The organism is Burkholderia sp. E168m15 (assembly GCF_016586105.1).
Classification (GTDB): domain Bacteria; phylum Pseudomonadota; class Gammaproteobacteria; order Burkholderiales; family Burkholderiaceae; genus Burkholderia; species Burkholderia orbicola.
The window spans coordinates 1-55,364 of the sequence record NZ_BCPO01000117.1; the positions used below are offsets into that span (position 1 = coordinate 1).

Here is a 55,364-nt window from a genome sequence, read left to right on the forward strand (position 1 = left end):
TCTCGTCGATCCGCGAGGCCGCCGTGCAGGCGCTCGACACCGGTCAACCGCGAATTCGGCCGGGTCGACGCGCTGCTGAACATCGCCGGCGCATTCGTGTGGCAGACGATCGCCGACGGCGATGCCGCCACGTGGGACCGCATGTACGAACTGAACGTGAAGACGGCGCTGAACGCGTCGAAGGCCGCGCTGCCGTACCTGGTGGCGAGCCAGGCCGGCCGCATCGTCAACATCGGCGCGGGCGCGGCGTTCAAGGCCGGCGCGGGGATGGGCGCGTATGCGGCCGCGAAGGCGGGCGTCACGCGGCTCACCGAGGCGCTGGCGGCGGAACTGCTCGATCGCGGCGTGACCGTGAACGCGCTGCTGCCGAGCATCATCGACACGCCGCCGAACCGCAAGGACATGCCCGACGCCGACTTCTCGCGCTGGGTCCGCCCCGAACAACTCGCGGCGACGATCGGATTCCTGCTGTCGGCCGACGCGCAGGCGATCACCGGTGCGTCGATTCCGGTGAGCGGCCGCGTCGCGTAGTACGCCGGAGGAAGGCTCGCCGGGTTCGGCCGTGCGTACAATGTCGCACCGGCTTGCACGGCCGGAACCCGAGACCCGAACCTGAGACCATGACTCAGCCCACCATCCTGATCGTCGAAGACGAACAGGCGATCGCGGACACGATCGTCTATGCCCTCGGCACCGACGGCATGCAGACCGTCCACTGCACGCTCGCGCAGGCGGCGCTCGACCGCCTGCGCGACACGCATGTCGATCTCGTGGTGCTCGATGTCGGCCTGCCGGACCTCAGCGGCTTCGAGGTATGCCGGCGGCTGCGCACGTTCACCGATATTCCGGTGATCTTCCTGACCGCGCGGCACGACGAGATCGACCGGATCGTCGGGCTCGAGATCGGCGCCGACGATTACGTCGTCAAGCCGTTTTCGCCGCGCGAACTGGCCGCGCGGGTCCGCGTGATCCTGCGCCGCTTTCACCGGACGGCCGCACCGGAACCGGCGCCCGCACCCGCTTCGGCCGACGCGCCGGCACCGGTCGCCTCCGGCTTCACGCTCGACACCGACGGCGCGCGCGTGTCGTGGCTCGGCCACGCGCTGGACCTCACGCGCTACGAATTCGGGCTGATGGTGCTGCTGGTCCGGCATCCGGGGCGCATCTACTCGCGCGAACAATTGATGGATCTCGTGTGGCACGAGGCGCTCGATTCGGCCGACCGCACGGTCGACACGCACATCAAGACGCTGCGCGCCAAGCTGCGCGCGATCGATCCCGAGCGCGACCCGATCCGCACGCATCGCGGCATGGGTTATTCGCTGCAACCGTAACGAGCGGCACCGCCCATGCATATCGGCCTGCGCATCTTCTTCGGCTTTTTCCTGATCGTCGGCCTGGCCGCGCTGATCACGCTGCGCGTGTTCGTGCAGGAGGTGAAGCCCGGCGTGCGCGAAGCGATGGAGGACACGCTCGTCGATACCGCGCAGGTACTGGCGACGCTGGCGGCCGACGACATGGCGAACGGGCGCATTGCCGACGGCACATTCGCGCGGCAGCTCGGGAAACTGCACGAGCGCCCGGTCAGCGCGAACGTGTGGGGTATCCAGAAGAACGCGATCGGCTACCGCCTCTACATCACCGACGCGCACGGCATCGTGCGCTACGACTCGTCCGGCAGCGCGCTCGGGCAGGACTATTCGCGCTGGAACGACGTGTACCGGACGCTGCGCGGCGAATACGGCGCGCGCAGCACGCGCAGCGATCCGAACGACGACGGCAGCACCGTGATGCACGTGGCGGCGCCGATCCGGCGCGGCAACGAGATCATCGGTGTGCTGACGATCGCGAAACCGAACCAGACGGTCGCGCCGTTCATCGCGCGCAGCCAGCGCAAGATCATGCTGTACGGCGCGTTGCTGATGGGCGGCGCGATCCTGATCGGCGCCGCGTGCACGTGGTGGCTGGTGCTCGGGTTGCGGCGCCTGCAGCGCTATGCGCGCGCGATTGCGGCCGGCGAGCGCGCACCGATGCCGCTGCAGGGCGCGAACGAACTGGCCGAACTGGGGCGCGCGGTGGAAAGCATGCATCAGCGGCTCGAAGACCGCCAGTACGTCGAAACCTACATCCACACGCTCACGCACGAGATGAAAAGCCCGCTGGCCGCGATCAGTGGTGCGGCCGAACTGTTGCAGGAAGACATGCCGGTCGCGAACCGCCGGCGCTTCACCGAGAACATCCGCCGCCAGGCCGGCCGCCTCGAACAGATGATCCGCAAGCTGCTCGCGCTGGCCGAGGTCGAGCAGAAGCAGCGCCTGTCGGTGCACGAGCCGGTCGCGCTGCGGCCGGTGCTCGAACAGCTCGTCGACGATATCGAGCCGCGCGCGCGGCAGCGCGGCGTGAGCCTGCGGATCGATGCGAACGATGCGGCCGATCCGGCGGTCGTCGACGGCGATCCGTTCCTGCTGCGGCAGGCGCTCGGCAACCTGCTCGACAACGCGCTGGATTTCGCGCCGCAAGGCAGCACGATCCGGATCGCGCTCGAGCGGCAGCCGGCGGGGCGGGCGCACGTCGCGGTCGTGCGCGTCGACGACGACGGCCCCGGCGTGCCCGACTATGCGCTGTCGCGCGTGTTCGAACGCTTCTATTCGCTGCCGCGGCCCGACGGACAGGATCGCAGCACGGGCCTCGGGCTGTGTTTCGTCCGCGAAGTCGCGATGCTGCATCGCGGCCAGATCGCGCTCGCGAACCGCGCGGAAGGCGGCGCGTGCGCGACGCTCACGCTGCCGTCGGCCGGCTGACCGCGCTTCACGCTCGCCACACATTCGCTTCACGCCGGCTTCAATCGCCCTTCACCGGGGCCGCTCATGCTGAACGTACCTTCCACTCCGGTACCTGCCAGCAATGAATCGAGTCCTGTTGTTCAAGTCCATGATCACCGCGTTTCTCGCGCTGGCGATCCTGATCCCGCTGCAGATGGTCCAGAGCATCGTGCGGGAACGCGCCGATTACCGGCAGAGTGCGCTGCAGAGCATCTGGGCGAGCTACGCGGGGCCGCAGACGGTGACGGGGCCGGTGCTCGTCGTCCGTTACACGGAAGTCACGCGCGTGAGCGACGACGCGCGGGCCGGCGGCAAGGCGAAAACCAGCCTGAAAAGCGAGACGAAACGGCTGCTCGTGTTCCCGAAGACGCTGAAGGTCGACGGCACGCTGTCGGTCAGCGTGCGCTATCGCGGTATCCATAAAGCGCTCGTGTACGGGCTCGACAGCCGGATCACGGGCACACTGCCGCTGCCGGACCTGAAGAAGCTGCCGGAGGCCGACGGCCACGTGAGCTTCAAGATCGACGGCGCATACGTCGCGCTCGGCATCGGCGACCTGCGGGGGCTGAAGGCGCAGCCCGACCTGCGCATCGGCGGCAAGCGGATCGACGTGGAGCAGGGCACGCGGCTCGACAGCCTGCGCCAGGGCGTGCATGCGAACGTCGATCTCACGGCGCTGGCGGACGCAAACGCCGGCGCGACGGTCGTGCCGTTCAGCATCGGCCTGCCGCTGGCGGGCGCCGAATCGGTCGCGTTCGCGCCGGTGGGCGACCAGAACGACTTCTCGCTGAAATCGACGTGGCCGCACCCGAGCTTCGGCGGCGAGTTCCTGCCGGCGGAGCGCACGATCGATGCGCGCGGCTTCGTCAGTAACTGGCACGTGACGTCATTCAACACGAAGGCGCGCGAGCAAGTGGCGTCCGGCAACGGCGGGGGCGAGATCGAGATGGCGTCGGTATCGGTGATCGAACCCGTGAACGTCTATCTGCAGGCCGAACGCGCGACGAAATACGGTGCGCTGTTCGTGATGCTCACGTTCGCGAGCTTCTTCATGTACGAGCTCGTGAAGCGGCTGCGCATTCACCCGATCCAGTACACGCTGGTCGGCCTGTCGCTCGCGCTGTTCTTCCTGCTGTTGCTGAGCCTGTCCGAGCATATTGCGTTCGGCTATGCGTATCTCGCGGCAAGCGGCGCATGCATCGGGCTGCTCGGCTTCTACCTGTCGTTCGTGCTGCACAGCGTGAAGCGCGGCGCGACGTTCACCGTGCTGCTTGCGATGTTGTACGCGGCGCTCTACGGGCTGCTGCTGTCGGAAGACAATGCGCTGATGCTCGGTTCGCTGCTGCTGTTTGCGATCCTTGCCGGCATCATGACGCTCACGCGCCGCGTCGACTGGTATTCGCTCGGCGCCGCGTGGCAGCCGCTGGCCGACAAGCCGGGAGCGGTGAAGCCGGGCGCGCCGGCGAAGTAAGCGAGCGGGTGCAGGCAAGCGCGCGCGCCGGTCGGGAAAGCCGTGACCGGCGCGCGTTTTTACGCAGGCCCGATGCTTTTCACACGGCCCTCTCGGGCCGACGAAGCCGCGCTAGCGGAATCTCGGCGATGGCTGCGATCTCGAGGCAGCGGCCGGCGTGCGTTTGCACACGGCCGATGCCTCTCACGCGGCGCTCTCGGGCCGACGAAACCGCGCCAGCGGAATCTCGGCGATGGCCGCGATCTCGATCAGCAGGTCGGGATGGTAGAGACGTTCGACCTGGACGGTCGTCGTCACCGGATAGGGTTCGGCGAAGTAGGTCTTGCGGATGTCGCCGGCCTGCATGAACGCATCGATGTCGGTGGCGTAATGGACGAGCGAGATCACGTCGCGCAACTGCCCGCCCAGCGCGGCCAGCACGTCGCGGATGTTGTCGAGCGTTTGCCGGACCTGGGCGCGCATGTCGCCGGCGCCGACTGGCTGCCCGTCTCGGTCGAGCGCGACCTGTCCCTTCAGATGCACGATCCGCCCGTCGCCCTGGATCACGGCCATCGAAAACGCGCCGAACGGCGCCCAGACTTCCGGGGGATTCACGGCTTCGGCCATCGTGCGGCTCCTGTGGGTCGAAATGGGCGAGCGCAGCGGCGTGCCGCATGCGGCGATCGCGCCATGACGGATGCGTTCATCGGCGACCCGCCCGGCCTGCCGAACGCGGCGGCGGCCCGGATCGCCCTATACTGACCACTCCACATTACCGGACCACGCCGTGCCGAACCAAGCTTCCGGAGATCCTTCCGTCGACGATCCCCGCCCGACCCCGCCTGTCCAACCCGAACTGGAAGACTGCTGCAACAGCGGTTGCTCGCCGTGCGTCTTCGATCTTTACGACGAAGCGCTCGCGCGCTATCGCGTCGAACTGGCCGAATGGGAGGCGCGGCATGCACAGCGCGAGCCTCACCGATGAAACGGAGGAGGCCGGCGAGCCGCCACGCCGCGCATGCGCCATGCCCGTTTCCGGGCCTGGACTGACGGTGTCGGCACCGCCGCACGTCAGCCGTCACGCATCCGCATGCAGCCGCCGATGCAGCGGCCCGAGCGCCATCGACAGCGCGACGCAGCCCAGCAGCACGATTGTCAGCGTGAACATCGACGCCCTGAAGCCCTGCACGTAATCGAGCGCGGCCGGATGCACGCCGAGCCGCGCGAAGAACACGCCGCCGATCGTCGCGGCGCCGACCGCCGCGCCGATCTGCAGCATCGCGCTGACCATCCCGGACGCGACTCCCGCGCGGGCCGCATCGACTTCCGCGAGTACGATCCGCACGACCGACGGCAGCACGAGCCCTTGCCCGATGCCGATCGCCGCGATGCCCGCATAGAAGCCGGGCCCCGGCGCGCCGTCGCGGGCGAGCGCGGCGGCGATCGCGACGCCGGCCGCGAGCATCGCGAAGCCGAGCGTGAGCACGCGATACCCGCCGAAGCGGGCGACGAGGCGCGTCGTCAGCAGCGGGCTCGCGAGGAAACCGAGCCCGAGCGGCAGGATCGCGAACCCGGACGCGAGCGGCGACCAGTTCAGGCAGCCCTGCAGATAGATCCCGTAGCTCAGGAAGAACGCACTCAGCGTGTAGAACAGGAACGCGAGCAGGAGCCCGAGCGCGACGACCGGGTTGCGGAGCAGCCGCACGTCGAGCAGCGGATCGTGGCCGCGCGCGAGCCGGCGCGCTTCGACCGCCAGCAGCGCGCCGAGCATCGGCAGCGCGCCGACGCCGCACGCGATCATCCACAGCGGCCAGCCGGCTTCCCGACCATGCGTGAGCGGGTACACGAGCATCAGCAGGAACAGCGACATCAGCACCGTACCCGGCACGTCGATGCGCTGGCCGCGCGGCGCGCGATTTTCCGGGATGAAGCGCCAGCTGCCGATCAGCGCCAGGATGCCGATCGGCAGATTGACGAGGAAGATCGCGCGCCAGCCGAGCCCGAACGGATGCAGGCTGATCAGCGCGCCGCCGCCAAGCTGGCCGATCACGGCCGCGAGGCCGAACGCGAACCCGTAGAAGCCCATCACGCGCACCTGTTCCTGCGGGCTGAACACGCTGCGGATCGTCGCGAGCACCTGCGGCGCGAGGATCGCGGCGAACAGGCCCTGCAGCACGCGGCCGCCGACGAGTACCGTGCCGTTGTCGGCGAGCCCGCACAGCGTCGACGCGAGCACGAAGCCGGCCATGCCGATCATGAACATGCGCTTGCGTCCGTACAGGTCGCCGAGCCGCCCGCCGGTGATCTGGACGACCGCGTTCGCGCATGCATAGGCCGACACGACGAGCTGCAACTCGGCCTGGTGCGCGCCGATGCCGTCGCGAATGGCCGGGAGCGCGAGATTCACGATGAAGTAGTCGAGCGGCGGCAGAATGGCGCCGACCAGCAGGACCACGAGCGCCCAGCTATGATGGCTGCGCGGCGTCGCCGCGGCGGCCGCGCAGGCTGGTGCGCAGGGGGCGAGGGTGTTGTTCGTCATGGTGAAAGCAGATCCAAAGAATGAGGGCCCGATAGGCGATCGACGCAAGCAGGCCGTTGACCCCTTATTCTGGGCATCGTCCATGGTTCGGAAAAGCGGGAAAGAGTGGTAGCATCCATCGGGTTAATCGATGGATGAGGAACGACGATGCGCGGTTTCGACCTGGATCAGTTGCGTACTTTCGCGGCGGTCGCGGATGCCGGCAGCCTGACGGCCGCTGCACCGCGGCTGCACCTGTCGCAATCGACGGTCAGCGAGCAGGTGCGCAAGCTCGAATCGCGCGCCGGCGTGCCGCTGTTTGTGCGCAGCAAGCGCGGCGTCGAGCCGACGCCGGCCGGCGCGCGGCTGCTGCAGCATGCGCGGCGCATCGTCGCGCTGAACGAGGCCGCGTTCGACGAGCTGCGCGGGCAGGCGATCAAGGGCGAACTGCGCGTCGCGATCACCGATTACTACCGCACGAATGAAGTGGCGGGCATGCTGGCGCGGCTGCGGGAGTGCTACCCGCAGTTGAGCCTGCACGTCAGCGCGATGAAGAGCGCGGAGATCGAAGCGGCGCACGCACGCGGGCAGATCGATCTCGGCGTCGTGATGAACATGTCGAGCGGGCCGTTCCGGCCGGTGTCGGCCGACACGCGCTGGGTGCTGCGGCGCGAACCGCTGTCGTGGGTCGCGTCGCCCGCGCTCGCCGAGCAGTTGCCCGAGCCGCTGCCGCTCGTGCTGCTGCCGGACGACTGCATGATGCATCAGGTCGCGGTGCGCTCGCTCGACGAGCAACACACGCCATACGTGCTCGTGCACAGCGCGTCGGGCGTCGCGGGGTTGCAGTCGATGCTCGCGGCGGGGCTCGGCGTCGGCTGCCTGTGCGCGTCGGCGATCGGCGACGGCCTGATGCGGCTCGGCACGAAATACCGGCTGCCGCCGCTGCCGGACGCGGTGTTTTCGCTGACGCCGCCGTTGCCGGGCGAACGCGAGACCGTCACTCAGGCGCGCGAGGTGCTGTCGCGTCAACTGCTGATGTAAAACCATGCCGCGCGACACCGAGCGGCACGTCGGGAGCCATGGGCATGAACGACGAACTGAAGAACCAGATGGCCGCGAAGCTGCAGTATGCGCTGGAGCGCGTGGTCGACGAGCGTTCGCTGATTCATTTTTTGCGCGTGCTCGGCCATGACTGGCACACGGAGCGGCAGCTCGAGGCCGACGTGCCGCTGTCGCCGTATGCGCACGCGGCGCTCGGCTGGGAAAACCGGTCGATCGGCGAATACCTGGAAGCGATGATCGACTGGGCCGAGGCGTCGGAAGAGGGGCTGCGCTTCTACGACGTGCCCGATAACCCTTGGCGGCGCATCGCGGACATCCTGTTCGCCGGAAAAATCTACGAATAGCGCGGCCTGCGCGATTCACGCCCACTGCTTTCTACTCGGCGACCTCACCGTCCGCATACGCCCGCAGCCCGTTGGCCAGCGCATCGAACACGGCCCGGGAGCGCGGGCTGGTCCGCAGATCTTCGTGCATCACGACCCAGGTGTCCAGCCGCATCCCGAGCGCGTCCGGCAGCACGCGTACGAGCCGTGCGTCGCGTTTCGCGAGCGCCGACTGGCAGAAACCGATCCCGTAGCCGGCACGGATCATCGCGAGCTGCGCGAGATTGCTGTCGGTACGCAGCGCGAACGCGTCGCGCTTCCACAGCGGCATGCCGCGCCCCGCCGAACGAATGAACGGCGTGACGGTATCGAAGCCGATCAGCGTGTGATGCGCGAGCGCATCGATCGTCGCGGGCGCGCCGTGGTGCGCCAGGTAATCGTCGCGCGCATACAGCCCGACCTCGATTTCGCCGACGCGCCGCGCGACGAGCGCGTCCTGCGCGGGCGGCGCCATCCGCACCGCGATGTCGGCCTCGCGCTTCAGCACGTCCTGGATGCGGTCGGTCGGCACCAGTTCGATCACGAGCCCCGGATGATCGCGCCGCAACTGCGCGAGCAGCGGCGGCAGTACCTCGACGGCGATCACGTCGCTGGCCGAGATCCGCACGATGCCGCGCACGCCGGCGCCGTGGCTGGCCGCCGCGCGCTCGAACGCGGCCGCCGCGCTGCGCAGCGCCTCCGCGTGGCCGCGCAGCGCGAGCGCGGCCTCGGTCGGCAGCAGGCCCGACGGCGAGCGCGTGAACAGTGTCTGGCCGAACGCGGCTTCGAGCGCCGCGACATGGCGGCCGGCCGTCGGCTGCGTGATGCCGAGCGCGCGCGCCGCGCCGGACAGCGAGCCTTCCGTCAGGACCGCGAGGAAGGTGCGGTAGCGTTCCCAGTTCAGATCGATGGTCATACATAAATGTATAGCCGATCTGCCAGGTTCGGCAATTCCTTGATAGTCACCGGCGCGCCAGAATGCGTGTCGTGATGGTTCCATTCAAGGAGAGCGGCAATGTTGGCAAACGCAGGCGGGACGCAACGGCAGGCCCTCGTGCTGGGCGCGAGCGGCGGGATCGGCGGGGAAGTCGCGCGGCAGTTGCGCGATGCGGGCTGGCAGGTGCGCGCGCTCAAGCGCGGGCTCGATGCCGAAGTCGTGGAGCGCGACGGCATCGCATGGGTGCGCGGCGACGCGCTGGATCGTGATGCGGTGGTGCGCGCCGCCCGCGGCTGCAGCGTGATCGTGCATGCGGTGAACCCGCCCGGATACCGGAACTGGGCCACGCAGGTGCTGCCGATGATCGACAACACGATCGCGGCGGCCCGGGCCGCGCAGGCGACCGTCGTGCTGCCGGGCACGGTCTACAACTTCGGCGCCGATGCGTTTCCGGTGCTGCGGGAAGACGCGCCGCAGCATCCGGCGACCCGCAAGGGCGCGATCCGCGTCGAACTGGAGCGGCGGCTGCAGGACGCCAGCGCGCACGGCGTGCCGGCGATCGTCGTGCGCGCCGGCGATTTCTTCGGGCCGCAACTCGGCAACAGCTGGTTCTCGCAGGGGCTGGTCAAGGCGGGGCGGCCGGTCGCCGCCATCAGCGTGCCGAGCCGCGGCGTCGGCCATCAATGGTCGTATGTGCCGGACGTGGCCCGCGTGATGGTCGAGCTGATCGAGCGGCGCGAGACGCTGGAGCCGTTCGCGCGTTTTCATCTGGGCGGGCATTGGGATGAAGACGGCATGCAGATGGCGCTGGCCGTGCAACGCGTCGCGCAGCGGCACGGCATGCGACCGGCGCTGCGCGATTTCCCGTGGTGGCTCGTGTACGTGGCTGCGCCGTTCGTCACGACGCTGCGCGAATTGCTCGAGATGCGTTACCTGTGGCGCGAACCGATCCGGATGGACAACGCGCGCGTGACCGCGGTGCTCGGCCGCGAGCCGGTCACGCCGCTCGATACGGCGGTGGAGGCGACGCTGGCGGGGCTCGGGTGTCTCGGGTGAGCAACGGCGGGTAGCACGGGTTTCGTCCGGGCACGGAAACACGTCACGGCGAACCGAAGAAGCCCGGGGTCACAATTCTCCACATACCCGCGTGCGTCCGATGCGCATCATGTCAGTCGACACCGACAAGGTGAAAACGGGGGCGAGATGTTGCATTTCGGCTGGAAAGCGTCGGTTGCGGGGGCAATCATGTTCACATTGAGCGGGTGTACCAACCTCGCAGGTGTGCTGTACTGCGGCAACTCGCAGTTCAACTTCCCGGACTACCACTGCTTTGAGTCGTACAGGTAGGAACAGGCGCGACGACTGACGGCCGTCGTGCCCGCGTCCCGTGCGGTTTTCCGTTCGCGGTCAAGCCACGACCGGCAATACCTCGACCGCATAGCGATGCGTGAGGCTGCGTCCGAGCACCGGATCGTGCAGTTCCATCTCGAACGCATCGCCGTCGCCCATCGCGGCAATCGCGCCATGCACGGCGACGGTCCCGCCATACATCGCGCAGCGCGCGGGCATCGTGCGGCGATCGTCGAACCGGCGCCACAGCGCGTCGGGCGCGAGCAGGCCGCTGACCGCGCCGTGCTGGTATGCGCGCCGCTCGCCGTTGTGCGCGATCAGCCACGAACGCAGCTCGAGCGCATCCCAGTGATCGGCGACATCCGCATGACGCCATGCGTCGCGGCCGAGCGGCTTCGCGCACACCTGCTTCGACACGGCGACGCTGTACGCTTCGACTTCGCGATCCGTGTGATCGGAGCCGATCGTGACCAGCGTGCCGGCCGGGCTGTCCACCAGCACGCATTCGATCTCGCCGCCCGAGCGCGCGCCGAGCACGCCGATCGACGGCGCCTGCGTGAGCAGTGCGGACGACACGCGATAGAAGCACGGCGTGGTCGACGGCGGCGCGACGCCGAGCGCCGCGAGTTCGTCGATGTGCGTCTGGATCGCGGCCGGGTCGCGGCCGGCCCAGCCGGCGATCACGACGCGTTCGATGTCGGCGTCGACAGCGGCCGGCGCACCTTGCAGGGAAATCACGTTGAACGACAGGGTTGGCATGCGGTTATCCGTTTGAAGTGCGAAGGAATGACTGGGCTGGCGGCGGCGCTCAATCCTCGAGCGGCCGGTGCGCGGTCTCGCGCGCGGCGACGAGCGCGATCGACGTGACGACGAGCGCGGCGGTGACGTACAACGACACGGCCGTCGTCGTGCCCGTCTGCCGGAACAGCGCGGCGATCACGAGCGGCGCGAAGCCGCCGCCGACGATGCCGGCGAGCGTGTACGCGAGCGACGAGCCCGCATAGCGCACGCGCGTCGGGAATTGTTCGGTCACGAACGCGCCCTGCGGGCCATACATCACCGCATGGATCACGAGGCCGATCGCGACGGCCGCGACGATCGCCACGGGGCGCGCCGAATCGAGCAGCGTGAAGAACACGAACGCCCACACGATGCCGGCGATTGCGCCGGCGAGATACACGGGCCGGCGGCCGAAGCGGTCCGACAGCGCGCCGAAGAACGGCACCGCGAGTGCGTTGCAGGCCGTGCCGATCATCACGGCCGTCAGCGCGACGGGGCGCGACAGGTGCAGCACGGTCGTCACGTAGGTCAGCGTGAACACGACGATCAGCGCATACAGCACGTCCGAGCCGATCCGCGAGCCGCCCGCGATCAGCAGGCGCTTCCAGTGGTACTTCAGCACGTCGGCGACGGGCACTTCGGCGGTTGCGTGCGATTCGGCGAGCTGCTCGAACTGCGGCGTTTCGTCGACGCCGCGCCGCACCCAGAAGCCGAACGCGACGAGCAGCGCGCTGGCCGCGAACGGCACGCGCCAGCCCCACGACAGGAACGTGTCGGACGTGGTCGACAGCGTGACGAGCGCGATGCAGCCAGTGCCGAGCAGCGTGCCGAACGACGGGCCGATCTGCGTCCACGATGCGGACAGCCCGCGCCGTTTCTGGTCGCCGTGCTCGACCGACAGCAGGACCGCGCCGGCCCATTCGCCGCCGAGCGCGACGCCCTGCACGAAGCGCAGCGCGACGAGCAGGATCGGGCTCAGGATGCCGGCCTGCGCATAGGTCGGCAGTGCGCCCATCAGCGCGGTCGTCACGCCCATCAGCACGAGCGTGAGCATCAGCACCGCGCGGCGGCCGATGCGGTCGCCGAGGTTGCCGAACACGAAGCCGCCGAGCGGGCGCGACACGTAGCCGACCGCATAGGTCGAGAACGCGAGGATCGTGCCGGCCAGCGGATCGACCGACGGGAAGAACAGATGGTTGAAAACGAGCGCGGCGAGCGTGTTGTAGATCGTGAAGTCGTACCACTCGAGCGACGTGCCGATCATGCTCGCGGTCGCGAGTCGGCTGTTGCGGACACGGCGGGGCGTGTGGGCGGCGGGCTGGGCGAGAGTGCTCATGGTATCGGGCAGGTCGTGACGGATGACGGGATGAAGCGCGGGGCCGGCGTGGGCGTTCAGCGTTCAGGCAGGCAGGGCGGGGGCGACGACGGCGGCCGGTTCGGCCGCCGCCTGGGCGTCGCGATGCGCAGCCGGCAGCGGTGCGGCGGCGCGCCACAGCAGATCGAAGGTGCGCACGTCGTCGTGCCCGGCGAGCGCAGCGGCTACGCGGCGCGCGGCCGCTGCGTCGCTGCCTTCGATCAGCACGAGCGCATCGGCGGCCGGGCCGGCGGCCGCCGATGCGCCGATCGGCGCGGACAGGTCCGGTGACGTACGGAAGAGCCGCGCGGCGTGGATGCCCGGTTCGTGCAGCGCGGCGGCGAAGCGCGCGCGCAGGTGCGGCACGTCGATGCGGTCCGGCGGCAGCACGAACAGCGCGAGATGGGCGCCTTCGCCGTCGCCGGCCTCGATCGTCAGCTCGCCGACGCGCCGTTGCGTGCCCGTCATGCGCTCGAAGTTCGCGAGCGACCATGCGGTCTGCTGCGTGAACGCACGCCGGTACGCGTCGCCGCGGAATACGTCGAGCGTGTCCGTCACGTACAGCGCGAGATATCGGCGCGGGCCGCCGTCGGTCGCGCGAAAGCGCCGCGCATGCGTGAAGCCGGGAATCGCGACACGTTCCTGCATGTGCTCGCGGTCGTACCACGCGTTGAAATCGGCTTCGTGCGCGGGGTCGATATCCGTCCAGACGCAAAGCTGGCCGTGCGGAAGGGAAAGGCGGGTCATCGCGGGGGGCCTCGAGACGGGTAGGTCAGAAACCCCAGTGTCCCGAAGACGGTCCGCACCCGTCCAACAAGAAAACAAATTCGCGGTGAACAGGTTTTCTTATGAGCGGCGCGGACGGCGTTTCGCGGCAGGCGCGGCGGTTTTCGGCGGGCGCTTCGCCTTTGCCGATGTGCTGTTCTTTGCCTCCGTCGCCTTGCGCGCGGGCGTTGCTTCGACGCGATCGGCGACGGCCGGGTTCGCGAGGTTCGCGGCGGCCGCCATCGTGCGTGCCACTTCGCTCGCGAGTTCCGCGATACGCGCGGCGACCGGCAGCCCCTGGCTGCGGTACGTCGCGACGAGCGGCAGCGCGGGGAATTCAGGCTCGACGTCGAGCAGTTCGAGCGTGCCTTCTTGCAGCTCGCGCCCGATGATCGCGGGCGGCAGCGCGGCTACGCCGAGACCGTCGGCGACGAGGCGGATCATCGCGGCGACCGACGTGATGCAGTTGATGCTGGCCGGCCGTTCGACCGCCGCGAACAGCCGCTCGATCGTCGCGTGCGGCCCCGAGTGGCGCGAGAAACTGATGATCGGAAACCCGGCCAGGCGCGCGACGTCGAGCGGCTGGCCGCCGAGCCCGAGGCGCGGGCTCGCGGCCCAGCGCACCGGGAATTCGCACAGCGGCAGGTTCGTGAAGTCCGGGCCCGGCACCGGGTCGGTCTGCAGGATCAGGTCGACGCCGTCGGTGCTGAGCAGGCGAATCAGATGCAGCGTCGTGTCGCTCGTGATCTCGACGTCGAGGCGCGGATAGCGCTCGCGCAGTTGCGCCATCAGCGCGGGAAACCAGCTGTGCACGATCGATTCGATCACGCCGATCCGGATCAGGCCCGCGTCGCTCGCCGCGTCGATGTCGCGCCGCATTTCGCCGTCGAGCCGCACGATCCGCTCCGCGTAGGCCAGCATGCGCCGGCCCGCGGGCGTGAGCGTGGCCGAGCGCGTGTTGCGGTCGAACAGGCGCACGTCGAACGCTTCCTCTAGCGAGGCGATGCGGCTCGACACGGCGGCCTGCGTCGTGTGCAGTTTCTCGGCCGTGAGCCGGAAGTTTTCCAGCTTCGCGAGCCAGACGAAGGTTTCCAGAAACCGGATGTTCATCGAATTCCGAACGGTGAGACGGTGCCGGCGGAAGCGGCGGGATCGGTCGATGGTAGCGGATTTCCCGGGCAGGAAACGATCGGGCGGCGCCGCGCGTGTCGTGGGCGGGTACCGGTAGTCGCTCACGACACGCTGCCCGCTCGATGTCTCCTACCCGCGGCGCGCCTGCTGGCGTCAAAGCCGGTCGAACGCGAGCGTCGGCACGTCGACGACCATCGCGCCGCCGTCCGCGACGAGCGTCGCGCCGGTCACGAACGATGCGTCCGGCGACGCCAGGAACGCGCAGACGGCCGCGATCTCGTCGGGATCGGCCGCGCGCCGCAGCGGCACGTCGGCGCTCACGCGGGCGTACGCGCCGTCGAGCGAATCGTCGTGCGCGGCCATCAGCGGGGCCATTTCCGCATCGGCCATCGGCGTGCGGACCCAGCCCGGGCAGACGGCGTTCGCCCGTACGCCGTGCGGACCGTAGTCGCGCGCGAGCGATCGCGCCAGCCCGAGCAGTGCGTGCTTGCCGACCGTGTAGCCGCATACGCCGGGGCCGGCCGCGAGCGCCGCGATCGACGCGACCAGCACGATATTGCCGCGCTGCGCGATCAGGTCGGGCAGGCACGCACGCGCGCTGACGAACGCGGTGTCGAGGTTCGCGTGCATCGCGTCGCGCCATTGCGCGTCGTCGGTTTCGTCCGCGCGGCCGATGCCGTGGCCGCCCGCACACGCGACGAGCGCGTCGACGCGGCCGAAGCGTTCGGCGATGCGCTGCACGAAGCCGGCCCAGTCGGCGGGGCTCGCCGCGTCGCCGGCCAGCGCGAGGCCGCCCGTCTCGGCAGCCAGTGCATCGAGCGGCGCCTGGCGGCGCCCGATCAGCACGACGCGGTCGCCGCGACGGGCGAAGCGGCGTGCGCATGCGGCGCCGATGCCGGTGCCTGCGCCGGTGATCGCGATCGTGCGGGGTGGCGGGTGCGTCATGTGGTTCTCCGGAAAGGGGGCGTTCCGGCCACTTTAGGCGGCGCCGGCGCGCGCCGGTATCCGCCGAAAGGATGAACGCGGGTCGGCCGGACGGCCAGGTGCGGCGGCCGTGGCCCATTTTGCAAAGGCTGACGATGTCTGACGCCGAATCGCTCTATCCTCCACATTTTTGCGATAAGCCACGAAAGCCCGGCAAAATAGTGCGAGCGGGCGTTTGCAACGACGCGCCGCGCGTCGGCCAGCCGATTCCGTCGTAAGAATGGCGCGGCCGGCAAAGGCGCGGCCGGCAAAGGTGCGGCCAGCAAAGGCGCGGCAGGCCGGATCGGCGCGAGCGGGCGTCCGACACATAGGTAGCGCATCCGCCGACGGCTCGTGTCGCCACGGCGTATCGCCCGGTTGCGCGCTGGCGCGGCCGGACCATCGACAAAAGAACAGGGAGGGGCCGGCAATGAGGCTGGACGACGAAAGAGAAAGCGCCAACGTCGAGGATCGACGCGGTGGCGGCGGGTTCGGCGGTGGGCGCGCGACGATCGGCATCGGCACGATCGTGGTCGCGCTGGCCGCCTCGTATTTCTTCGGGATCGACCCGCGCGTCGTGCTTGAAGGCGCGTCGGCATTGCAGGGCCGCCAGCAGCAGGCGCAGCCCGCGCCGACCCAGCACCAGGGCGCGCCGGCGAACGATCCCGGCGCGGTGTTCACGCGCAAGGTGCTCGGCAATATCGAACGCACGTGGACGGGCGTGTTCAACACGCAGCTGCACGCGCAGTACGAACCGCCGAAGCTCGTGATGTTCACGAACTCGACGCCGACCGCATGCGGCACCGGCCAGACCGCGATGGGGCCGTTCTACTGCCCGGGCGACCGCAACGTGTATATCGATCTCGGCTTCTACGACGAGCTGCGCAAGCGTTTCGGCGCGGGCGGCGATTTCGCGCAGGCCTACGTGATCGCGCACGAAGTCGGCCATCACGTGCAGAACCTGCTCGGCATTGCCGACAAGGTCGACGCCGCGCGCCGGCGCTCGAGCCAGGCGCGCGCGAACGCACTGTCGGTGCGGATGGAACTGCAGGCCGACTGCTTTGCCGGCGTGTGGGCGAACAACGCGCAGCGCGCGAACCAGCGGCTGATGGAGCCGGGCGATTTCGAGCAGGGGCTGAAGGCGGCTGCTGCGATCGGCGACGACCGGCTGCAGCAGCAAGGGCAGGGCTACGTCGTGCCCGAAAGCTTCACGCACGGCACCAGCGAGCAGCGCGTGTACTGGCTGCGGCGCGGGATGGAGTCGGGCGAGGTGAGCGCCTGCGACACGTTCGCCGCGAACGCCCGCTGAAACGAGGCGCGCGCACCGCCGCGCGCCGGCATCGTCCCGCCTGAACCGGCCACCCTGGCCGGCCCGGGACGATTTGCCGATTCGTGCTCACCGGCGCTTTTCGGCGCCGGTAGGCTGGCCCGGACTTCGAGATTCGATGCGTCCATCCGCCAGCCGATTTCCCATGCCGACCTTGTCCGTTCCCGCCGACCACGCTCCCGCCGACTGGCAGCGCGCGCTGCACGCGTGCGTGGATGCGTTCGACGCGTTCGCGAGCCCGTCCGCGATCGTGTTCTACCGGCTCGATCAGAGTGGCGAGCCGGCCGATTTCGAGCTGTTCGGGATGCCGGAATCGATGCACCGCACCTACGTCGCCCGCTACCGGATGCTCGATCCGCTGCATCCGTCGCGCTGCGCGGCGGGCGACCGCGCGGTCGTCACGCTCGCGTCGCAACTGCCTGACGAACGACGCGCGGCGTCCGCGTACTGGACCCGTTTTCTGCGGCGACACGACGTGGCCGATGTCGTCGAAATCTGGCTGCGCGACGCGGGTCGCACGGTCGGCGCGTTCTCGCTGCTGCGCTTCGGCATCGGCGACGCGAACGGCAACGGCACCGCGGGACGGTTCGCCCCCGGCGAGATCGACGCGCTCGCGCGGCTGCAGCCGGTCGCCGAAGCGGCGCTGAGCCCGCTGTTGCGCGCGCGGCGCGGCATCCACCGGATCGGTTGCGAGGAACGGCTGACCTACCGCGAGGAGCAGATCGCGCGGCTCGTGCGCGACGGCCGCTCGAACAAGGAGATCGCGCGCGACCTCGCGCTCGGGCCACCGACGATCAAGACGCACCTGATGCGCATGTACCGCAAGCTCGGCGTGTCGAACCGCACGGAGCTGGTCGGCGCGCTGTTCCTGTAAGTTTTTCCCTGTCCGCAATCACATCGCGTCATTCGTCGGACGATAACGCGGCGTTCGTCCGTCGCGACGCCACGCTTGCGCGCGTCCGGCTCACCCGCCTCTGATTCCCCACGCGCTGCCAATTTGCGCTCACCGGGCTCGATTCCTCGTCGATACAGTGGTCCGACGCCCGCGTGCCTCGGCGGCACGCGGTCCAGCCACGACAATCAACGAGACGCCCATGAGCAACACGAACTTCGTCGCCGTCAGCGACACCGTGCGCACCTTCGTTGCGCGCGATTTCGGCCTCTTCATCGACGGCGCCATGCAGACGGCGCACGCGGCAGCGCGCGTCGATGTGTACGACCCCGCCACGGGCGAGCGGCTCGCGACCGTCGCCGATGCCGATGCGCACGACGTCGACCGCGCGGTCGCCAGCGCGAAACACGCGTTCGACACGCGCGTCTGGAGCGGGCTGCGTCCGGCTGACCGCGAACGCATCCTGCTGAAACTCGCCGACCTGATCGAAGCCGACGCCGAAACGCTCGCGCAGCTCGAAACGCTGAACCAGGGCAAGTCGATTCACGTGTCGCGCGCGGTCGAAGTCGGCGCGAGCGTCGAATACGTGCGCTACATGGCCGGCTGGGCGACCAAGATCACCGGCCAGACGCTCGACGTGTCGATCCCGTTCCCGCCGGGCGCGCGTTATACGGCCTATACGCGCAAGGAGCCCGTCGGCGTGGTCGCCGCGATCGTGCCGTGGAATTTCCCGCTGATGATCGCGGTGTGGAAGCTGATTCCCGCGCTCGCGGCCGGCTGCACGATCGTGCTGAAGCCGTCGCCGGAAACGCCGCTCACCGCGTTGCGCCTCGCCGAGCTGGCACGCGAAGCCGGCGTGCCGCCCGGCGTGTTCAACGTCGTCACGGGCGGGCGCGTCTGCGGCGCGGCGCTCGCGAGCCACCCGTCGATCGCGAAGATCTCGTTCACCGGCTCGACCGCGACCGGCAAGCTGGTCGGCGCGGCGGCCGTGCAGAACATGACGCGCTTCTCGCTCGAACTCGGCGGCAAGAACCCGATCGTGATGCTCGACGACGTCGACGTCGCGCAGGCGCTCGACGGCGTCGCCGCCGGCGCGTTCTTCAACCAGGGGCAGGTGTGCGCGGCGGCGTCGCGCATCTATGTGCATCGCAGCAAGTTCGCGCAACTCGCGGACGGCCTCGCGGGCGTCGCGCAGTCGATGAAGCTCGGTGCGGGCCTCGACACCACCGCGCAGATCAACCCGCTCGTGTCCGCGCAGCATCGCGACAAGGTGGTCCAGCACATCGAAGGCGCGCGCCGTGCGGGCCTCACGTTCCTCGCGGGCGGCTCGCCGGCCGACGATCTGCCCGGCTATTACGTGAAGCCGGCCGTGATCGCCGATCCGCATCCGGACAGCGCGATCGTCCACGACGAGGTGTTCGGCCCGGTGATCGTCGTCGTGCCGTTCGACGACGCGGCCGACGCGGTGCGCCTCGCGAACGCGTCGCCGTACGGCCTTGCCGCGAGCATCTGGAGCAACGACCTGACACGCGTGATGAACCTCGTGCCGCAGATCGAGGCCGGCACCGTGTGGGTGAACTGCCATATCCCGCTCGATCCGTCGATGCCGTTCGGCGGCTACAAGCAATCGGGCATCGGCCGCGAATTCGGCCAGTACGCGATCGAAGGCTTCACCGAAACCAAATCCGTCTGCATCGCGCACTGACGCGCGGGCCCATCCAAAAACCGCAAAAACCGATCCGACAGTGGAGATTGCAATGAGCTACAACGAAGCGAAGTTCTGGCACCCGATGCTGCACCCGAACGAAATGAAACAGCGCAAGCCGATCCGCATCGTGCGCGGCGACGGCTGCTACGTGTTCGACGAACAGGGGCGCAAGCTCGTCGACGGCGTCGCGGGCCTGTGGAACGTGAACGTCGGCCACAACCGCCGGGAAGTGAAGGACGCGATCGTGCGTCAGCTCGACGAACTCGAATACTTCCAGCTGTTCGACGGCATTTCGCATCCGCGCGCCGAGGAGCTGTCGAAGAAGGTGATCGACATGCTGGAGCCGGAAGGGATGCGCCGCGTGCTGTACAGCTCGGGCGGGTCGGACTCGATCGAGACCGCGCTGAAGATCGCGCGCCAGTACTGGAAAGTGCGCGGCCAGGCCGACCGCACGAAGTTCATCTCGCTGAAGCAGGGGTATCACGGCACGCACTTCGGCGGCGCGTCGGTGAACGGCAATACGATGTTCCGCCGCAACTACGAGCCGAACCTGCCCGGCTGCTTCCACGTCGAGACGCCGTGGCTGTACCGCAACCCGTTCACGCAGGACCCGGAGGAACTCGGTCGGATCTGCGCGGAAATGCTCGAGCGCGAGATCCAGTTCCAGAGCCCCGATACGGTCGCCGCGTTCATCGCGGAGCCGATCCAGGGCGCGGGCGGCGTGATCGTGCCGCCGGCCAACTACTGGCCGCTGGTGCGGGAAGTGTGCGACCGCTACGGCGTGCTGCTGATCGCCGACGAAGTCGTGACGGGCTTCGGCCGCAGCGGCAGTCTGTTCGGCAGCCGCGGCTGGGGCGTGCGCCCTGACATCATGTGTCTCGCGAAGGGGATTTCGTCGGGCTACGTGCCGCTCGGCGCGACGGTCGTGAACGCGCGGATCGAGGACGCGTTCGCCGCGAATGCCGATTTCGGCGGCGCGATCATGCACGGCTACACGTACGCCGGCCATCCGGTCGCATGCGCGGCCGCGATCGCGAGCCTCGACATCGTCGTGAAGGAGGACCTGCCGGCGAATGCGGCGAAGCAGGGCGCGTATCTGCTCGAAGCGCTGCAGCCGTTCGCGGAACGCTTCGCGGCGGTCGGCGAGGTGCGCGGCAAGGGGCTGATGCTCGCGCTCGACCTCGTCGCGAACAAGGACACGCGCGAGCCGATCGATCCGCTGTCGGGCTATGCGAACGCGGTCGCGGAAGTCGCCCGCGAGAACGGCGTGCTGGTGCGCCCGGTCGGCACGAAGATCATCCTGTCGCCGCCGCTCGTGATCCAGCGCGAGCAGCTCGACCGGATCGTCGACGCGCTCGCGGCCGGCTTCGAGGCCGTCCCGTTCGCATGACGGCAAAGCCGCGACGGCGGGTAAACGCCGTCGCGGATTTGCCGATTTGCGCTATGACCGGATTATTTTGCCTGCGTATTTTTTCGACATCGGATCACGCCGTGATCGACAGGGGACCCGGGCATCGAAGCGCTGAAGCACCGCCCGGGGCCGACCGCATAGCATCTGGCCCCGGCCGCTGACGAAGCGCCGGTTCGGGCCAACCTACGAAGGAGACAACGATGTCGGGATGGTCGGGAATGACCGGCGCCGCGGGCGATACGCCCGCCGGCTCGCCGGCTGAAGCGGGCGGCGGCACCGCCTTGAAGGCGGGCGCGGTCGGTTTTCCGACCGCGCTGGCGAGCGCCGTCGGCCTCATCATGGCGAGCCCGGTGATCCTCACCGCGACGTCGGGCTTCGGGATGGGCGGCTGGGCGTTCGCGGTTGCGATGATCATCGCGTTCGTGATGATGCAGGCGCAGGCCACCACGTTTTCCGAAGCCGCCGCGATGCTGCCGACCGCTGGCTCGGTTTACGATTACCTGTCATGCGGGCTTGGCCGCTTCTGGGCGATCACCGGCACGATTTCCGCCTATTTCCTCGTGCACGTGTTCGCCGGCACCGCGGAGACGATCCTGAGCGGCATCATGGCGCTCGTGAACTTCGAATCGCTGAACGCCGCGTTCGAGAAGCACAACAGTTCGTGGCTGGTCGGCGTCGGCCTCGTGGTCACGTTCGCGATCACCAACATCATCGGCATCAAGGTGTTCAGCAAGCTCGAGATCGTGCTGACGGCCGGCATGTGGCTGTCGCTGATGATCTTCGGCATCCTCGGGCTCGCGGCCGCGCCGGCCGTGCATCTCGACGGCTGGTTCGGCGGGTCGGAAGTCGGCACGTCGGTGCCGGCCGTGCTGTCGCTGGTCGGGATGGCGATGTTCATGTTCGTCGGCTGCGAGTTCGTCACGCCGCTCGCCCCGGAAATGAAGGCGCCGGGCCGCACGATCCCGCGCGCGATGGCGCTCGGCCTCGTCGGCGTCGCGATCTGCATGTTCCTGTACGGCGCGGCGATCCGCCGCCAGGTCGCGAACGTGCCGGTGAGCCCCGACGGCCTCACGCACCTGCTCGACACGCCGGGCGCGATTCCCGCGTTCGCGCTGCAGGTGCTCGGGCCGTTCGGGCGGATCTGGTTCGGCATCGCGTTCCTGTGCGCGGGCGCCGCGACGATCAACACGCTGATGGCCGGGCTGCCGCGCATCCTGTACGGGATGGCGATCGACGGCGCGCTGCCGCGCTGCTTCGCGTACCTGCATCCGCGTTTCAAGACGCCGGTGGTCGGCATCGTCGCGTCGGCGATCGTGCCGATCTTCCATGCGTGGCTGATCAACGGCAATCTCGACAGCATCCTGCACCTCGTGCTCGCCGCGACCTGCGCGTGGGGCACCGCGTACCTGCTCGTCACCGCGTCGGTCGTGATGCTGCGCATCCGCCGCCCGGACCTGCCGCGGCCGTATCGTTCGCCGCTGTTCCCGCTGCCGCAGATCGTGTCGAGCGTCGGCATCGTGCTCGCGATCTGGTACATCACGCCGCCCGGCATGAACCCGCGCGACATCTACGTGCCGTTCGGCGCGATGCTCGGGCTCACCGCGCTGTACGCGCTGTTCTGGACGCTGGTCGTGCAGCGCCGGCATCCGTTCAGGCCGGTGCCGGTCGAGGACGTGCTGCGCAACGAGCACGTCGCATCGTGAAGGCCGCGCTCGCCCGCTGGCGCGCGGCGCCCGCTGCGCCGCCGCCCGGCCATCGGCCCGGCGCGATCGCCGCGCGCGTGCTCGCCGACCTGCGGGCCGTGCGCGATGACGACGGTGCTGGCGGCGTTGGCGGCGCCACGGCGCGGTTACCGAACGGCGTGCGCGTGCGCGTCGACGAGCGCGTCGAGCGTCAGTTCCTGATGCATACGGTCAGCGTGAAGGTGACGGTGGCCGCGAACGGTCCGGCCGCGCAGGGCAGTGCGCGCGTGCGGCAGACCGGCTGGCTGCGCCGTACCGGCATCGCTGCGGCGCTCGCGCCCGGATGCGATTCCGCGTTCATCGACACGCTGGCCGCGCTGCTTGCCGACCCGGCGCTGGCCGACGCGCTGCGGCCGCTGCACCTGACCGACTGCGTGATCGACGCGCACGACGGCGACGCACGCGACGGCCGCTGGACGCTCGCGATCGTGCCGTTCGGCGGCAGCGAGGTCGTCAACCGGATGCCGTCGTTTCGCCGCTATGTCCGGCTGATCGACGAGCAGGCCGCGGCGCTGTCGGCGGCCTGTCTTGCGTTCGAAACCGCACTACGCGGGATTTTGCGAGGGTAAGCTGTGGCGATGCGTGCCGCGCGAACCCGGCGGGCGCATCCAGGAATCAGGGTTTTACCGGAGATGCCGATGCTGTTCCAGTCACGCTCACACGAAGACGTGCACGATCACGGGCTCGCGATCGCGGGCTGGCATCAGGTGTACCGCCAGATGACGCCGGGCCGCTTCAAGGGCACCGTCACGCAGGTGCTGTACGACGATTTCCACTTCTTCCGCGAGACGACCAACCGGCGTGTCGCGCAAACCGGGCTCGCGCCGGCCGGGCGCACGTCGCTCGCGGTACCGTTGTCCGTGCCCCTCGCGGGCACGTTCCAGGGCCAGCCGGTCGACGGCTATGCGCTGCTCGCGCTGCGCGCCGGCGAGGATTTCGAATTCCACACGCCGGAAGGGATGGGGCTCGTCGGGATCAGCGCGTCGTCCGACATGGTCGACGAGCTGTGCGAGGCCGAATTCGGCGCGGCCGGCGCGCGCAGGCTGCGGCACGTGACGCGGCTGTCCGACGCGCAGGGCGTCGCGCTCGGCGTGCGGCTGTCGGCCCTGATCGATGATGCCCAGCGCAACCCGGGCTGCCTCGAATACGCGGCGACCCGCAAGATGTTTCGCGACGCGATGCTCGGCATGTTCCTCGATGCGCTCGAACAGGGGATCGGCGTCGAGCGCCGCGACATCACGCACGCGACCTACAGCGATATCGTGAGCCGCTGCGAGAAGCATCTGCGCGACCGTCCCGAAGAACCCGTCACCGTGCTCGAACTGTGCCGCGCGCTGCGCTGCAGCCGCCGCACGCTGCAAACGAGCTTTCAACGCGTGGCCGACGTCACGCCGGTCGGCTACCTGCGCACGATCCGGCTGAACGCGGTGCGGCGCCTGCTGCGCACGACGTCGGCGCAGCAACTCGGTGTCGGCGAAGCCGCCGCGAGCTGGGGCTTCACGCATCTCGGCTATTTCGCGCGCGAGTATCGCGACCTGTTCGGCGAACTGCCTTCCCAGACGACGCGTCCCGAATGACGCATCCACATTGCGACGGCGCCGCCGGGAACCGTCGCGGGCCGCACCCCTCACCGTTTGCCGATTTGCGATAGAGGTCCGGAATTTTCGCTGGATAAAGTCCTGTCACCCATATCGACAACACATTCGGTTTGCACTGCGAATCGATGATCACAGAGGGGCGGGACATGAAGAACGGACGACGACTGACCGCAGCCGCGGCCATGCTGGGCTGCCTGCACGCACATGCGCAGACTTCGGGGAGCGTGACGCTGTACGGTACCGTGGATACCGGCATCATCTATTCGACGAACCAGCAGTTCACGCGCGCAGACGGCAGCACGGGCGGCGGCCATGCGTGGCAGATGGGCGGCGGCAACCTGGTGCCGTCCCGCTTCGGCTTCCAGGGCGCCGAGCCGCTCGGCGGCGGCCTCGATGCGGTGTTCACGCTCGAGCAGCAGTTCCTGTCCGCGAACGGGCAGGCGCTGCAAGGCGGCACCGCATTCAGCCGGCAAGCGTGGGTCGGGCTGCGCCAGGAGGGGATCGGCACGCTCGGCCTCGGCCGCCAGTACGACTCGTACACCGACATGCTCGGTGCATACGTGTCGAGCAACAACTGGTCGACGCCGTACGGCTCGCATCTCGGCGACGTCGACAACCTGAATGCCGCGTTCAATTTCAACAACGCGGTGAAGTTCACCAGCGCCGATTTCAACGGGCTCACGTTCGGCGGCACGTTCAGCTTCGGCGGGCAGGCCGGCGATTTTTCCGCGAAGCGCGGCTATGCGGTGGCCGCGACGTACACGCGCGCGCCGGTGGCCTTCTCGGTCGGCTACCTCGACCTGCACCAGCCGCTCGACGCGGCGCTCGGCGGCGCGAGCAGCTATATCGGCGATTTCGCGTGCAGCAACCCGGGCGCGATGTACTGCCTGCTGCAGGATGCCGGCTCGATGCGCGCGTTCGGCGCGGGCGGGTCGGTCACGCTCGGCGCGGCGACGGTCGCGCTGACCTACACGCACACGCGGCTCGGCGACAGCCGCTATTTCTCGACCGCCGCGCAGCCGCGCACGCAGGCGTTCACGTTCGACATCGGCGAGCTGAACGTCACGTACATGTTCACACCGGCGCTGCAAGGCGGCGTTGCGTACATCTTCAACGCCGCGCATACGGACGGACGCGGCACGACGCGCTTCCACCAGGTGAACGTCGGCGCGAACTACAGTCTGTCGAAGCGCACCGCGCTGTATGCGGTCGCGATCGGCCAGGTCGCGAGCGGCACGGGGCTCGGCACCGATGCGGACGGCAACGCGGCGAACTATGCGCAGATTCCGGTGCTCGCGAACAGCAATTCGAGCCGGCAACTGGCGGTGATGGCGGGGATTCGTGTGAACTTTTGACTCGGACCGCGGGCAGGGGCGGCACGTCGGTCGCGTGCCGCCGCGCGGCCCTCGCGCCCATGGCTCGGCGCCGGTCGATTGCTGGAAAGCGATGCTTGAAAAAAACCGCCCGTATGCTTGACTGAATGGACCCGGATTGACGGAATCCGTGCGTCGAGTTGCCCGGCTTGCGGCTTGCCACAATACCTTCACGATCTGCGTGAACAATGGCGACGCTTCATGCGACCCGACGTGTCGCCGGCGTTGCACACGTGTGCAACGCACGAATGTTCCGCTCCACCGCCGATCGAGAGAGACCACATGACCTTGCTGAGCCGCCTGCGCGCGCTGTCCGCCGCCGTTGCGCTATCCGTTGCCGCCACGCACGCTTTCGCGGCGGACCTCGTCATCGCCGGCCGCGACGACATCTACGGCAAGGGGCTGGCCGACGCCGTCGCCGGCTTCAACAAGCTGCATCCGGGCACCGAGATCGAGCTGCTCAAGCTGCCGAACGCGAACCTGTACCAGAAGCTGAAGCTGTCGATGCGCGAAGGCACCGGCGCGTACGACCTCGTGATGATGGACGACACGTGGGCGCCGGAATTCATCGGCAACGGCTGGCTGAAACCGCTGCCCGCGTCGCTGGCCGATGCCGATCTCGTGCCGTCGGCGGTGGCGCTCGGCCGTAACGCGGCCGGCGCGCTGTACGCGCTGCCGATCGTCGGCAACGTCGAGATGTTCGCGTACCGCAAGGACCTGCTCGCGAAGTACAAGCTGCAACCGCCGCGCAACTGGGACGATGTGCTGAAGATCGCGCAGACCGTCGGCGGTGCGGACAAGAGCGTGTCGGGCGTCGTGTTCCGCGGCACGAAGGGCAACCCGGTCGTCACGGGCTTCCTGCCGATCCTGTGGGCATACGGCGGCGACGTGTTCGACCGTGCCGGCAACGTGACGATCGATTCGCGCGAAGCGCAGGCCGCGCTGAAGACGTTCCTTGCGCTGAAGGCGTTCGCGCCGAAGGACGTCGACGTATACGGCGCGGCCGAAGTGCGCGACGCGCTGCAACGCGGCACGGCGGCGCAGTCGATCGAGGTGTGGCCCGCCTGGGTGCCGGCGCTCGATGACGCGAAGCAGTCGCGCGTGGTCGGGCAGATCGCGCTGCAGCCGCCGCCGGGACAGACCGCGGGCCCGGCGCCGATGCTCGGCATCTGGCAGATGGGCATTCCGAAGGACGCGCCGCACGCGAAGCTCGCGCAGGACTTCCTCGCTTACCTGACCGCACGCGATACGCAGACGCGCCTCGCCGGCATCGGCATTCCGCCGACCCGCCGCAGCGTGTTCAACGATCCGGCGCTGGTGCGCCAGTATCGCTGGTATCCCGATCAACTGAAGGCGCTCGAGGCCGGCCGTGCGCGGCCGCGCGTGACGGACTGGCAGCAGGTCGAGAGCATTCTCGGCGATCAGCTTCAACTCGCGCTGACGGGGCAGGCCGCGCCCGACGCCGCGCTGCGCCAGGCGCAGCAGAAGATCGCGCAGGCGACGGCCGCGGCCGGCAAGTGATCGCGCACGTCGATCCATCGGCCGGAGGCCGCGCATGAAAGCGTTCGGCCGCAGCCTGCCGTTCGTCGCGCTGCTCGGGCCCGCGCTGCTGGTGCTCGCCGCGCTCGCGCTGTATCCGGTCGCGCAGGTGCTGATCGACTCGTTCTGCCGGGTCGATTACTCGGCCGGCCGCCGCGCGTTCGCGGGGCTCGCGAACTATCGCGCGGTGCTCGGCGACGACGCGTTCGCGGCCGGCTTCGGCAACACGCTGCGCTTCACGATCGTCGCGTCTCTCGCCGAAGTCGCGCTCGGCTTCGGGCTCGCGCTGCTGTTCGTGCGCGCGTTTCCGGGTCGCCGCATCGCGCTGCCGCTCGCGATCCTGCCGATGATGCTGTCCACGCTCGTGTGCTCGGCGATCTGGCGCAACTGGCTGAACTTCGACGGCTTCCTGAACGCGCTGCTCGCGGCGTTCGGCATCGAAGGCGTGCGCTGGCTGTCCGACCCGCATCTCGCGTTGTGGTCGCTCGCGCTCGTCGACGTGTGGCAGTGGACGCCGATGGCGTTCCTGATCGTGCTGGCCGGGCTGCAATCGATCCCGCAGGAATTGTACGAAGCCGCGCGCACCGACGGCGCGAGCGAGTGGCAGTGCCTGCGCGACATCACGCTGCCGCTCGCGGCGCCGCAGATCGGCCTCGCGCTGCTGCTGCGCTCGATCGACACGTTCAAGCTGTTCGACAAGGTCTATGCGCTGACGGGCGGCGGCCCCGGCAACGCGACGCAGACGTTGTCGACCTATATCTACGACACGGGCTTCCGCTTCTTCAATGTCGGGCCGGCGAGTGCCGCGTCGGTGCTGATGCTCGCGGCGTCCGCGCTGCTGGTCTCGGGGTACGTATGGCAGACGGTTCGCAAGCGGCGCGCATGACGGCGCGATCGGCAGGTATCCCGCGCATCCGCACGGGCGTCGCGTTTAGTCACGCGATGCCGTGGGCGCTGCGCATCGTCGCGCTCGCACTGTTGCTGCTGCCGTGCCTGTGGATGGTCGGCGCGGCCTTCATGCCGACGCTAGAACGCCTCGATCATCCGTTGCGGATCTGGCCGGCCGCGCCGACCTTCGAGCATTTCGCGTCGGTGTGGGCGAACGGGATCGGCGCGCCGCTGTTCAATTCGCTGCTGGTCGGCTTCGGCACGACGCTGCTCGCGCTGGCGCTCGCGTTCCCGGCCGCGTACGCGCTCGTGCGGCTGCGGTTTCCGGCGCGGCTCGACCTGCTGTTCCTGGTGCTCGTGCTGGCGCTGAAGCTGATGCCGCCGATCACGATCGCGGTGCCGCTGTTCGCGCTCGCGAAGCGGCTGCACCTGCTCGATTCGACGCTCGGCCTGATGCTCGCGTATCAGATCTACGCATTGCCGATGGCGATCTGGATGCTGCTGGCGTTCGTGCGCGACGTGCCGATCGAATATGAGGAAGCGGCGTGCATCGACGGCGCGGGGCTCGCGCGGCGGCTCGTGCAGATCGTGCTGCCGCTGTGCGCGCCGGGGCTGATCGCGACCGCGATCTTCGTGTTCATCGCCGCATGGAACGAATTCCTGATCGCGCTGCTGTTCGTGTCGACGCCGAGCCGCTTCACGCTGCCGCTCGCGATTGCCGGCTACGTGACGGAGAACGGCATCGACTGGGGCGACTTGATGAGCGCCGGGCTGATGGCGTCGCTGCCGACGCTGGCCGTGGCCGGCTATGTGCAGCGCTACCTGTTGCGCGGCTTCGCGGGCGGGCTGAAGTGACGCGCGGCGTCGCCGCGCCCGATCCTGCGTCGTCACGCGCAACTGTCCCGCACCACCTGCGTGACCTGCACGACGCGCGTACGCGACGGGCCGTCGAACGTCTGCATCCGGTCGGCGAGCAGGTCGATCGCCGCATGCGCGAGGCCGCGCGTGTCCTGTCGCAGCGTCGTGAGCCGATACGCATCGTATTCGGCGGCGGGGATATCGTCGAAGCCGATCACGCGCAGGTCGTCCGGCACGCGCAAGCCGAATTCGCCACGCGCGACGTCGATCACGCCGAGCGCGAGCAGGTCGGACGAGCAGAACACACCGTCGGGCCGCTCGCGCGCCGCGAACAGTTGCCGTGCTGCATCGATTCCGCTGGCATGCGTGTCGGACGGTGTGTCGATCATCTGCGCGAGCGTCGCGTCGAATGCGTCGCGTTGCCCGATCGCCTGCTCGAACGCCGTGGCGCGCGACCGCGCGCTGTAGCTCGCGCCACGCGGGCCGACGAACGCAAGCCGGCGCGCGCCGGCCCGCACCAGCCGCTGCGCGGCGTGGGTGGCGCCCGCCGCGTTGTCGCTGACGACCACATCGGCGCCCGGCAGGTTCGCTTCGCGGTTGATCATCACGACCGGAATCCGGTGTTCGAGATATTGCTGCGCGACCGACAGCGGCGGCGACGCGGACGTCATCACGAGGCCCGCGATCCGGTAGCTGAGCAGTTGTTCGAGCGATTGCCGGACCTGGCGCGGATCTTCCGCATTGGTCACGAGCGGCGTGAGCGCGCGCTGCCCGAGCGCGGCCATCAGGTCCGACAGCAGCCGCGCGCGGAACGGGTTCTCGAATCCGGCCGTCACGACGCCGATCATGCTGCTGCGCTGCGTGATCATGTCGCGCGCGATCAGGTTGACCTGGTACCCCAGCGCCCGCGCGGCGACCATCACGCGCTCGCGCGTTTGCGGCGCGATGCTTGCCGTCGGCGAGAACGCGCGCGACACTGCGGAACGCGAGACGCCGGCCCGCGCCGCGACATCCGACGCCGTCACCCACGGTTTTCTTTCCTTGTCATTCATCGATTCATGATCCCTTCGCGCCACGATACGTGCATGCCGCCTGCCGACTGGATGTCGGCGCTCGACGACGCGCGGCCGCTGCATACGCTGACCCTACCGGGCAGCCATGACACCTGTGCGTATACGGTCGACGATTCGCTGGTGCGCACGCAGCGTGCGCCGCTCGACGCGCAGCTCGCGCATGGCGTGCGGCTGCTCGACATCCGCTGCCGGCACGTGCGCGACGGGTTCGACATCCATCACGGCGGCATCGCGCTCGGCATGACGTTCGACGACGTGCTGGCAACGTGTACGCGGTTTCTCGATGCGCATCCGCGCGAATGCATCGTGATGTCGGTGAAGGACGAGTGGCCGGCGCATGCCTGCACGCGCGGTTTCGATGCGACGTTCGACGCGCATCGCGCGCGGCATCTACGACTGCGCTGGCATGCCGGCGGCACGCTGCCGACGCTCGGCGACGTGCGCGGCACGGTCGTGCTGTTGCGGCGCTTTCGCAGCGGCCGGCCGCTCGGCATCGACCTGACCGCGTGGCCCGACAACGCGACGTTCACGATCGACCATCCGGACGGCGCGTTCGTCATTCAGGATGAATACCGCGTGCCGGTGGCCGCGTCGATCGCATGGAAGTGGCGCGCAATCGACGCGTTGCTGACGCATCTGCCGCTGCCGGACAGCGGCCGCTGGGCGCTCAATTTCTGCAGCGGCACGGGAATGGGTGCGAATCCGTCGGTGGTCGCACACGGCGATGGCCGCGTGCCGGGCATTCAGGCGCGGCTGGCCGAGCGCTTGCGCGAGCAGCCCGGCCCGTACGGCGCGATGCTGCTCGATTTCTGCGATGACGACGACTGGGCGCTGGTGCGCGTGCTGATCGAATGCAACGCTCACACGCCGGAGCAGGGCGTCTGGCGCAAGGCGTTTCGCTGTTAGTCAGCGAAGATTCGCGTTGAAGAACGCGAGTGCTTTCGCGTCGAGCGATGCATGGAACGCGGTGCGATCGAATCCCTTGGCGTCCGTGCAGATGTCGGGTGCGTGGTGGGCCAGCTGCTCGGGACACGGCGCGAGAAACGCGAAATGCGCCGAATTCGGCACGACGTGGAATTCGGGCCGTTGCGGCAGCAGCGCGGCCAGCGCGGGCGCCGTATCCGGCGTCACGCCGTCGCCGCCTTCCGCAGATGCCCAGAGCTGGATCGGCGCGCGGACGTTCTTCAGCGTGTCGGCGGTCGGGAATTCGTCGAGTGGATCGGCCAGCACGTAGGCCTTGATGCGCGGGTCGTGCGTCAGCGGCGCCTTCGGCAGGTCGCCGGCCCGGATTTGCTTGCAGATCGGCCAGGCCGGGTCGGGGCAGGCGACCGGCGCGTGCGCGAAATCCGGATTGCCGCCGGCCAGCACGAGGCCCGTATAGCCGCCGCGCGAAAAGCCGAAGAAGCCGATGCGTGCCGGGTCGATGTGCGCGGCATCCGGCGCGTGACCGAGCATGTAGTCGACCAGGCGCTTGATGTCGGCCGGGCGCTCGGCGAATTCCTGCAGATCGGCCGCGCGGCTCATGTCGGAGAACGTGTCGCCCGGATGGTTGATCGCCGCGACGACGTACCCCGCATCGGCGAGCGTTTCGGCCAGATCGTGGTGGCCGAGGAACGAGCCGCCATGGCCGTGCGAGATCACGACGAGCGGCAGCTTGTCGCCGGCGGTTGGACAGTCTCGACGTCCTTTCAGTGTGTAAGGGCCGACCGTGAGCGATTGCGTGGCGTCCGCGCATGGCGTCCAGACCATCGCGCGCAACTCGGGGCCGGCCGCGTCGGCAGGAATCCGAAGAAACTTGACGCCCGCCGCATGCGCGACCGTGGCGGACAGGCAGAGCAGGGCAGCCAGCAGCCGGTTTTTCATGTCGATTCCCGAGGCAAGGGGCGCGGCGGGCCGCCGTAGCGACTCACCCGATCGTTCGAAACGTCTGAGGTTTCGATTATAGTGACCGCCGTTCCCGACTGCCGCCCTGAATTGCCGTCATGCCTGCACCGATCCTGATTCGCCCCGCCACGCGGGAAGACGCGGCCGCGATGGCCGCCGTGGAAGTCGCCGCCGCGCAGCGTTTTCGCGAGATCGGCATGGCCGACATCGCCGACGGCGAGCCGACCGATGCGGCCGCCGTGCTCGTGCGGATCGACGACGGTCGCGCCTATGTGGCGGTCGATCCGCAAGGCACGTGCGTCGGGTTCGCGTTCTACCGGCTGCTCGATGCGCAGCGGCTGTATCTGGAGGAACTGGATGTCGCGCCGTCGCACGCAGGGCAGCGGATCGGCGCGCGTCTCATCGAACAGGTGATCGCGCGCGCGGCGCGGGAGCACGTCGAGCAGGTGGTGCTGTCGACGTTCCGTGACGCGCCGTGGAATGCACCGTACTACGCGCGCCTCGGTTTCCGGATCATCGACGATACGGCACTCGACGACGCGCTGCGCGCAATCCGCGCGCACCACGTCGCGCTCGGTCTCGACGAAACGCGGCGCGTGTTCATGCGACGCGCTGTGGTGGCCTGATGCGCGGTGCGGACCGATTCCGGCGTAGTCAGCGCCGCGTGCCGCTCCCGAACGAACGCGACGCGAACGCGGCTTCGATGTACGCGAGGAAATCCGTCGCGGGGCGCGTCAGTTGCAGGCCGGGCGGCGTGAGCCGGTAGAGCTGCAGCGGTGGCGGCGACAGCGGCAGCGGGAGCGGCGTGAGCGCCTGGCCGAACACGGTTTCCGACAGCGAATGCCGGGTCCACGAGAAGATCGCATCCGTCGTGAGCAGCAGGCTGTAGAACAGCGCATACGACGTGCAGCGCGTGATGCAGCGCGGCGCCGGCAGGCCGGCGTGCGCATGGAGGTCGCGAATGTGCGCCGGAAAATTGTCGCTCGGATCGGTGTGGACCCACTCGGCATCGCGTAGCGCGTCCAGCGATGTCGCACCGGCGAAACGCCCGTTCTCGCGGGTGACGAACGCGGTGTCGAAGGTGCGGATCGGCTTCACGTCGGCGGACTCGGCGACCTCGCCGGTGATGGCCGCGAACGCCAGATCGAGGGTCCGGCTGTGCAATTGCTCGGTCAACTGGTTGAACGACAGTTCGCGCAGTTCGCACTCGACATGCGGCCAGTGGCGCCGAAATTCGGCATAGGCGTGCGCGAACCCCGTAACCGCGACGATCGGCGTGAAGCCGAGCACCAGCCTGCCTTCGCGCAGCCCTTTCAGATGCGCGATGTCGTCGCGCGCCCGCTCGAGCTCCCGAACGACCGCATGCGCGCGGCCGAGCAATACGTCGCCTTCCGGCGTCGGCACGACACCCCACGGCTTGCGTTCGAGAAGCGCCACGCCGAATTCGCCTTCCAGTTCCTGAATCGCCTTGCTGACGGCCGGCTGGCTGACGTGCAGCGTTTTCGCGGCAGCCTTGATGCTGCCCGCCGTGGCCACCGCGACCAGCGTGCGCAATTGGTGGGTTTTCATGATGCGGAGGATATAACCAAATCTTATCCGTATCAAAATTGATGTGTTTTTTGACCCGATGCGTCTCTCCATACTGGCCTGCAACGGTTGCGATGCAGCCGATCCAATGGAGCCAGACATGACGCAGGACCTTGCCCCGACGCTCGCGGCGATCCGTGAAGCCGCCCCCCGTTTCGTCGCGATTCGACGCGACATCCACGCCCACCCGGAACTCGGGTTTGCCGAAACACGCACCGCGCGGATCGTCGCCGCCCAATTGGCGGAGTGGGGCTACGACGTGACGACCGGCATCGGTGGCACCGGCGTGGTCGGCCGGTTGCGGCGCGGTACGTCGTCGCGCACGCTCGGCTTGCGCGCCGACATGGACGCGTTGCCGATCCGGGAAGAAACGGGCCTGCCCCATGCGAGCACGGTTGCCGGGACGATGCACGCCTGCGGTCACGACGGCCATACCGCGATCCTGCTGGCGGCCGCCCACCATCTGGCCGCACAGGGGCGCTTCGACGGCACGCTGAACGTGATCTTTCAGCCCGCGGAGGAAGGACTCGGCGGCGCGAGGCGAATGATCGAGGAGGGCCTGTTCGAGCGCTTTCCGTGCGAGCGCGTCTATGCGTTGCACAACGCGCCGGGCGTACCGGTCGGTCATTTCGCGTTGCGCTACGGCGCGATGATGGCGTCGTCCGATTCGGTAACGATCACCGTGACGGGCAAGGGCGGGCACGGCGCGATGCCGCAGCACGCGAGCGATCCGATCGTGGCGGCGGCGAACATCGTGACCGCGCTGCAATCGATCGTCGCCCGCAACATCGATCCCGCCAAGGCGGCAGTGGTGACCGTCGGTACGTTCCATGCCGGCACGGCCCCGAACGTGATTCCGGAGACCGCGACGCTGCAACTGTCGGTCCGCTCGCTCGACGCGGCCACGCGCGACGAGGTCGAGGCGCGGATTCGCCGGATCGCCGACGCGCAGGCGCGGGCCTACGGGACCGTTGCGCAGGTCGACTATCAAGCCATCTCGCGCGTGGTCGTCAACGATGCCGCCGCCGCGGATCTCGCGGTCGAGACGATCACGGCGCTGGCCGGCGCCGGTGGGCTCACGCTGCTTGCCGACGGTGTGATGGGCAGCGAGGATTTTTCGTGGATGACGGAACGCGTGCCGGGTTGCTACGTGATGCTCGGCAACGGACTCGATTCGCACGGCGGCTGCTCGGTTCACAACCCGGGCTACGACTTCAATGACGACGCGCTCGGCTGGGGCGCCGCCTATTTCGTCGGCATCGTGGAACGCTTCCTGGGCACGGCCTGACGAGCGCGTCCGCCAAGCGCGGCAATTCGGAATTTTCTCTCTGAAAATAAGGAAAACGAATGAAGAAGAGGCTGACATGGGGCGCTGCGTGCCTGGCGCTGGGCGCCGGAAGTGCCTGCGCGGTGCCGTATCAGGACGTACTGCTTGCGGCGGTGCCGGAGTTCAACGGCGGATTGAAGGAGGGTGTGGCGCTGTACGGCTCGGTCGACATGGGGATCAACTACCAGTCGGTGGGTGGACGGTCGACGTGGCAGACCCAGAGCGGCGGCGAGTGGACGTCGAAATTCGGCTTCTTCGGGCGCGAGAATCTCGGCGGCGGGTGGCGCGCCGAATTCAATCTCGAAAGCGGTTTTCTCGCGAACAACGGCGCGCAGCAGGATACGCAGTCGTTCTTCAACCGGCAGTCGTGGATCGGCCTGATGTCCGACCGCTATGGCCGGCTGCGGCTCGGCAAGCAGATCGGCACGGGGCTGCCGCTGTTCATCGACGTGTTCGGCACCGTGGGCACCAATTCGGTGTACACGTGGCTTGGCGCGGCCGCCGTGCAGACGGCGCGCGGCGTCGGCTACAACAGCGACCTCGGACCGGGCGCGACACAACTGCCGGCGCGCGTCGACAACGCGATCACCTATCGGACGCCGATCGTGGCCGGCACCACGACGCTGATGCTGATGTACGCGCCCAGCAACGTCGCGGGGCGCGCGCCGGCCGCGTCCGCGCAGGGCGCGCTGCTGCAGTGGTACAACGGCACGACCTATCTGGCGGCGAGCTACAACCAGGTGTGGGGCGTCAACGGGGCGAGCACGGTACGCAACGACCTGTACGGGCTTGGCGCCGTCTACGACACCGGGCGGCTCGTGCTGTCCGCGTCGTTCAATCAATATGCGCCGAAACTTGCCGGCGACGGGATCGCACGCGTGTACACCCTCGGCACGATCGTGCCGTTCGGCGTGAATGCGGTTCGCGCGTCGATCGTCTATCGCGATACGTCGGGCGTGCGCGATGCCGCCGGCCGGCCGGCGAAGGATTCGGCGCTCGGCGTCATGCTCGGCTACGACTACCTGTTGTCCAAACGTACCGGCCTCTACGCGCGGACGGGGTTCATCCGCAATTACGGGATGTCGACCGTTCTGCTGAACGGCAATCCGTTGCCGACCGAGCCCGGCGGCACGACGCCGCGCACCGGCATGACGCCCGTGACGATGTCGCTCGGCATGTATCACAACTTCTGAACGAGGGCATCGGATGAGCACCTTGAATCGCGCGGCTGCCGCGCAGACCATCGACGCGCGACGCGCGATGCGGCGGACCGTCGCCGCGGCTGCACTCGGCAACGGACTCGAATTCTTCGACTTCACCGTATATAGCTTCTTTGCTGTACTGATCGGTCGGCTGTTCTTTCCGGCGTCCAGCGATGCGGGTGCGTTGATGCTGTCGCTCGCGACCTTCGGCGTCGGTTTCGTCGCACGGCCGCTCGGCGGCGTCGCGATCGGCGCGTATGCGGACCGCGTCGGGCGCAAGCCCGCGCTGGTGCTGACCGTTGCGCTGATGGCGCTCGGCACCGGCATCATCGGATTCGCGCCGACCTACGCGCAGATCGGCATCGCGGCGCCGCTGCTGATCGTGATCGGCCGACTGCTGCAGGGTTTTTCGGCAGGGGGCGAAGTCGGGGCCGCGACGACGTTGCTGATGGAGTCGGGCGGCGCCCGCCGGAGCGGCGAACTGGTGAGTTGGCAGATGGCCAGCCAGGGCGGTGCGGCGCTCGCCGGCGCGCTCGTCGCGTTGACGTTGTCCCGCTGGCTGCCGTCCGATGCGCTGCAAGGCTGGGGTTGGCGTGTACCGTTCGTGCTCGGCCTGCTGATCGGGCCGGTCGGGTTTTATCTGAGACGCCATCTCGACGACACGCTGCCGCATCCGGCAGCCGGCGCGCCGCGTGTCAGCCGTCGCATTCCCTGGCGGCAGGTCGCGGCCGGCACGTTGCTCGTGATCGGCGGCACGTCGACGATGTATACGATCGTGTTTTTCCTGCCGTCGTTCCTGACGCTGACGCTCGGCATGCCGGCTTCCGTCGCGTTGCTGTCCGGTTGCACGGCGGGCGCGGTGATGCTGGTCGGCTCGCCGTTCGCGGGCCGGTTCGCGGACCGCTTGCGTCGCCGCAAGCCGATGCTGCGAACGGTGTGCGCGATCTCGACGGCGCTGGTGCTACCGGCGTTTCATGCGATGCGCACGTGGCCGTCGGTCGTCACCGTGCTGGCGGTCGTGGTCGTGCTGATCGGCCTGATGACGCTGTCGAGCCCCGCGGGTTTCGTGATGATTCTCGAAGCCTTGCGACCGGAAGTCCGTGCGACGTCGCTCGGGATGATCTATGCGCTGGGCGTGACGATTTTCGGCGGTTTCGCGCAGTTGATCGTCAGCGCGCTGTGGCGGGCGACGGGCAGCTTCTATGCGCCGGCCTGGTACGTGCTCGCCGGCGGGTCGGCCAGTCTCGTCGGTCTGGCGTTGTTTCGCGAGGAAACGGCACGCTGAAGCAGCGTGCCCAGGGTGACGAGAACGGCGCGGCGCACTGCCGTGCGCCGCGTGTGTCGTCTACCGTCAGGCCGCGTCGCTCAGCGCCGGGTAGTCGGTGTAGCCCGTTTCGCCTTCCGCGTAGAACGTCTCCGGCACCGGCTTGTTGAGCGGCGCGCCGATTTCGAGGCGGCGCGGCAGGTCCGGGTTCGCGATGAACAGCTTGCCCCACGCGATCGCGTCGGCGCTGCCGTTCGCGAGCGCGGCCTGCGCGGTGTCGAGCGTGAACTGCTCGTTCGCGATCAGCGGGCCGCCGAACGCTTCCTTCAGGCGCGGGCTCAACTGGTCGCCCGAATACGATTCACGCGTGAAGATGAACGCGATCTTGCGGCGGCCGAGTTCGCGCGCGACATAACCGAACGTTGCCGCCGGATCGGAGTCGCCCATCGTATGCGCGTCGCCGCGCGGTGCGAGGTGCACGCCGACCCGGCCCGCGCCCCACACGTCGATCGCCGCGTCGACCACTTCGAGCAGCAGGCGCGCGCGATTCTCGATCGGGCCGCCGTACGCGTCGGTGCGGCGATTGGTGCTGTCCTGCAGGAACTGGTCGAGCAGGTAGCCGTTCGCGCCGTGAATCTCGACGCCGTCGAAGCCGGCAGCCTTCGCGTTTTCTGCACCCTTGCGGTATGCGGCGACGATGCCCGGAATTTCGTCGAGTTCGAGGGCGCGCGGCGTCACGAACGGCCGCGGCGGACGCACGAGGCTCACGTTGCCGCCCGCGGCGATCGCGCTCGGCGCGACCGGCAGGTCGCCGTTCAGGAACATCGGATCGGAGATCCGGCCGACGTGCCAGAGTTGCAGCACGATGCGCCCGCCGGCCGCGTGCACGGCTTGCGTAATCTGCTTCCAGCCTTCGACCTGCTCGTCGGACCAGATGCCCGGCGTGTCGGCATAGCCGACGCCTTGCGGCGTGACCGACGTCGCTTCGGTAATGATCAGGCCGGCCGACGCGCGCTCGGCGTAGTAGCGCGCCATCAGTGCGTTCGGCACGCGCGCCGCGCCCGCACGGGAGCGGGTGAGCGGCGCCATCACGATGCGGTTCGGCAGGGTCAGGTCGCCGAGGGTAACGGGATCGAACAGCGTGGGCATGGCAGATAACCTCTTCACGAAAGGCGGGGAAGCCGTCGCGTCATGTGCGACGGCGCCCCGCATGGCCGGTTCGGCCGTTGGCTAGAGTTCGCGGCGCAGGGCGTCGAGAAATGCGTCGATGACGGCCTCGTTGCGCTGGAAGAACGCCCATTGACCGATCCGTGTCGACGTCACGAGCCCCGCGCGCTGGAGTGTCGCGAGGTGCGCGGAGACGGTCGACTGCGACAGCCCGCAGCGCGCGTCGATCTGGCCCGCGCAGACGCCGTGTTCGTACGGCAGCGTCTGCTGCGGGAAATGCTCGCCGGGCGTTTTCAGCCAGACGAGGATTTCCCGGCGCACGGGGTTCGAGAGCGCTTTCAGGATCGCGTCGATGTCGAGTTCGGTCGGCATGGAAAGGCTGGGTGTTCGGTCAAGGCAAACGGGTATCGTCGATGGGCGAATCTTATATCGGATTTTTACGATATGTTTGAAAGCACTGTCGGCAATGGGGTTGATAGCGTGTGACGATCGCGGGGGCGCATCAACGCCGGGCGCAGTGCCTGCGACCCGGCTGCCCGGTTGCAGGTTGCGTCGCCGACGAGTTCCTATCGCTGCACGCGTAACATACGCGGCATCGTTCGTTGTGTTTACGGAGTCCTTTCATGTCCGTTCGGGCCGTCATATTCGATTTCGACCTGACGCTGGCGGATTCGTCCGCCGCGATCATCGAATGCACCGAGTACGCATTGCATCAGCTGGGCGCCACCGGTCCGACGCCCGCGCAGATCCGCGCAGTAATCGGGCTGCCGCTGCCCGACATGTTCCGTTCGTTGGCGGGCGAAACCGAAGCGGCACGGGCCGAGGCGTTCGCACGGCACTTCGTGGTGCGCGCCGACGAGATCATGGTGCCGGGCACCCGCGTCTATCCCGAAGTGCCGCCGCTGCTCGCGACGTTGCGCGAGCAAGGGCTCGCCGTCGCGGTCGTGTCGTCGAAGTTTCGCTACCGGATCGACGCGATTCTCGAGCGCAACGGCTTGCAATCGCTGGTCGACGTGTTGATCGGCGGGGAAGACGTGCAGCGCCACAAGCCGGACCCGGAAGGGCTCGTGCAGGCGCTGGCGCGGCTCGGTTTGCCTGCCGCGGCGGCGATCTACGTCGGCGACCACGCGGTGGACGCCCAGGCGGCCGAGCGTGCCGGCGTGCCGTTCGTGGGCGCGGTGAGCGGCATGACGTCGTTCGACGCGTGGGCGCAAGCCGGCAAGCAGGCGGTGCCCACGCATATCGGCGAACTGGTCGGCATCGTGCAGCGGATGCAGTGTCGCGCGGGCGAAACGTGCGCCGACGCCGAACGCGGTGCGCAACCGGCCGGTTGACCCGTTTTCCATGATCGGCCGGCGGCGTGCGACGGATTCTGCGACCCTCGCCGTTCAAGTCATATCCACCGCCCGAGCTGCCGCCATGTCCGTCATTTCCGTCGCCTTTTCCCGCATCCGACGTTCGTGCGTGCTGCCGGCCGCCCGGGCGCTGTCATATGCCGTTCCGCTCGTGCTGGCCTGTGCCGTCGTCGGCATGCTGATCGGTGCGCAGCCGGCCGAAGCCATGACACCCAAGCAACGCGAACGGCTCGAAGCGCCGGTCAAGGCCGTCGCCGACCAGCGCGTGACCGTCGACACGCCGCAGGGCAGCGCGGTGCTGCCCGTCTACGCCGACCATCCGCTCGACCGGGCCGCGCCCGACGTTGTACGCGTATTCATCGTGATTCACGGCACGCTGCGTAATGCCGATGCGTACTACGCATCGGGGCGCAAGGTCGTCGAAAAGGCCGGTGCGGCCGGCGCGGGTACGATGGTCGTCGCGCCGCAGTTCCTGACACGCGCCGATGTGCGCGCGTTTTCGTTGGGCGCATCGACGCTCGCGTGGACGCAGGAAGGATGGAAGGGCGGCGAACCGGCGCGCCAGCCGGCGCCGGTCAGCTCGTTCGCGGCGCTCGACGCGTTGCTCGCGCATTTCGCCGACCGCAGCCTGTACCCGTCGTTGTCGACGATCGTCGTGATCGGCCATTCCGCCGGCGCACAGTTGCTGCAGCGTTATGCGGTGGCCGGGCGCGAAGGCGACGCGCTGGCCCGTACCGGCGTTGCCGTGCGCTACGTGGTCGCGAACCCGTCGAGCTACCTGTATTTCGACGACGAACGGCCGAATGCCGACGCGCTGGCAGGCGGCGCCTGTCCGCGCGCAACCGAATGGAAATACGGGTTGAAGTCGGCGCCGCCTTACGTTGCGTCGCAGGACGTGCGCGACCTCGAAACGCGTTACGTCGCGCGCCGTGTCGTGTACTTGCTCGGGCAGGCCGACACGAATCCCTATACGCATTTCATCGACCGTTCATGCGCGGCGATGGCGCAGGGGCCGTACCGGCTGGCGCGCGGGCTCGCCTATTTCGATTACCTGAAGAAGCGGCATCCGGACGATCTCGCGCAGCAGGTCGTCGAAGTGCCGGGTGTCGGACACGACGGCCTCGGCATGTTCACGTCCGCTTGCGGGCTGGCCGTGTTGTTCGGGCAGGCGTTGCCGCAGTCGTGTCCGGTCGTCGCCGGCACCGCGCCGGAACTGCGTGCAGCGGGGCAGTGAACCCCCATGCAAGGCTGGCTCCGCGACGAAATCAATCGACCGGAAAATGCAGGCATCGTGCGCGGCTCCGTCTGCCACGCAGGCGAAGCGGACGACCGCCGTTGTAGGCGGCTGCCGCCCGCCGTTCGCCCGCGCGTCGCGTGGCGGGCCACTTCATTCGACGGTGATCGTCTCCTTCATGTACGGATGAATCCCGCAGAACACCTTGTAGACGCCCGGCTTGTCGAAGCGGAACGCGTACGTCTCGTCCTGGTCGAGCGCTTTCGAATGGAAGATGCCGGCGTCGTTGACCACGGTATGCGGCTCCGCGTCGAGGTTCTTCCACGTGATCGTCGTGCCGGCCTTGATCGTGGTCGACATCGGCGAAAACATGAAATTGCGGATCGTCACGAGCGAGCCGTTCGGGCTCTGCGCGAACGCGGCGGGCGGCGTGCCGGCGGCGACGCACAGGATCAGCGCCGCGATGATTCGGATAGGTCGGAAGCGGGTCATGTCGGTCTCCTTATGTTTATCAGGCGAGCGTCGCATCGTGCAGCGTCGACGCGACCGGATGGCCGGCGAATTCGACGGTCGTCACGCCGAGCATCGACGGCAGCCGGTCATGCGGCACCGTGAGCGGCACGGGCCCCGGGCCGTTGCCGGCCGTCGGCTGCGGGAACGCGGTCGAGCGGGCGGTATGGAACGTCACGTTGCCCTCGACCTTCGACACGATCTGGTGGATGTGCCCGTTCAGCACGGTGACGGAGCCGAAGCGGCGCAGCAGCGCCATCGTCTGCGGCGCGTCGCCGGTGCCCCAGCCCCACGGTTCGTAGATGGTCCACATCGGCATGTGCGAGAACACGACGATCGGCGTGCTCGACGAGCGGCCTTTGAGATCCTGTGCGAGCCACGCGAGCTGCTCGTCGCCGAAGCTGCCGAGCCCGTTCGGCTTGAAATGCATCACGTTGACGAGTGCGATGAAATGCACGCCCGCGTGATCGAAGCTGTAATAGCCGCGGGTGTCCGACGCCTTGCCGAACCGGCCGAAATATTCGGCGCCCGAACCGTCGGTGACGTCATGTTCGCCGGGCACCGTATGCAGTTCCGGCACGCGCAGCGCGGACAGCAACTGCGACGCGTGGTCGAATTCCTCGGGCTTCGACAGATGCGTGATGTCGCCGGTATGGATCGCCAGCGCGGGTAGCGCGGGTATCCCGTTGACGAGGTCGATCGTCTGCTTCAGCGTGGCCGACACGTCGGGATTCGCGTCCTTGTTGAAGCCGATGTGCGTATCGCTGATCTGCACGAACAGCGGCCGGCCCGCGTCGGCCGGGCGCGCCTCGCCGGTCTGCGCGAGCGCGAGGTCGAACGGCGTGAGGATGCCGCCCGACAGCGTGAACAGCGTGCCGAGGCCGCCGAAGGCCATGCATTGCAGGGCCTTGCGGCGCGACGGGCGGGTGGGGGTCGATGAAGACATGTAAGCCTCGCATTCGTGTGACGAAACCGGACGGCCGGATCGTCCTGGAATAAGCCGGCGCCTTCGCATGCGATACCGGCGAAGCGGCGGATTTATTCCCGAGCGTTGCGAGATCGAACACTCGTGTCGGCGGCCGGCGGGGCGATGCGCGACTCCCGCCGGATGACCCGTCAATGTCCTGTAAGTGACACGTCACATTTGCGTCACGGCCGCCCGATAGCCTCCCACTCCGAATCCCCTCTCCGGAGCCCTTCATGCCGAACCTCGCGGCAACGGATACGGGCGGTGCGGTCGGCCACCGCACGCGCACCCTCGGCCTCGCGCTGCTTTTTCCGGTCATTGCCTGCGGCATCGCCCCTGTCGGCGTTCATTTCGGTGCCGACCTCCGCGTCGTCGAGGAAGGCTCGGTGCTGTCGTTCGCGCTGCCGATCACCCCATACCGGGTACTGCACGGGCTGGCCTGATTCGCGCCGCTGCCGCGACGCCCGGCTGCGCGGCACGCGGCCGGACCCATCGATTTTCAATTCAACACAAGACACAAGACGCTACCGATGGATATCAGTTTCTTCGATCCGAATCGCACCGCCAACGCGTCCGCGTGGCGCGTGCTGCCCAACCGCTGGGACGCGATCGCGTTTCCGCTGATCATCGGCATACTCGCGATGGCGATCGTCGGTTTTCACCAGACGATGGCGCCGATTGGCGTACTGCAGACGCAGAAGATCTCGCTCGATCCGTCGAACCTGCCCGAATACGCATTGCGCACCACGTTGCGGATGCTCGCCGCGATGATTGCGTCGCTCGTGTTCACGCTCGTCTACGGCACGCTCGCCGCGAAAAGCCGCCGCGCGGGGATGGTGCTGATCCCGATCCTCGACATCCTGCAGTCGGTGCCCGTGCTCGGCTACATCTCGTTTACGGTCACGTTCTTTCTCGCGCTGTTTCCGGGCCGCGTGCTCGGCGCCGAGCTGGCCGCGATCTTCGCGATCTTCACGAGCCAGGCCTGGAACATGACGTTCAGCTTCTACCAGTCGCTGCGCACCGTGCCGCGCGATCTGAGCGAAGTGTCGCGCGGCTTTCACCTGACGCCGTGGCAGCGCTTTTGGAAGCTCGAAGTGCCGTTCTCGATGCCGGGCCTGATCTGGAACATGATGATGTCGATGTCCGGCGGCTGGTTCTTCGTCGTCGCATCGGAAGCGATTACCGTCGGTAACCAGACGATCACGCTGCCGGGTATCGGCGCGTATCTCGCGCAGGCGATCTCCGACAAGAATCTCGGCGCGGTCGGCTGGGTGATCGTTGCGATGTCGGTCGTGATCCTCGCCTACGACCAGTTCCTGTTCCGTCCGCTCGTCGCGTGGGCCGACAAGTTCCGGATGGAGAACACCGCGTCGGGCGATGCGCCGCAATCGTGGCTGCTCGACATGATGCGTCGCACGCACCTGATCCATCAGCTGCTCGTGCCGGCCGGCTGGCTGCTGTCGCAGGCCGCGCGGATTCCGTTGCGCGTGCCGTCGGTGACAGGTACACGCGTGCGTGAGGCATCGGCGCGCCGTTCGTCGCGCATCGGCGACATCGTGTGGGGCGCGTTCGTGATCCTGCTGACGGTGTACGTTGCGTGGCGTGTCGTCAGCTTCGTCGCGACCGGCGTGACGGTGGCCGAGGTCGGCCACGTGCTCGTGCTCGGCCTGATCACGCTGCTGCGCGTGCTGGTGCTGATCGCGATCGCGTCGGTGATCTGGGTGCCGCTCGGCGTGCTGATCGGGCTGCGCCCGAAGCTGGCCGAGAAGATCCAGCCTCTTGCGCAGTTCCTCGCCGCATTCCCGGCGAACCTGCTGTTTCCGGTATTCGTGATCGTGATCGTCCACTTCCACCTGAACGCGGACATCTGGCTGTCGCCGCTGATCGTGCTCGGCACGCAGTGGTACATCCTGTTCAACGTGATCGCGGGCGCGATGTCCTATCCGAACGACTACAAGGAAGCGACGAAGAATTTCCGCATCCGCGGCTGGCAGTGGTGGCGCCAGGCGATCCTGCCCGGCATCTTCCCGTACTACGTGACGGGCGCGATCACCGCATCGGGCGGCGCGTGGAACGCGAGCATCGTGTCCGAGTTCGTGCAGTGGGGCGACACGAAGGTCGTCGCGCACGGTCTTGGCGCGTATATCGCGCAAACGACCGCCGCCGGCGACTTCCCGAAGATCATCCTGGGCATCGCCGTGATGTCCCTGTTCGTCACCTTGTTCAACCGCCTGCTGTGGCGTCCGATGTACGCCTATGCGGAATCCCGGCTCCGTCTCGATTGAGAGTAAGCGCGATGCAAAATTCGACCGTTATCAACGCCCCCGTCAAGACGTCCCAGCCGCTGCAGCCGCCGCGGCTCGGCGAAGAAATCCTGCGCGTCGAGCATGTGAACCGCGGCTTCAACAAGACGCAGGGCGAGCTGCTCGTGCTCGACGACGCGAACCTGTCGCTGCGCGAAGGCGAGATCGTCGGGCTGCTTGGCCGCTCGGGCTCGGGCAAATCGACGCTGTTGCGCATCATCGCTGGCCTGATCGAGCCGACCGGCGGCGAAGTGACCTACCTCGGCAAGCCGTTGCGCGGCCCGGCCGAAGGCGTCGCGATGGTATTCCAGACCTTCGCGCTGTTCCCGTGGCTCACCGTGCTGCAGAACGTGGAAGCCGGGCTGGAAGCGCTCGGCGTCGGCGCGCGCGAGCGGCGCGAGCGTGCGCTCGCCGCGATCGACCTGATCGGTCTCGACGGCTTCGAGAACGCGTACCCGCGCGAGTTGTCGGGCGGGATGCGCCAGCGCGTCGGCTTTGCGCGCGCGCTCGTCGTCGACCCGACGATCCTGCTGATGGACGAGCCGTTCTCCGCGCTCGACGTGCTGACGGCCGAGACGCTGCGTACCGACCTGCTCGATCTGTGGACGCAGGGACGCATGCCGATCAAGTCGGTGCTGATCGTCACGCACAACATCGAGGAAGCGGTGTTCATGTGCGACCGGATTCTCGTGCTGTCGTCGAATCCGGGCCGCGTGATCGCCGAGATCAAGGTGCCGTTCAAGCATCCGCGTAACCGGCTCGATGCCGATTTCCGCAAGCTCGTCGACGACATCTACGCGAAGATGACCGCGCGCCAGACCGGCGAGGCGACGAAGAAGGGGCTCGAGCTCGGCAGCTGGATGCCGCGCGTATCGACCAACCTGATGGCCGGCCTGATCGAGACGCTCGCGATGGCGCCGTACCACGGCCGCGCCGACATGCCGGAAATCGCGCGCTCGCTGCATCTGGAGGTCGACGAACTGTTCCCGATCGCGGAAGTGCTGCAGCACCTCGGCTTCGCGGACGTGCGTGAAGGCGACGTGTTCCTGACGCCGCCCGCCCGCGTGTTCGCGGAATTCGGCACGCAGGAGCGCAAGCTGATGTTTGCCGATCACCTGTTGAAGCACGTGCCGCTTGCCGCGCGGATCAGGAAGGTGCTGAACGAGCGTCCGGGCCATCGCGCGCCGCGCGTGCGCTTCGAGCAGGAGCTGGAGGATTTTCTGTCCGACGAGGCGGCGGAGGAAACGCTCGATGCGGTGATCGACTGGGGGCGGTACGGGGAGGTCTTTTCGTACAACGACAAGACGGAAGTGTTCAGTCTGGAGGATGTCGAGAGCTGATGCCTGCCGGTGGATGGCGACACGCCATCACTCCGGCAAATCCCGCCGACTCACGTCCCACTCGATCCCGCCCGCATTGAGCTGCTCGATCTTCTCCATCCGCTGCCGCGCCAGTTCCGGCAGCCGGTTCGTCACGCCGATCACCAGCGCTTCGGCGAGCGCCAGCGCGGGCACGTTGGTCTGCAGCATCGCGAAAGGGCGGCCCTGGATGCGCAGCACGATCTCCGCGAACTCGCCGATCGGCGAGCGCCATTCGTCGGTGATCAGCAGGATGCGCGCGCCGAGCTGGTGCGCGGCCTGCGCGAAGCGGATGCTGTCCTTCTGGTAACGGCGAAAATCGAAGATCACGAGCACGTCGGTGCGTCCCATGTCGGCCAGCGCGACGGACGCGAGATTCACGTTCGGCTCGACGTACTGCACGTGCGGCCGCGTATAGGCGAGCATGAACGAGAACAGCGACGCGAGCGGCGCCGTATAGCGCCCGCCGCCGCAGAAGACGCGCACGTCCGGATCGGCCAGCACCGCCACGGCTGCGTCGAACGCGGCCGCGTCGAGCCCGTCGATCGTCGTCGCGAGCGATTCGGACAGCCGCTGGAAAATCGCCGCGTGACTATCGCGCATGCCCGTTTCCGAGTGGAACGCATCCATCCGCGCGAGCGGCGAATTCATCGCGGTGTCGATCTCGTCGTGCAGCGCCTGCTGGAACGACGAGTAGTTCGGAAAACCGATCCGGACGACGAAGCGGAACACGGTCGGATCGCTGACTTCCGCCTGCTTCGCAACCTGCGCGATGGGGCCCAGCCCCAGACTGGGATAGCGATCCAGCAACGCCTGCGCGACCTTCTGTTCCGACGGCGTGAAGCTATCCATCTGGGATAACAGCAACGCCCTGATGCTCGTCCCCATCGGCACTCCGGCTCTCTATCTGAATTGAATGACCCAATGAAACGGCAGACGGGCGTCTGCCGGCAACTGCACGCATGTTAGCCGATCGACGTGCGGCAGGCTGCGTGCGGTTCCAAATTAGAGGGACGCATCACCCGGTCAGACGACATGTTCATGTGTGTAATAAATCAAACATACGCCATCCGATCCGTCCCGGACGATTCGCTTTAAATTCAGTGGTTACCCTAGGTTTTGGTACAAAAAAGCGAATGATATGATCGCGGCCTCGCTGAAATGTATTGTTTATTACATGTCGAATCGGCAGCGTCGACAACCAGTCGCGCGTCGACGCATCCCGGCATGGCCCGGTTTATTCGTCTGGAGGATTCCGTCATGAGGCGGCTCGTAGTACTCACCCTGTTGTCGGCGATGAGCGTGTGCGCGTTCGCCGCGTCGGACCCGGCGGTCGAAGCGAAGAACGGCATGGTGGTGTCGTCGCAGCATTTCGCGTCGCAGATCGGCGTCGACATCCTGAAGGCAGGCGGCAATGCGGTGGACGCGGCAGTGGCCGTCGGCTATGCGCAAGCCGTGACCAATTCGTGCTGCGGCAACATCGGCGGCGGCGGTTTCATGACGATCCACCTGGCCGACGGTCGCGACCGCTTCATCAATTTCCGCGAGACCGCGCCGGCCGCGTCGTCCGCGAACATGTATCTCGATGCGGCGGGCAACGTGATTCCGGACCAGAGCCTGTACGGCTATCGCGCGGTCGGCGTGCCGGGCACGGTGGCCGGCCTCGATCTCGCGCAGCGCAAGTACGGGAAGCTGACGCGCCAGCAGGTGATGGCGCCGGCGATCCGGCTCGCACGCGACGGCTTCGTGCTGACGCGCGGCGATACCGACATCCTCGACACGACGGTCGAGCGCTTCAGGAAGGACCCGGAAGCCGCGCGCATCTTCCTGCGCCCGGACGGCACGGCGCTGCAGCCGGGCGACCGCCTGGTGCAGAAGGATCTGGCCCGCACGCTCGAGCGCATCGCGGAGCAGGGGCCCGACGCGTTCTATCACGGCGAGATCCCGAAGATCGTGGAAGCGGCGGCCAAGCGCGGCGGCGGCGTGATCACGGCGGCCGATTTCGCGTCCTATCGCGCGCAGGACATGGCGCCGCTGACGTGCACGTACCGCGGCTACGAGTTCGTGTCGGCGCCGCCGCCGAGCTCGGGCGGCGTGACGATGTGCGAGACGCTGAACATCCTCGAAGGGTATGACCTGCGCAAGCTCGGCTATCACTCGGCCGCGGCGGTCCACTACATGACCGAAGCGATGCGCCATGCGTACGAAGACCGCAACACGCTGCTCGGCGATCCGGACTTCATCGACAACCCGGTCGCGAAGCTGACGAGCAAGGAATACGCGGCGCAGATCCGCAAGAGCATCCATGCCGACACGGCGACGCCGTCGATCGACGTGCAGCCCGGTGTCGGCGTGCACGAGAAGCCGGAAACGACGCATTACTCGATCGTCGACCACGACGGCAATGCGGTGTCGACGACCTATACGGTCAACGGCCGCTTCGGTGCGGTGGTCATCGCGCCGGGCACGGGCTTCTTCCTGAATGACGAGATGGACGACTTCACCGTGAAGGTCGGCGCGCAGAACCTGTTCGGCCTCGTGCAGGGCACGCGCAACTCGATCGCGCCGGGCAAGCGTCCGCTCTCGTCGATGGCGCCGACCATCGTGAAGAAGGACGGCAAGGTGTTCATGGTGGTTGGCTCGCCGGGCGGCTCGCGCATCATCACGATCACGCTGCAGACCGTGCTGAACGTGATCGACTACGGGATGACGCCGCAGGACGCGGTGGCCGCGCCGCGCATCCATCATCAGTGGCTGCCCGACGCGGTCTATTACGAAACCTACGGCCTGTCGCCCGACACGCTCGCGATCCTGCGCAACATGGGCTACAAGATGGTCGAGCAGACGCCGTGGGGCGCCGCCGAGCTGATCATGGTCGGCCTGCCGGGCACCGAAGCGGCGAGCCGCCAGAGTTCCGGGAACGATTCGTCGGTGTCCGGCAACGTGCGTGTCGGCTTCATCTACGGCTACAACGACCCGCGCCGCCCGGCCGGCTCGGCGATCGGCTACTGACGCGATCGTTTCAAGTCGAATCGCTGCCGCCGGCGTTCGCGTTGCCGCGAATGCCGGTGCGGCGGCAAGCGCGTCCGTCAGCGGGCATCCGCCAGCCTGAGCGGCACGCGCGCCTTCCTTCCGTCAACTCCATCGCCACCCGGCGAATTCCGTCATGAACAAACGAATGTCCGCGGCAGGCTGGATCCTGCTCGCGATGGCAGCCGGCATCCTGGTCGGCTACCTGATCTACACGCAGCTTCCCGACAAGCAGGCGGCCACGGAAGTCGCCGGCTACATCTCGCTCGTGTCCGACGTGTTCCTGCGGCTGATCAAGATGGTGATCGGCCCGCTCGTGTTTTCGACGCTGGTCGTCGGCATTGCGCACATGGGCGATGCGTCGTCGGTCGGGCGCGTGTTCGTGAAGGCACTCGGCTGGTTCGTCACTGCGTCGCTGATCTCGCTGTTGCTCGGCCTGCTGATGGCGAACCTGCTGCGGCCCGGCGAGAACCTCGGCCTGCCGCTGCCGGACATCGGTGCGTCCGCGCATCTCGCGACGTCCAAGTTCACGCTGAAGGATTTCGTCGGTCACATGGTGCCGAAGTCGATCGCCGAGGCGATGGCGAACAACGAAATCCTGCAGATCGTCGTGTTCTCGATGTTCTTCGGCGTGGCGCTTGCCGCCCTCGGCGAGCGCGGCAAGATCCTCGTCGCGGCGATCGACCAGCTCGCGCACGTGATGCTGAAGATCACCGGCTACGTGATGAAGCTCGCGCCGCTCGCGGTGATGGCCGCGATGGCGTCGACCGTGGCGGTCAACGGGTTGTCGATCCTGCTGAAGTTCGCGGTGTTCATGGGCGATTTCTACGCGAGCCTCGTGCTGCTGTGGGCCACGCTGGTCGCGGCCGGGCTGTTGTTCCTCGGCCGCCGCGTGTTCAGGCTGCTCGCGCTGATCAAGGAAGCGTTCATGCTGTCGTTCGCAACCGCGAGCTCGGAAGCCGCGTATCCGAAGATCCTCGACGCGCTCGACCGCTTCGGCGTACGGCGCAAGATCTCGAGCTTCGTGATGCCGATGGGCTATTCGTTCAACCTCGACGGCTCGATGATGTACTGCACGTTCGCGACGCTGTTCATCGCACAAGCCTACGACATCCACCTGTCGCTCGGCACGCAAATCACGATGCTGCTGATCCTGATGCTGACGTCGAAGGGGATGGCGGGTGTGCCGCGCGCCTCGCTCGTCGTGATCGCGGCCACGCTGCACCAGTTCAACATCCCTGAAGCCGGGCTGCTGCTGATTCTCGGTGTCGACACGTTCCTCGACATGGGTCGCTCGGCCACGAACGCGGTGGGCAACTCGATCGCCAGCGCGGTGGTCGCGAAGTGGGAAGGCGAGCTGATGTCGGAGTCCGAAGCGAGCGCGCATGCCGCGCATCTCGATGCGGAACTCGAACGGCAGAACAACGCGCCGGCCTATGGCGCCGGTCAGCCCACGTCGACCTGACGGTCAGGCCGCGAGCGCTTCGTCGATGCACGCCGCGAGCACCATCGCGGCGGCGTTGCCGGGCGTCGAGCCGAGCAGTTGCGGTGCATAGACGCTGTCGCCGATCTCGATCGGTCGCCCCGACAGCGCGCACACGCCGCGCTTGCGCGTCGTGAACAGGCGCCACTTCTGGTAGCCGTAGTGCCCGGTGCAGGCGTCGCACCACGAAATCATCGCGGTGTCGGCCGTGGGCCGTTCGAGCACGCTGATGGTCGGCTTGCTCGTCGCGTCCCACGACGGCAGCCGGTCGCGCGTGACGCTGCGCCGTCGCGGCCCGCCCCACGAAACGGACGGCATGTCGAAGCTGCCGATTGCGGCGACGGTCATGAGCCAGGGCGCTACACGATTGTTCATGTCTCTGTTCCTCGAAACGTTACGCGGTGCCGCGACGCGCGGCATCACGACAGGCGGATGCGCGGCTGCACCCAGCCGTTGATCCGTTCGGCGATCCACAGCAAGGTCGCCTTGGAGAAACCGTGCAGCGCCTGCTGGTGCCGCCGGTAGAGCATCAGGTGGCTGAACTGCGCGAAGCGCCCCTGGATGAAGCCGCCGCGGAAGAAACCGAATTGCCCGAGCGTGCCGAACGCGTCGTAATCGCTGATCGACACCAGCGCGCCGAAATCGTGGAACGCGAACGGCGGAATCGGCGTGCCGTCGAGCCAGGCGGGCAGATGCTTCGCGAGATGCTCGGCCTGCTGCGTCGCGACCTGCGCGGTGGGCGGCAGCGGCCGCTCCTGGCCGTCGGGCAGCAGGCTGCCGCAATCGCCGATCGCGAACACGTGCTCGTCGCCGGTCGCCTGCAGCGTGGGGCCGACCACGATCTGGTTCGCGCGGTTCGTATCGAGCCCGCCCAGCGCCTGCATGAAATCGGGCGCCTTCACGCCGGCCGCCCACACCATCAGGTCGGCTTCGGCGAACGAACCGTCGCCGTAATGGAAACCGTTCGCGTCGGCTGACGTGACGCGCGTCGACGTCAGCACGCGAAAGCCGATCTGTTCGAGCCGCCGCTGGGCCGATGCGGAAATCCTCGGCGGAAACGCGTTGAGGATGCGCGGGCCGCTTTCGAGCAACGTGAGTTGCAATCGCTCGCGCACCGTGTCGTCGCCGTACGCCTGCGCCACTTCGAGCAAGCGGCTCAGCTCCGCCGCGAGTTCCACGCCCGTAGCCCCCGCGCCGACGATCGCCACGCGAAACGGCTCGTCGCGCGCGATGCTGCGGAACACCCGCATCCGCAACGCTTCGTTGAAGGTCTCCGCCTGCTGCTGGCTGTCGATGAAGTAGCAGTGCTCGCGCACGCCGGGCACGCCGAAATCGTTGGCCTGGCTGCCGAGCGCGAGGATCAGCACGTCGTATTCGAGTTCGCGTGCGTCGATCACCACGTCGCCGTCCTGCGAGCGGATCTCGCCGAGCTGCACGCGGCGGCGCGTGCGATCGAGCCCCTTCAGTTCGCCGGGCTGGTATGTGTAGCCGTGGTCGCGGGCATGGGCGAGGAAGATCACCTGTTGCTGCTGGACGTCGCGCGTGCCGGCCGCGATCGTGTGCAGCATCGGCTTCCAGATGTGCGTCGGACTGCGATCGACGACCGTGATCTGCGCGCGTCCGGACCGGCCGAGACGCTCGCCCAGGCGGGTCGCGAGCTGCAGCCCGGCGATCCCGCCGCCGACGATGACGATGCGTGTAGGGGTTGTCATGGATAAATCATCAAGTGATGAATAAGGTATGATCCTAGCGCTTCCCGGCTCCGCGTGTCAACGGAGCGGGGCAGGCCGCCCGCTTCCGGTACGTGAAACCGGGGACCGAACACGGGCATTCGAATCGTTCAAGGAGCAGGAAAAACGTGGCAGAAGTCACTGAGCGCGCGCCGTCGAAGCGGCGTACGCGCGGACGGCCGCTGGCGGATGCGTCCGTCGGCCCGGACGTGATATTGCGGGCCGCGCGCCGCACGTTCGCGAAGCGCGGCTATGACGCGACGAGCGTGCGCGAAGTCGCACGCGAGCTGGGCATCGACGCGGCGCTGATCGCCCATCACTTCGGTACCAAGGAAACGTTGTGGCTGGCGGTCGTCGAGCAGATCGTCGAGCTGGCCGAACCGATGTTCGACGCGCTGCGTGCGTTGCGCGCGTCGTCGCTGCCGCATCGCGACCGCGTGCGGCGCGCGCTCGAGCTGTGCGTCGATCACGAATTCGCGGAGCCCGATATCGGCATGTTCTTCTCGACTGCGGCGACCGAGGAGGGTGGGCGGCTCGACCGGCTGCAGGAGCGGATCGTGCGTCCGTATCACGACGCGATGTTTCCGCTGCTGGCGGACGCGGTCGAGGCCGGCGCGATCCGTCCGGTCGATCCGAACGTGCTGTTCTTCATGATCGCGAGCGCGATCGGCACGACGGTGTCGTACAGCCACATGATGCTGGAGTACACGTCGCTGCCGACGCGGCCGGAGGCGTTCCGCGAGGCCGTGCTCGGCGTCGTGTTCAACTTCCTCGGCGACCGGGCCTGAGCGCCGCGCGCGCGATGCGCGCGGTCAGGTCGCGGCAACCAGCCCCAGTTCGCGCACCGCGTTCCGCGCGCTCTCGCGCAGCGCATCGACGAGCGGCGATGGCGTGCGGTACGCCAGCGCCAGTTCGTACGCGAGCGGGCTGCCCGCATCCTTCAGTTCGCAGAACGTAATGCCTTGCGGATGCATCGGCACGAACAGGCGCGGCATCAGCGCGACGCCGATGCCGCCCGCGACGAGCCCGGCCGTCGTCTGCATCTGGCGCGGCTGCTGGACCACCCGCGGCGCGAAGCCCGCCTGCGCGCACGCCGTCACGATCAGCGCATGCATGCCCGGCCCGTGGTGCGCGGCAAACATGACCCACGGTTCGTCCGCCAGCTCGGCCAGCGCGATGCGGCGGCGGTGCGCGAGCCGGTGGCCGTCGGGCAGCGCGGCCACCATCCGGTCGCGCAGCAGCGGCTCGACATGCACGTCGCCGGCATCGGCCACCGGCAGCACGACGAGGCCGGCGTCGGTGCGGTCCTGCCGCAGCGCGAGCACCTGGTCGGCGGTCGTGCCTTCCTCGAGCTGGAAATCGACGTTGGGATGCCGCTCCTGAAACGCGCGGAGGATCAACGGCAACAGCGCGTTCACGGTGCTGTCGACGAAGCGCAGCCGCAGCGTGCCGCCGAGGCCGGCGCCCGCGCGGCGCGCCACGGCCACCGCGCGCTCGGCCTGTTCGAGCGCGCGCCGTGCTTCGAGCAGGAAGGCCTCGCCGGCCGGCGTGAGCCGCGAGCCGCGGTTGTCGCGTTCGAGCAAGGCGACGCCCAATTCATCCTCGAGCTTGCGGATCGCCGTGCTGAGCGGCGGCTGGGCCATGTGCAGTCGCTCGGCCGCGCGCCGGAAGCTGAGCGTTTCGGCGACCGCGATGAATTGCCGGAACTGGCGCAGATCGATCATGCGATACCGTCCATGTATCAGTAGATCATCGAATTCGTATTTTACCTATCACGCCGGGCTGCCCAGAATGTCCCTGTCGTCAATCGTCGATACTCAGGAGGACAGATCATGACGGGCAATGAACAGCAGCGAACGGCCATCGTCACGGGCGGGTCGAGCGGAATCGGCTTCGCAATCGCGAGCCGGCTGGTGCAGGACGGGTATCGCGTCGCGATCGTCGGGCGCGATGCGGCGCGGCTGGAGGCGGCCGTCGCGCGGCTCGGCGGTGCGGCGATCGGGCAGGTGGGCGATCTGAGCGTGCGGCATGACGCGGAAGCGGTGGTCGCCGCGATCGTTGCAAGGTGGCCGCGTATCGACGTCCTCGTCAACAACGCGGGATTGACCGGTCGCGTCGGCGCGGATACGAAGGCGGGCGAAGCGGAGGCCGTGTGGGACGCGGTGCTCCATGCGAACCTGAAAAGCCTGTTCCTGACGACGATGGCCGTGCTGCCGCACGTGGCCGATCGCGCCGCGCGGATCGTCAACATCGGTTCGATCGCGGCGCGCGCCGGCAGCCTGTTGCCGGGCGGCCTCGCGTATGCGGCCGCGAAGGCCGGCGTCGAAGGCTTCACCGTCGCGCTGGCACGCGAACTCGGGCCGCGCGGCGCGACGGTCAATACGGTCGCGCCCGGCTATATCGCCGGCACGCGTTTCTTTGGCGACAGCGGGGTCGCGCCGGCCGTCGCGGCAATGATCCGCGTGCAGACGCCGGTTGGCCGCGCCGGACAACCGGACGACGTCGCGGACGCGGTCGCGTGGCTCGCCGGGCCGCGCGCGTCGTTCGTCACCGGCGCGACGATCGCGGTGAACGGCGGCTGGCGCGTCGGGTGACGCAGCGCGCGTACGGCCGGCGCGTCACTCGGCATCGGTCGGCGGCTTGTCGCCGAGCCAGCGCCGCGCGCCGGGCCCGTTGCGGCCGGCGCGGTCTTCCGGGTTGGTCAGCTTGCACCGTTTCAGCGACAGGCAGCCGCAACCGATGCATTCGTCGAGGTTGATGTAGAGCCGCTGCAGCTCCTCGATCCGGCTCGCGACGCGCTGCTTCCAGCCGCGCGACAGCCGCTGCCAGTCCTTGTTGCTGGGCGCGGCGTCCTCGGGCAGGCTGACGAGCTGTTCGGCGATTTCGTCGAGCGAATAGCCGATCTTCTGCGCGAACACGATGAATGCGATCAGCCGCAGCACCGCACGCGAATAGTGGCGATGGCTCGAGCCGTTGCGGTGCGACTTGATCAACCCGCGCATCTCGTAGAAACGCAGCGTCGACGCCGGCACGCCGCTGCGCGCGGCCACTTCGCGGATC

The 55,364-nt window shown here is 68.1% G+C and carries 52 protein-coding genes and 1 pseudogene (1 of these 53 running past the window's edge); 33 read left to right on the forward strand and 20 right to left on the reverse strand.

The window, feature by feature from the left end:
* Positions 1-8 precede the first annotated feature (8 nt).
* The 4 genes and pseudogenes from JMF86_RS18490 to creD all read left to right on the forward strand — a co-directional run bounded on the left by JMF86_RS18490 (position 9) and on the right by creD (position 4,293).
* Positions 9-531, forward strand: a pseudogene (locus JMF86_RS18490) (SDR family NAD(P)-dependent oxidoreductase).
* An 89-nt stretch (positions 532-620) separates the two neighbouring features.
* Entirely contained in the window at positions 621-1,334 is a 714-nt protein-coding gene (gene creB, locus JMF86_RS18495; RefSeq protein WP_011547345.1) for a two-component system response regulator CreB, read from the forward strand.
* Between the two features lie 15 nt (positions 1,335-1,349).
* Positions 1,350-2,801, forward strand: a complete 1,452-nt coding sequence (gene creC, locus JMF86_RS18500; protein WP_011547346.1) for a two-component system sensor histidine kinase CreC — start codon at positions 1,350-1,352, stop codon at positions 2,799-2,801.
* Between the two features lie 103 nt (positions 2,802-2,904).
* Complete coding sequence (creD, locus tag JMF86_RS18505) at positions 2,905-4,293, forward strand: cell envelope integrity protein CreD (RefSeq protein WP_011547347.1); 1,389 nt, start codon at positions 2,905-2,907, stop codon at positions 4,291-4,293.
* A gap of 183 nt (positions 4,294-4,476) precedes the next feature.
* Here the strand turns inward: creD and JMF86_RS18510 are convergent, their stop codons facing one another.
* Positions 4,477-4,899 carry a RidA family protein gene (locus JMF86_RS18510; RefSeq protein ID WP_011547348.1) on the reverse strand — a complete coding sequence of 141 codons (423 nt, stop codon included), beginning with the start codon at positions 4,897-4,899 and terminating at the stop codon, positions 4,477-4,479.
* A gap of 160 nt (positions 4,900-5,059) precedes the next feature.
* Between JMF86_RS18510 and JMF86_RS18515 the strand changes: the two genes are divergently transcribed.
* Positions 5,060-5,257, forward strand: coding sequence for an oxidoreductase-like domain-containing protein (locus JMF86_RS18515; protein WP_006480905.1), 198 nt, complete (start codon positions 5,060-5,062; stop codon positions 5,255-5,257).
* 93 nt (positions 5,258-5,350) lie between these two features.
* Here the strand turns inward: JMF86_RS18515 and JMF86_RS18520 are convergent, their stop codons facing one another.
* On the reverse strand, positions 5,351-6,811 hold the full coding sequence (locus JMF86_RS18520) for an MFS transporter (RefSeq protein WP_012339715.1): 1,461 nt from the start codon (positions 6,809-6,811) through the stop codon (positions 5,351-5,353).
* 147 nt (positions 6,812-6,958) lie between these two features.
* On the opposite strand from JMF86_RS18520, the gene JMF86_RS18525 reads away from it, so the two are divergent.
* Positions 6,959-7,831, forward strand: coding sequence for a LysR family transcriptional regulator (locus JMF86_RS18525; RefSeq protein ID WP_011547351.1), 873 nt, complete (start codon positions 6,959-6,961; stop codon positions 7,829-7,831).
* A 44-nt stretch (positions 7,832-7,875) separates the two neighbouring features.
* The gene (locus JMF86_RS18530; protein ID WP_011547352.1) at positions 7,876-8,196 is read left to right on the forward strand and encodes a hypothetical protein; all 321 of its coding nucleotides are present in this window, start codon (positions 7,876-7,878) and stop codon (positions 8,194-8,196) included.
* A 31-nt stretch (positions 8,197-8,227) separates the two neighbouring features.
* Here JMF86_RS18530 and JMF86_RS18535 read toward each other — a convergent pair whose 3' ends face one another.
* Positions 8,228-9,130: a LysR family transcriptional regulator gene (locus tag JMF86_RS18535; RefSeq protein WP_012339717.1), complete on the reverse strand. Its 903-nt coding sequence runs from the start codon at positions 9,128-9,130 to the stop codon at positions 8,228-8,230.
* Positions 9,131-9,229: 99 nt separating this feature from the next.
* Between JMF86_RS18535 and JMF86_RS18540 the strand changes: the two genes are divergently transcribed.
* On the forward strand, positions 9,230-10,207 hold the full coding sequence (locus tag JMF86_RS18540) for an NAD-dependent epimerase/dehydratase family protein (RefSeq protein WP_011547353.1): 978 nt from the start codon (positions 9,230-9,232) through the stop codon (positions 10,205-10,207).
* A gap of 351 nt (positions 10,208-10,558) precedes the next feature.
* On the opposite strand, the gene JMF86_RS18545 is transcribed toward JMF86_RS18540, so the two are convergent.
* The 5 genes from JMF86_RS18545 to JMF86_RS18565 all read right to left on the reverse strand — a co-directional run bounded on the left by JMF86_RS18545 (position 10,559) and on the right by JMF86_RS18565 (position 15,476).
* A complete protein-coding gene (locus JMF86_RS18545) occupies positions 10,559-11,260 on the reverse strand; it encodes a DUF2848 domain-containing protein (protein WP_011547354.1) in 702 nt (233 codons plus the stop codon).
* 49 nt (positions 11,261-11,309) lie between these two features.
* The gene (locus tag JMF86_RS18550; protein ID WP_027813124.1) at positions 11,310-12,629 is read right to left on the reverse strand and encodes an MFS transporter; all 1,320 of its coding nucleotides are present in this window, start codon (positions 12,627-12,629) and stop codon (positions 11,310-11,312) included.
* 51 nt (positions 12,630-12,680) lie between these two features.
* Positions 12,681-13,382, reverse strand: a complete 702-nt coding sequence (locus tag JMF86_RS18555) for a DUF4286 family protein (RefSeq protein WP_011547355.1) — start codon at positions 13,380-13,382, stop codon at positions 12,681-12,683.
* Between the two features lie 99 nt (positions 13,383-13,481).
* Positions 13,482-14,510 carry a LysR family transcriptional regulator gene (locus JMF86_RS18560; RefSeq protein ID WP_011547356.1) on the reverse strand — a complete coding sequence of 343 codons (1,029 nt, stop codon included), beginning with the start codon at positions 14,508-14,510 and terminating at the stop codon, positions 13,482-13,484.
* A gap of 174 nt (positions 14,511-14,684) precedes the next feature.
* Entirely contained in the window at positions 14,685-15,476 is a 792-nt protein-coding gene (locus tag JMF86_RS18565) for an SDR family NAD(P)-dependent oxidoreductase (RefSeq protein WP_011547357.1), read from the reverse strand.
* 448 nt (positions 15,477-15,924) lie between these two features.
* Here JMF86_RS18565 and JMF86_RS18570 point away from each other — a divergent pair, with 448 nt between their 5' ends.
* From JMF86_RS18570 to JMF86_RS18620, 11 genes are all read left to right on the forward strand, one after another.
* Positions 15,925-16,803, forward strand: coding sequence for a neutral zinc metallopeptidase (locus JMF86_RS18570; protein ID WP_011547358.1), 879 nt, complete (start codon positions 15,925-15,927; stop codon positions 16,801-16,803).
* Positions 16,804-16,966: 163 nt separating this feature from the next.
* Positions 16,967-17,695, forward strand: coding sequence for a LuxR C-terminal-related transcriptional regulator (locus JMF86_RS18575; RefSeq protein ID WP_012339720.1), 729 nt, complete (start codon positions 16,967-16,969; stop codon positions 17,693-17,695).
* Between the two features lie 220 nt (positions 17,696-17,915).
* Positions 17,916-19,418, forward strand: a complete 1,503-nt coding sequence (locus tag JMF86_RS18580; protein ID WP_011547360.1) for an aldehyde dehydrogenase family protein — start codon at positions 17,916-17,918, stop codon at positions 19,416-19,418.
* A 52-nt stretch (positions 19,419-19,470) separates the two neighbouring features.
* On the forward strand, positions 19,471-20,811 hold the full coding sequence (locus JMF86_RS18585) for an aspartate aminotransferase family protein (protein ID WP_011547361.1): 1,341 nt from the start codon (positions 19,471-19,473) through the stop codon (positions 20,809-20,811).
* A 221-nt stretch (positions 20,812-21,032) separates the two neighbouring features.
* The gene (locus JMF86_RS18590) at positions 21,033-22,535 is read left to right on the forward strand and encodes an APC family permease (RefSeq protein ID WP_012339721.1); all 1,503 of its coding nucleotides are present in this window, start codon (positions 21,033-21,035) and stop codon (positions 22,533-22,535) included.
* Positions 22,532-23,143 (forward strand): DUF3156 family protein, encoded by a 612-nt coding sequence (locus tag JMF86_RS18595; RefSeq protein ID WP_011547363.1) that lies wholly within the window; start codon positions 22,532-22,534, stop codon positions 23,141-23,143. Before JMF86_RS18590 ends, JMF86_RS18595 begins: the two co-directional genes overlap by 4 nt.
* A 69-nt stretch (positions 23,144-23,212) precedes the next feature.
* Positions 23,213-24,151 carry a helix-turn-helix domain-containing protein gene (locus tag JMF86_RS18600; RefSeq protein WP_012339722.1) on the forward strand — a complete coding sequence of 313 codons (939 nt, stop codon included), beginning with the start codon at positions 23,213-23,215 and terminating at the stop codon, positions 24,149-24,151.
* 167 nt (positions 24,152-24,318) lie between these two features.
* Positions 24,319-25,527: a porin gene (locus tag JMF86_RS18605; protein WP_011547365.1), complete on the forward strand. Its 1,209-nt coding sequence runs from the start codon at positions 24,319-24,321 to the stop codon at positions 25,525-25,527.
* Between the two features lie 300 nt (positions 25,528-25,827).
* The gene (locus JMF86_RS18610; RefSeq protein WP_012339724.1) at positions 25,828-27,066 is read left to right on the forward strand and encodes an ABC transporter substrate-binding protein; all 1,239 of its coding nucleotides are present in this window, start codon (positions 25,828-25,830) and stop codon (positions 27,064-27,066) included.
* 34 nt (positions 27,067-27,100) lie between these two features.
* Entirely contained in the window at positions 27,101-27,970 is an 870-nt protein-coding gene (locus JMF86_RS18615; RefSeq protein ID WP_006480925.1) for a carbohydrate ABC transporter permease, read from the forward strand.
* Positions 27,967-28,827, forward strand: a complete 861-nt coding sequence (locus JMF86_RS18620; protein WP_011547367.1) for a carbohydrate ABC transporter permease — start codon at positions 27,967-27,969, stop codon at positions 28,825-28,827. Before JMF86_RS18615 ends, JMF86_RS18620 begins: the two co-directional genes overlap by 4 nt.
* Positions 28,828-28,859: 32 nt before the next feature.
* Here JMF86_RS18620 and JMF86_RS18625 read toward each other — a convergent pair whose 3' ends face one another.
* Complete coding sequence (locus JMF86_RS18625) at positions 28,860-29,882, reverse strand: LacI family DNA-binding transcriptional regulator (RefSeq protein WP_011547368.1); 1,023 nt, start codon at positions 29,880-29,882, stop codon at positions 28,860-28,862.
* 6 nt (positions 29,883-29,888) lie between these two features.
* Here JMF86_RS18625 and JMF86_RS18630 point away from each other — a divergent pair, with 6 nt between their 5' ends.
* The gene (locus JMF86_RS18630) at positions 29,889-30,809 is read left to right on the forward strand and encodes a phosphatidylinositol-specific phospholipase C (RefSeq protein ID WP_011547369.1); all 921 of its coding nucleotides are present in this window, start codon (positions 29,889-29,891) and stop codon (positions 30,807-30,809) included.
* On the opposite strand, the gene JMF86_RS18635 is transcribed toward JMF86_RS18630, so the two are convergent.
* A complete protein-coding gene (locus JMF86_RS18635) occupies positions 30,810-31,766 on the reverse strand; it encodes an alpha/beta fold hydrolase (RefSeq protein WP_201317103.1) in 957 nt (318 codons plus the stop codon). It abuts the gene before it with no gap.
* Between the two features lie 119 nt (positions 31,767-31,885).
* On the opposite strand from JMF86_RS18635, the gene JMF86_RS18640 reads away from it, so the two are divergent.
* A complete protein-coding gene (locus JMF86_RS18640; RefSeq protein ID WP_011547371.1) occupies positions 31,886-32,413 on the forward strand; it encodes a GNAT family N-acetyltransferase in 528 nt (175 codons plus the stop codon).
* Positions 32,414-32,441: 28 nt separating this feature from the next.
* Here JMF86_RS18640 and JMF86_RS18645 read toward each other — a convergent pair whose 3' ends face one another.
* A complete protein-coding gene (locus tag JMF86_RS18645) occupies positions 32,442-33,356 on the reverse strand; it encodes a LysR family transcriptional regulator (RefSeq protein WP_011547372.1) in 915 nt (304 codons plus the stop codon).
* Positions 33,357-33,474: 118 nt separating this feature from the next.
* Between JMF86_RS18645 and JMF86_RS18650 the strand changes: the two genes are divergently transcribed.
* From JMF86_RS18650 to JMF86_RS18660, 3 genes are read left to right on the forward strand one after another with little or no spacing between them, the layout of a single operon-like run.
* Positions 33,475-34,662 carry a M20 aminoacylase family protein gene (locus tag JMF86_RS18650; protein WP_011547373.1) on the forward strand — a complete coding sequence of 396 codons (1,188 nt, stop codon included), beginning with the start codon at positions 33,475-33,477 and terminating at the stop codon, positions 34,660-34,662.
* A gap of 59 nt (positions 34,663-34,721) precedes the next feature.
* The gene (locus JMF86_RS18655; protein ID WP_011547374.1) at positions 34,722-35,894 is read left to right on the forward strand and encodes a porin; all 1,173 of its coding nucleotides are present in this window, start codon (positions 34,722-34,724) and stop codon (positions 35,892-35,894) included.
* Between the two features lie 13 nt (positions 35,895-35,907).
* Positions 35,908-37,188, forward strand: a complete 1,281-nt coding sequence (locus JMF86_RS18660) for an MFS transporter (protein WP_011547375.1) — start codon at positions 35,908-35,910, stop codon at positions 37,186-37,188.
* A gap of 66 nt (positions 37,189-37,254) precedes the next feature.
* Here the strand turns inward: JMF86_RS18660 and JMF86_RS18665 are convergent, their stop codons facing one another.
* Positions 37,255-38,316, reverse strand: coding sequence for an alkene reductase (locus JMF86_RS18665; protein WP_011547376.1), 1,062 nt, complete (start codon positions 38,314-38,316; stop codon positions 37,255-37,257).
* An 81-nt stretch (positions 38,317-38,397) separates the two neighbouring features.
* A complete protein-coding gene (locus JMF86_RS18670; protein WP_011547377.1) occupies positions 38,398-38,706 on the reverse strand; it encodes a helix-turn-helix transcriptional regulator in 309 nt (102 codons plus the stop codon).
* A 251-nt stretch (positions 38,707-38,957) separates the two neighbouring features.
* On the opposite strand from JMF86_RS18670, the gene JMF86_RS18675 reads away from it, so the two are divergent.
* Both JMF86_RS18675 and JMF86_RS18680 read left to right on the forward strand, forming a co-directional pair.
* The gene (locus tag JMF86_RS18675; protein WP_011547378.1) at positions 38,958-39,668 is read left to right on the forward strand and encodes an HAD family hydrolase; all 711 of its coding nucleotides are present in this window, start codon (positions 38,958-38,960) and stop codon (positions 39,666-39,668) included.
* 85 nt (positions 39,669-39,753) lie between these two features.
* Entirely contained in the window at positions 39,754-40,923 is a 1,170-nt protein-coding gene (locus JMF86_RS18680; RefSeq protein WP_011694780.1) for an alpha/beta fold hydrolase, read from the forward strand.
* A 153-nt stretch (positions 40,924-41,076) separates the two neighbouring features.
* On the opposite strand, the gene JMF86_RS18685 is transcribed toward JMF86_RS18680, so the two are convergent.
* Together JMF86_RS18685 and JMF86_RS18690 are read right to left on the reverse strand one after the other, a co-directional pair.
* Positions 41,077-41,415, reverse strand: a complete 339-nt coding sequence (locus JMF86_RS18685) for a cupredoxin family copper-binding protein (RefSeq protein WP_011547380.1) — start codon at positions 41,413-41,415, stop codon at positions 41,077-41,079.
* Between the two features lie 19 nt (positions 41,416-41,434).
* Positions 41,435-42,379 carry a metallophosphoesterase gene (locus JMF86_RS18690; protein ID WP_011547381.1) on the reverse strand — a complete coding sequence of 315 codons (945 nt, stop codon included), beginning with the start codon at positions 42,377-42,379 and terminating at the stop codon, positions 41,435-41,437.
* A 254-nt stretch (positions 42,380-42,633) separates the two neighbouring features.
* Between JMF86_RS18690 and JMF86_RS18695 the strand changes: the two genes are divergently transcribed.
* From JMF86_RS18695 to JMF86_RS18705, 3 genes are all read left to right on the forward strand, one after another.
* On the forward strand, positions 42,634-42,843 hold the full coding sequence (locus JMF86_RS18695; protein ID WP_011547382.1) for a hypothetical protein: 210 nt from the start codon (positions 42,634-42,636) through the stop codon (positions 42,841-42,843).
* A gap of 87 nt (positions 42,844-42,930) precedes the next feature.
* Positions 42,931-44,685, forward strand: coding sequence for an ABC transporter permease subunit (locus JMF86_RS18700; RefSeq protein ID WP_011547383.1), 1,755 nt, complete (start codon positions 42,931-42,933; stop codon positions 44,683-44,685).
* A gap of 11 nt (positions 44,686-44,696) precedes the next feature.
* Complete coding sequence (locus JMF86_RS18705; protein WP_006496879.1) at positions 44,697-46,043, forward strand: AAA-associated domain-containing protein; 1,347 nt, start codon at positions 44,697-44,699, stop codon at positions 46,041-46,043.
* 27 nt (positions 46,044-46,070) lie between these two features.
* Here JMF86_RS18705 and JMF86_RS18710 read toward each other — a convergent pair whose 3' ends face one another.
* Entirely contained in the window at positions 46,071-46,949 is an 879-nt protein-coding gene (locus JMF86_RS18710; protein WP_011547384.1) for a MurR/RpiR family transcriptional regulator, read from the reverse strand.
* Positions 46,950-47,321: 372 nt separating this feature from the next.
* On the opposite strand from JMF86_RS18710, the gene ggt reads away from it, so the two are divergent.
* Complete coding sequence (ggt, locus tag JMF86_RS18715; protein WP_011547385.1) at positions 47,322-49,073, forward strand: gamma-glutamyltransferase; 1,752 nt, start codon at positions 47,322-47,324, stop codon at positions 49,071-49,073.
* Positions 49,074-49,227: 154 nt separating this feature from the next.
* A complete protein-coding gene (locus tag JMF86_RS18720; protein WP_011547386.1) occupies positions 49,228-50,556 on the forward strand; it encodes a dicarboxylate/amino acid:cation symporter in 1,329 nt (442 codons plus the stop codon).
* A 3-nt stretch (positions 50,557-50,559) separates the two neighbouring features.
* Here the strand turns inward: JMF86_RS18720 and JMF86_RS18725 are convergent, their stop codons facing one another.
* Both JMF86_RS18725 and JMF86_RS18730 read right to left on the reverse strand, forming a co-directional pair.
* Positions 50,560-50,949: a DUF3331 domain-containing protein gene (locus JMF86_RS18725; RefSeq protein WP_011547387.1), complete on the reverse strand. Its 390-nt coding sequence runs from the start codon at positions 50,947-50,949 to the stop codon at positions 50,560-50,562.
* A 44-nt stretch (positions 50,950-50,993) separates the two neighbouring features.
* A complete protein-coding gene (locus JMF86_RS18730) occupies positions 50,994-52,286 on the reverse strand; it encodes an NAD(P)/FAD-dependent oxidoreductase (protein WP_011547388.1) in 1,293 nt (430 codons plus the stop codon).
* A gap of 146 nt (positions 52,287-52,432) precedes the next feature.
* Here JMF86_RS18730 and JMF86_RS18735 point away from each other — a divergent pair, with 146 nt between their 5' ends.
* Complete coding sequence (locus JMF86_RS18735; RefSeq protein WP_011547389.1) at positions 52,433-53,092, forward strand: TetR/AcrR family transcriptional regulator; 660 nt, start codon at positions 52,433-52,435, stop codon at positions 53,090-53,092.
* A gap of 24 nt (positions 53,093-53,116) precedes the next feature.
* Here the strand turns inward: JMF86_RS18735 and JMF86_RS18740 are convergent, their stop codons facing one another.
* A complete protein-coding gene (locus tag JMF86_RS18740) occupies positions 53,117-54,028 on the reverse strand; it encodes a LysR family transcriptional regulator (RefSeq protein ID WP_011547390.1) in 912 nt (303 codons plus the stop codon).
* A gap of 108 nt (positions 54,029-54,136) precedes the next feature.
* Between JMF86_RS18740 and JMF86_RS18745 the strand changes: the two genes are divergently transcribed.
* A complete protein-coding gene (locus tag JMF86_RS18745; RefSeq protein WP_011547391.1) occupies positions 54,137-54,898 on the forward strand; it encodes an SDR family NAD(P)-dependent oxidoreductase in 762 nt (253 codons plus the stop codon).
* A gap of 24 nt (positions 54,899-54,922) precedes the next feature.
* Here the strand turns inward: JMF86_RS18745 and soxR are convergent, their stop codons facing one another.
* On the reverse strand, positions 54,923-55,364 hold the 3' portion of the coding sequence (gene soxR / locus JMF86_RS18750; protein WP_011547392.1) for a redox-sensitive transcriptional activator SoxR. It continues 38 nt past the right edge of the window; only the last 442 of its 480 coding nucleotides appear in the window; its start codon lies off the right edge, out of view — the gene reads right to left on this strand; it ends in the stop codon at positions 54,923-54,925.

What these genes read in the sequence shown, in the direction of transcription:
- creB (WP_011547345.1), top strand. Translation starts at nt 621, where the DNA reads ATGACTCAGCCCACCATCCTGATCGTCGAAGACGAACAGGCGATCGCG.
- creC (WP_011547346.1), top strand. Translation starts at nt 1,350, where the DNA reads ATGCATATCGGCCTGCGCATCTTCTTCGGCTTTTTCCTGATCGTCGGC.
- creD (WP_011547347.1), top strand. Translation starts at nt 2,905, where the DNA reads ATGAATCGAGTCCTGTTGTTCAAGTCCATGATCACCGCGTTTCTCGCG.
- JMF86_RS18510 (WP_011547348.1), bottom strand. Translation starts at nt 4,899, where the DNA reads ATGGCCGAAGCCGTGAATCCCCCGGAAGTCTGGGCGCCGTTCGGCGCG.
- JMF86_RS18520 (WP_012339715.1), bottom strand. Translation starts at nt 6,811, where the DNA reads ATGACGAACAACACCCTCGCCCCCTGCGCACCAGCCTGCGCGGCCGCC.
- JMF86_RS18525 (WP_011547351.1), top strand. Translation starts at nt 6,959, where the DNA reads ATGCGCGGTTTCGACCTGGATCAGTTGCGTACTTTCGCGGCGGTCGCG.
- JMF86_RS18530 (WP_011547352.1), top strand. Translation starts at nt 7,876, where the DNA reads ATGAACGACGAACTGAAGAACCAGATGGCCGCGAAGCTGCAGTATGCG.
- JMF86_RS18535 (WP_012339717.1), bottom strand. Translation starts at nt 9,130, where the DNA reads ATGACCATCGATCTGAACTGGGAACGCTACCGCACCTTCCTCGCGGTC.
- JMF86_RS18540 (WP_011547353.1), top strand. Translation starts at nt 9,230, where the DNA reads ATGTTGGCAAACGCAGGCGGGACGCAACGGCAGGCCCTCGTGCTGGGC.
- JMF86_RS18545 (WP_011547354.1), bottom strand. Translation starts at nt 11,260, where the DNA reads ATGCCAACCCTGTCGTTCAACGTGATTTCCCTGCAAGGTGCGCCGGCC.
- JMF86_RS18555 (WP_011547355.1), bottom strand. Translation starts at nt 13,382, where the DNA reads ATGACCCGCCTTTCCCTTCCGCACGGCCAGCTTTGCGTCTGGACGGAT.
- JMF86_RS18560 (WP_011547356.1), bottom strand. Translation starts at nt 14,510, where the DNA reads ATGAACATCCGGTTTCTGGAAACCTTCGTCTGGCTCGCGAAGCTGGAA.
- JMF86_RS18565 (WP_011547357.1), bottom strand. Translation starts at nt 15,476, where the DNA reads ATGACGCACCCGCCACCCCGCACGATCGCGATCACCGGCGCAGGCACC.
- JMF86_RS18570 (WP_011547358.1), top strand. Translation starts at nt 15,925, where the DNA reads ATGAGGCTGGACGACGAAAGAGAAAGCGCCAACGTCGAGGATCGACGC.
- JMF86_RS18575 (WP_012339720.1), top strand. Translation starts at nt 16,967, where the DNA reads ATGCCGACCTTGTCCGTTCCCGCCGACCACGCTCCCGCCGACTGGCAG.
- JMF86_RS18580 (WP_011547360.1), top strand. Translation starts at nt 17,916, where the DNA reads ATGAGCAACACGAACTTCGTCGCCGTCAGCGACACCGTGCGCACCTTC.
- JMF86_RS18585 (WP_011547361.1), top strand. Translation starts at nt 19,471, where the DNA reads ATGAGCTACAACGAAGCGAAGTTCTGGCACCCGATGCTGCACCCGAAC.
- JMF86_RS18590 (WP_012339721.1), top strand. Translation starts at nt 21,033, where the DNA reads ATGTCGGGATGGTCGGGAATGACCGGCGCCGCGGGCGATACGCCCGCC.
- JMF86_RS18600 (WP_012339722.1), top strand. Translation starts at nt 23,213, where the DNA reads ATGCTGTTCCAGTCACGCTCACACGAAGACGTGCACGATCACGGGCTC.
- JMF86_RS18605 (WP_011547365.1), top strand. Translation starts at nt 24,319, where the DNA reads ATGAAGAACGGACGACGACTGACCGCAGCCGCGGCCATGCTGGGCTGC.
- JMF86_RS18610 (WP_012339724.1), top strand. Translation starts at nt 25,828, where the DNA reads ATGACCTTGCTGAGCCGCCTGCGCGCGCTGTCCGCCGCCGTTGCGCTA.
- JMF86_RS18615 (WP_006480925.1), top strand. Translation starts at nt 27,101, where the DNA reads ATGAAAGCGTTCGGCCGCAGCCTGCCGTTCGTCGCGCTGCTCGGGCCC.
- JMF86_RS18620 (WP_011547367.1), top strand. Translation starts at nt 27,967, where the DNA reads ATGACGGCGCGATCGGCAGGTATCCCGCGCATCCGCACGGGCGTCGCG.
- JMF86_RS18625 (WP_011547368.1), bottom strand. Translation starts at nt 29,882, where the DNA reads ATGAATGACAAGGAAAGAAAACCGTGGGTGACGGCGTCGGATGTCGCG.
- JMF86_RS18630 (WP_011547369.1), top strand. Translation starts at nt 29,889, where the DNA reads ATGATCCCTTCGCGCCACGATACGTGCATGCCGCCTGCCGACTGGATG.
- JMF86_RS18635 (WP_201317103.1), bottom strand. Translation starts at nt 31,766, where the DNA reads ATGAAAAACCGGCTGCTGGCTGCCCTGCTCTGCCTGTCCGCCACGGTC.
- JMF86_RS18640 (WP_011547371.1), top strand. Translation starts at nt 31,886, where the DNA reads ATGCCTGCACCGATCCTGATTCGCCCCGCCACGCGGGAAGACGCGGCC.
- JMF86_RS18645 (WP_011547372.1), bottom strand. Translation starts at nt 33,356, where the DNA reads ATGAAAACCCACCAATTGCGCACGCTGGTCGCGGTGGCCACGGCGGGC.
- JMF86_RS18650 (WP_011547373.1), top strand. Translation starts at nt 33,475, where the DNA reads ATGACGCAGGACCTTGCCCCGACGCTCGCGGCGATCCGTGAAGCCGCC.
- JMF86_RS18655 (WP_011547374.1), top strand. Translation starts at nt 34,722, where the DNA reads ATGAAGAAGAGGCTGACATGGGGCGCTGCGTGCCTGGCGCTGGGCGCC.
- JMF86_RS18660 (WP_011547375.1), top strand. Translation starts at nt 35,908, where the DNA reads ATGAGCACCTTGAATCGCGCGGCTGCCGCGCAGACCATCGACGCGCGA.
- JMF86_RS18665 (WP_011547376.1), bottom strand. Translation starts at nt 38,316, where the DNA reads ATGCCCACGCTGTTCGATCCCGTTACCCTCGGCGACCTGACCCTGCCG.
- JMF86_RS18670 (WP_011547377.1), bottom strand. Translation starts at nt 38,706, where the DNA reads ATGCCGACCGAACTCGACATCGACGCGATCCTGAAAGCGCTCTCGAAC.
- JMF86_RS18675 (WP_011547378.1), top strand. Translation starts at nt 38,958, where the DNA reads ATGTCCGTTCGGGCCGTCATATTCGATTTCGACCTGACGCTGGCGGAT.
- JMF86_RS18680 (WP_011694780.1), top strand. Translation starts at nt 39,754, where the DNA reads ATGTCCGTCATTTCCGTCGCCTTTTCCCGCATCCGACGTTCGTGCGTG.
- JMF86_RS18685 (WP_011547380.1), bottom strand. Translation starts at nt 41,415, where the DNA reads ATGACCCGCTTCCGACCTATCCGAATCATCGCGGCGCTGATCCTGTGC.
- JMF86_RS18690 (WP_011547381.1), bottom strand. Translation starts at nt 42,379, where the DNA reads ATGTCTTCATCGACCCCCACCCGCCCGTCGCGCCGCAAGGCCCTGCAA.
- JMF86_RS18695 (WP_011547382.1), top strand. Translation starts at nt 42,634, where the DNA reads ATGCCGAACCTCGCGGCAACGGATACGGGCGGTGCGGTCGGCCACCGC.
- JMF86_RS18700 (WP_011547383.1), top strand. Translation starts at nt 42,931, where the DNA reads ATGGATATCAGTTTCTTCGATCCGAATCGCACCGCCAACGCGTCCGCG.
- JMF86_RS18705 (WP_006496879.1), top strand. Translation starts at nt 44,697, where the DNA reads ATGCAAAATTCGACCGTTATCAACGCCCCCGTCAAGACGTCCCAGCCG.
- JMF86_RS18710 (WP_011547384.1), bottom strand. Translation starts at nt 46,949, where the DNA reads ATGGGGACGAGCATCAGGGCGTTGCTGTTATCCCAGATGGATAGCTTC.
- ggt (WP_011547385.1), top strand. Translation starts at nt 47,322, where the DNA reads ATGAGGCGGCTCGTAGTACTCACCCTGTTGTCGGCGATGAGCGTGTGC.
- JMF86_RS18720 (WP_011547386.1), top strand. Translation starts at nt 49,228, where the DNA reads ATGAACAAACGAATGTCCGCGGCAGGCTGGATCCTGCTCGCGATGGCA.
- JMF86_RS18725 (WP_011547387.1), bottom strand. Translation starts at nt 50,949, where the DNA reads ATGAACAATCGTGTAGCGCCCTGGCTCATGACCGTCGCCGCAATCGGC.
- JMF86_RS18730 (WP_011547388.1), bottom strand. Translation starts at nt 52,286, where the DNA reads ATGACAACCCCTACACGCATCGTCATCGTCGGCGGCGGGATCGCCGGG.
- JMF86_RS18740 (WP_011547390.1), bottom strand. Translation starts at nt 54,028, where the DNA reads ATGATCGATCTGCGCCAGTTCCGGCAATTCATCGCGGTCGCCGAAACG.
- JMF86_RS18745 (WP_011547391.1), top strand. Translation starts at nt 54,137, where the DNA reads ATGACGGGCAATGAACAGCAGCGAACGGCCATCGTCACGGGCGGGTCG.